This window comes from Acetobacter sicerae (assembly GCF_011516765.1).
Lineage (GTDB): Bacteria > Pseudomonadota > Alphaproteobacteria > Acetobacterales > Acetobacteraceae > Acetobacter > Acetobacter sicerae.
Genome location: NZ_JAAABN010000002.1, coordinates 173015 through 230685 on the forward strand (window position 1 = coordinate 173015; position 57671 = coordinate 230685).

Here is a 57671-nt window from a genome sequence, read left to right on the forward strand (position 1 = left end):
TTCGTCGTCCTCGCTCTCCGTAATACGCCCCAGAGCAATCCGGGTGCGGGCCCAGGCACCGAGGCGTTCCCGCTTCAGATAGCGGCGCATGTGATCGTAAAACAGCTTGAAATGCCGGTATTCATCAGCGGCGATCTGCTTGCAGATGGCTTTCAGAAGAGGCTCATCCGTCGCGTCCGCCAGCGATGAATAGAAAGAGGATGTCCCGGTTTCCACCATGCATCGCGCGATCAGCTCGCCGGTGCGGGAGCCGCGAACGGACGATGTCGTGTTCAGGTCAATGTGGAACGTGTTGCGATAGCGTTCGAACGCCGCAGGATAATCCCATGATGGATCAGCCAGCATGGCCCAGCGGCCCAGCGCATCGCCATGCTGGATTTCCTCAAGCGCCCAGTTATCGGCCGCTTCCTGAAAATCCGCATCGTCCGCAAAGACGTGATTCAGGTAAACAGCATAATCCACACTGTTACGTTCAACGACAGAGGCAGCCTTCACAACGGCTACAATGTCCGGATCAACTCTGGATGGCTCGAAACTACCCCAGTCCATCTGGTCGATATGCCAGTGCTTCATTGCCTCCCCCCGTCCTGAATCTATGGCGTCAAACGCTCTCGCCTGCGCCTAAATGCCCATGAGGTCAAGAGAAGACATCGAAAAGAAACGATCCTTTATCCTGCGCAAAAATATGGAGCGCCGTCAGGAATTATCTCTTGCCGGCATCTTCTTTCGGGAAGCGCCTGCTTTTAATATCGAGGATGGTCCTTTCCCGGCATCCATGCGCTGGGATGACAGAGAGGCAGTCCGGGAAATAGGAAAACTTTCCGAGGCTGAGCGATCCTGTGTTCTGGTTACCCGCTTCACCGATGCAAGCAGTTGTTCGGCCGTGACGGGCTGCCCGAACAGCCACCCCTGCCCGCACTCCACACCCAGTTCTTTCGCCAGAGCCGCATCCACTTCGGTTTCGATCATTTCCGCCACTGTTCGGCATCCCAGTTCGAAGGAGCAGCGGGCGATCGCCCTGATCAGAATCCTGTCCCGCCCACTGCTCATGGCGTTCCGAAAGAAATGGCCATCAATTTTTACAAAATCCACGGGAAAGCGGCGAAGATATTCAAAACTCATCGCACCCGCGCCAAAGTCATCCAGACAGATCCTGTGACCACGCTTCACCAGCCACTGAAGAAGCGTGGTCGCGCCGTCAAAATTGGTGATGCCCCGCGTCTCGGTAATTTCGATAAGCAGACGTGACGGGCTGATCTTCATCTCCGCCGAGTCCAGCAGGTTCATCATCTGACTGGCGAATTCAGCGGACTGCACCGAACGTCCGGACACATTCAGCGCGAGCTTGATTTCATTGGGAAGCTTCTGAAGCAGCTTGATGGTCTTGACGCAGTTCAGCAGGTCAAACGTGTTGATCATGCCGATCTGCTCGGCGATCTGAATGAAATCGCCCGTATTGGCAATTCCCCGGGCAACACCTTCGGCGAAGCGTGTCAGAACTTCATAATGCTGAATGATCCCGTTCTTCAGCGTCAGAATGGGCTGCAGCACCTGAAAGAACGTCTCGTCATTGATGATGTTGCGGCAGGATGTCGTAAGCCCCCGGTCGCGGTTATTCGCGGCGGCCAGACAGTCCGGCAGGTTTTCAAACGCTACGTTCTGTCTTGTCGTTTCATCGGCAAATGTTTCAAGCGCGTAGTTCAGTGCCTTCTCGACTTCCTCATTTTCCATGAGCATCGCATCGAGCGGCAGCTTCTGGACACAGGGGCGGGTCAGCGGAACCTCTGTCGCCTCGACGATTTTCTCCGCGACAAGATCGGGATCGTCGTCAGCCTTCTGAAAATAGGCAAAAGCGCCATTGCCAAGGCGGGTGACAGCCCCGTTTTCGCTGCTCAGACGAAGAATCGCCTCGATTTCCGCATAAAACGCCTTACCAAGGGCCGTATCCTGCATGGCGGAGTTTTCCACCGTCTGAGGCAGGGCCAGCATCACAAGGCTGTACTGCGCCTGTCCGTCTCCTGCTGAAATCAGACGCTGCGCAACACTCAGAAAAGAGGAGCGATCAAGGAAACCGTCCTCAGAGGAGGACGGAGTAAAACCACGATCCAGAATGGTCGCGGTCACAAGACGCTCTCCAACGCTGCCCGGCATGACCGTCATACCCAGCATGGCGACAGTATTTTCGCTTTTGCCGCGCAGGAACCGGACAGCCGTACGTCTGACCGGCTTTCCCTGATCGAACGCTTCCACGACCCGTTTCAGAAAGATGCGATCGGACGGAATGAGCATGTCGAACAGCGACATGTTCCTGACAGCTCGGGCGTTATGACCCGTCAGTTTCTGAATGGCGCCCCCGACATGACGTATTCTGAAGGCGCGATCCACTTCAAACAGCACATCAGCCGCAGCAAACGCCAGAGCCGCCAGTTGTTCCAGCCTGCGTTCTATGGAAGCGCTGGCTCTATCATTTTCGTGGAGCCCCATCTGACCCGGCACACTCATCGCAGTTCAGTGCGTAACGATGCCTTACAGAAGATAAAAAGTGCTTAAGCATCCGGCGTATACTCACCCCTGCCTGCGTCGAAGCGTGCTTTTCTCCGGTTATCCTCCTCCGGGAGTCTTCTGCTCGTTGAAAAAGGAGAGCATTCCGTGCCAGAACGGGTATCCCGCAGATAACAGGAACACCTTCCGGCCATGGCAGACGGCAGCTCCCTCAGCGCCCTTTCTCCGTCCCAGACGAACGCAGGAACGCCGTTACGGCACGACTGGACACGTGACGAAGTCGAAACGCTTCTGAATCTTCCTTTTCCCGAACTGCTTTACCGGGCGCAGACCCTGCACCGTCAGTTCTTCGACCCGACGGAAATCCAGATCTCGACGCTTCTGTCGATCAAGACCGGTGGTTGCCCGGAAGACTGCGCCTATTGCCCGCAGAGCTCACGCCATGACGAGCGGATCAAGGCGGAAAAGCTCATGGCGGTTGACGGGGTGATCGCGGAAGCCAAGCGGGCCAAGGAAGCTGGCGCGGCCCGCTTCTGCATGGGGGCCGCCTGGCGCTCCCCGAAGGATCACGATCTGGAAACGGTCTGTTCCATGATTGAAGGCGTGAAGGCGCTCGGTCTCGAAACCTGCGTCACCCTCGGAATGCTGGATGACCGGCAGGCTCACCGCCTCAAGGACGCCGGGCTGGATTACTACAACCATAACATTGATACGTCGCCGGAATTTTATGGCGAGATCATCTCCACACGCACCTATCAGGATCGTCTCGACACATTGTCGAATGTCCGTGATGCAGGCATCAACGTATGCTGTGGCGGGATTGTCGGTATGGGTGAAGGCGAATCAGACCGCGCCGGGATGATCGCGTCACTGGCTTCCATGCCGAAGCATCCCGAGAGCGTGCCGATCAATCTGCTCGTCAAGGTTGCCGGAACACCGCTGCAAACAGCCGAGGAAGTCGATCCGATCGATTTCGTGCGCGTGATCGCCGCCGCTCGCATCACGATGCCTTCCAGCCACGTACGCCTCGCGGCCGGACGCGAGAACATGACGGATGAAGCGCAGACCCTGTGCTTCCTGGCCGGGGCGAATTCGATTTTCTACGGTGAGCGTCTGCTCACGACCCCCAACCCGGCGGCTACACGCGACCGTCAGTTACTCGACCGGCTGGGCATGAGCACCACCGTTTCGGCTAAATAACATCCAGATCAACCGGTGCAGGAGGTTTATATCCTGCACCGGAACATCTCTCAGTTGAGAGTCGCATCCAGAGTAATGTCTGTCTTGAACAGCTTGGAAACCGGGCAGTTCTCTTTCGCCTTCTCCGCCAGCTTCTGGAATTCCTCCTGACTGACGCCCGGCACGGCGCCTGTAAGCGTCAGGCTGATCGAGGTGATGGCGAACCCGGCATCCTGCTTGTCCAGAGAGACGACAGCCTTGGTATCGAGCGCTGTCGCTGTATATCCGGCGTCGCCGAGAATAAGCGAAAGCGCCATCGTGAAGCACGATGCGTGAGCCGCGCCGATCAGCTCCTCAGGATTGGAGCCGGGCTTGCCTTCAAAGCGGGTATTGAAGCCGTAAGGCTGATCCTTCAACGCGCCACTTTCGGTGGAAATCAGGCCCTTGCCTTCCTTGATGTTCCCTTCCCAGTGGGCCGTGCCATATTTTTTGATCGTCATTGCAGTCGCTCCTTCAGGACAGTCTGCGTTCCGGTCTGGAATCGCCGTGCTCCAGACCATGTGGGAATCAGAACGCCTGAGAGCCAGAGGTGTTTCGCAATGCTCGCAAAGAGATGATGCAGCAAACCGGGCAAATCATGTGCATACCGGTGACGATGTTTTGGAATTGTACAGGCCTTAGGGGCGACGAACAGTCAGTCCGTGATGAAACGCCGAAGAAAACATGGGTCGGGGGAGGCTTTCCTTATGGCTTTGACCGGGCCATTCTCCCGGCCCACAGCCCGACTCAGGCAATGTGTCCCTGAGGTTTGTCACACGTTATCTACCGGAGAGTGTTATGAGTGCTGCAACGACTGAAGTCCGTGCTTCGACGGACGTTCTCCTGATTGGCGGAGGTGTCATGAGCGCCACGCTCGGCACCTTTCTCAACACGTTGCAGCCAGACTGGACGATCGACATCTTTGAGCGCCTCGACGATGTGGCGCAGGAAAGCTCGAATGCTTGGAATAACGCCGGAACCGGACACTCGGCTCTCTGCGAGCTGAACTACACTTCCGAAAACGCGGACGGCAGCATCGACATCACCAAGGCGCTGAACGTCAACGAACAGTTTCAGGTGTCGCGCCAGTTCTGGTCCTACCTTGTCAAGACAGGTCAGATCGCCAATCCACGGGACTTTATAACCCCCGTCGCCCACATGAGTTTCGTATGGGGCGACAAGAATGTCGACTTTCTGCGTCGTCGTTATGAAGCGCTGAAAGATCACCCGCTTTTCTCCGGCATGCGGTATTCGGAAGACGCCGAGCAGTTGCGTCAGTGGATTCCGCTGGTGATGAAGAACCGCCCCGCTGGCGAAAAACTGGCGGCGACATGGATCGCCTCCGGAACGGACGTCAATTTCGGCGCACTGTCGCGTCTTCTGATCAAGGCTCTGAAAGAAAAGCCGGGCGTCGCGCTGCATACAGGACACGAAATCGAGGACATCAAACGCAGTTCTGACGGTCGGTGGAATGTGCGCGTCAAGGCTCTTCATACAGGCCAGTCACGCACGATCAGCACGCGCTTCCTCTTCATCGGCGCAGGCGGCGCCGCTCTTCCGCTGCTTCAGAAGACCGGCATCCCGGAAGCGCGCGGCTATGGCGGCTTCCCCGTCAGCGGTCAGTTCCTGCGCTGCAAGAATCCCGATGTCATCGCCGCTCACCGCGCCAAGGTTTACGGCAAGGCTTCCGTTGGCGCGCCTCCCATGTCGGTGCCGCATCTCGACACCCGCATGATTGACGGTCAGCCAGCCCTGCTGTTCGGGCCCTATGCCGGGTTCTCGACCCGCTTTCTGAAAAAGGGCTCCCTGCTTGATCTGCCGCGCTCGATCAATGCCGGCAATATCGGAGCCATTCTGGCCGTGGCCCGCGATAACTGGGCGCTCACCAAATATCTGATCCAGCAGGTTCTCCAGAGCAATTCCGACCGGATGAAAGCGCTCCGAGAGTTCGTGCCTGATGCCCGCGATGAGGACTGGGAACTGGTTGTCGCCGGTCAGCGCGTGCAGGTCATCAAGTCTGATGCAAAAAAAGGCGGCGTGCTTCAGTTCGGTACGGAAGTGATCAGTTCAGCCGATGGATCGGTTGCAGCGCTTCTTGGCGCTTCACCGGGCGCTTCCACGGCGGCCCCGATCATGCTCAATGTGATCCGCAAGTGCTTCGCCGCCCAGCTTCCGGCATGGGACGCAAAGCTCAAGGAAATGATCCCCTCTTTCGGTCAGAAGCTCTCTGACAACCAGCAGCTTTGCGAGGCGCTCCGCAAGGACACAACGGAAGCCCTTCGTCTGGAGGACTGAGAGCTTCACTGATCCGAGCAGGTGGAAGGGGTTTCCAGCCGGATCAGCACTGTGTCATGACCGCAAAACCCTGGAAGGAGGCTTTCTGGACAGAGGCATTTCGCCGCTTCAGAAAGTCTCCTTTTCTTTTGCGGCATCGCAATCCCGCAAAAGCAATATTTCAAAACCATCAAATAAATTCTCAAACAATATAAATCTTTACAATTAATTGTATTTGTATCTTTTTGTAAACAATAGTTTCCGGTCTGCATCAAAACATTAACAGCACGTTAATTATACTGTCACCTACGCCCTTCTCTTCAAGGCTATCAGCGCAATCGTGAGTCCACACCTGTCACGAAAGCAAAGTGATGACCGAGACAGATCGTCGTAATTTTCTCAAGCTTTTGACATCGGGCGCGATGGCGACAACGCTGCAGCAGAGCATCGGCAAGGCCGTTGCGATGCCGGCCAATACCCGCACCCGCTCCATTGACGACATCGAACATGTCATCTTCCTTATGCAGGAAAATCGCTCGTTCGATCATTATTTCGGCATGCTGCAGGGTGTCCGGGGCTATAATGATCCCCGCGCCGTGCGCCTGCCATCCGGCAATACGGTCTGGAGCCAGCCGAACGGCACGGACAAGGTGATGCCGTTCCATCCTGACGCACCGGACATGGGCATGCAGTTCCTTGCCGATCTGCCCCACGACTGGGCGACGACCCATGAAGCCTGGAACAACGGCAACTGGGATGGCTGGATCCCGGCCAAGACCACGACCTGCATGTCGCATCTGATGCGGGAAGACGTGCCGTTCCATTACGCTCTGGCCGACGCTTTCACGATCTGTGATTCCTATCACTGCTCGATCATGGGCGCGACCGATCCCAACCGCTATTACATGTGGACGGGTTATGTCGGAAACGACGGCACGGGCGGCGGTCCGGTGGTCAGTAACGCTGAAGCCGGTTACGGCTGGTCAACCTACCCCGAGCGTCTGGAAGCCGCTGGTGTTTCGTGGAAAGTCTATCAGGACATTGGCACCGGCCTGAGCGCCGCCGGCTCATGGGGCTGGACGAGCAACCCTTATATCGGAAACTACGGCGATACTTCGCTCCTGTATTTCCACCAGTATCAGAACGCTGCGGACTCCTCGCCGCTGGCCCAGAAAGCCCGTACAGGCACCAACACTGCCGTATCCGGCACGCTGTTTGATATTTTCAAGGCTGATGTCAAAGCCGGGACGCTGCCGCAGGTTTCATGGATTGTTGCGCCCGAGGCTTATTCAGAACACCCGAACTGGCCTTCGAACTACGGAGCCTGGTACATTTCTCAGGTTCTCGACATTCTCACGGACAATCCAGACGTCTGGAGCAAGACCGCCCTGTTCATCATGTTCGATGAAAATGACGGCTTTTTCGATCACATCGTTCCTCCCTCACCTCCGCCGTCAACGACGCAGGGCAGTTCAACGGTCTCCATAGAAAACGAGATCTATCCCGGCTCATCCAGCTATGCCGCTGGTCCTTATGGTTTCGGCCCGCGCGTGCCGATGCTGGTCGTTTCCCCTTGGAGCCGTGGTGGCTGGGTCAACTCGGAAATGTTCGACCACACGTCGCTTATCCGCTTCCTTGAAGCCCGTTTTGCTCCGCACTATCCGGGCCTGATCGAAACCAACATTTCGCCCTGGCGTCGTGTGGTCTCCGGTGATCTGACATCGGCGTTCGATTTCGAAAATCCGAATACGCGTGTTGCTCCATTGCCCTCGACAACCAGCTTCGCGCCAGTCGACGCCAAGAGACACGACAGCTACGTTCCTGCTGTTCCCACAAACCAGAGCGTGCCTGTGCAGGAAAAAGGCGTGCGCCGGGCAAGAGCGTTGCCTTATGACCTGCACATCCATTCGACGCCGCACGCAAGTGCCGCAAAAATGGTTCTCGGCTTCCACAATACCGGTGACGCCGGTGTTGCTTTCCATGTCCGCGACGCCAAAGCGGCCGATGTGGCCCGCTTCTACACGATCGAAGATCACAAGCGCCTAAGTGACACATGGTCTGCTTCGGACTCCGATCGCACCTATGACCTGTCCGTGCATGGTCCGAACGGTTTCTATCGTCTGTTTCAGGGCACACTGCGTGGGGGTTCGTTTGCTCAGGTCGGCGTCAACAGCCGTTCGGAGCGCTTTGAGAATGTCCTTCTGATTGATCTGGTCAATCACGCCCACACAAGCGCCCGTCTCCGGATCACCGATGGTTATTCAGGCGAAGTGCTGAGTGGGCGTCATGTTCTGGAACCCATGGAGTCCCATGTGCTGACAGTCATGACCAGGGAGACAGGCGGCTGGTATGACCTGACGATTGAAGTTGAGGGTGACTCCAGCTTCAAGGTTCAACTCGCCGGGCATCTGGAAAACGGCTGTGACAGCATCACCGATCCACTTATGGGTGGCGTACCGAACTTCCGCATGAACGAGGGTGACTACCGACCGCATCGTCCACGGCGTTCGTTCCATCCCTTCGGCGGCTGAATAAAGCAGGCGGCAGGCGCGTTTTGGTCTGCCGCCATCTTATCCACGCAGCAACAAGGCGGGGTGACCGGGGCCTCTGTCATCGCATCGGACTTTCTGAAACGAAAAATGGCGTCCCGATCGCCCGGAACGCCATTTCATCATTCAGTCAGACTGACCACACTCACACGGAATGTGTGTCGCCCTTCTTTTCCTTGCCATTCTGCTCAATGCCGGGGACCTCGATGTCGATTTCCAGCATGGAACAGCCTGAACCACGGTCCAGCTTGACCTGAACCTTGTCCTGATCGACGGCGATGTGTCGGCTGATCACTTCCATGATCTCTTTCTGGAGCTGGACCAGAAGATCGGACTTGCCTTCGCCAAGGTTGGCACGTTCATGAGCGAGAAGAATCTGCAGCCGGTCGCGCGCCACAGGCGCGGACGACTTGCGGTTGAAAAGGTTTGCGAGAAAGCTCATGCAGCACCCCGCTTGAAGAGCCAGTCAAACAGACCCTTCTTCTCGGTAGGAACGGTGACGTCCACTTTTTCCCCTGTCAGACGACGGACCGCCTCGAAATAGGCCCGGGCAGGAGCGCTTTCAGGAGCCGCCAGAGTGACAGGCGCACCAAGATTGGAGGAGCGCAGGACATCCTGACTTTCCGGAATGATACCGATCAGCGGGATCGAAAGGATATCCAGAACGTCATCAACGCTCAGCATTTCTCCGCGAGCGGCACGGGCCGGATCATAACGGGTCAGCAGGAGATGCTTGGGCATCTTCTCGCCTGCCTTCGCCTTTTCCGTCGTGCTGTCCAGCATACCGATGATACGGTCACTGTCGCGCACGGAAGAGACTTCCGGGTTGGTGACGATCACGGCCTGATCGGCGTGAGCCATGGCCAGCTGGGCGCCGCGTTCGATACCGGCCGGGCTGTCACAGACCACCCAGTCGAACTTCTCTTTCAGTTCGGCCATGACCTTGGCCACGCCTTCTTCCGTCAGGGCATCCTTGTCACGGGTCTGGGAAGCCGGAAGCAGCGAGAGCGTATCAAGGCGCTTGTCCTTGATGATCGCCTGATTCAGCTTTGCATCGCCCTGAATGACATTCACCAGATCGAAAACGACCCGACGCTCGGCGCCCATCACCAGATCGAGATTCCGCAGGCCAACGTCGAAATCGACCACAACAACGGACTTGCCCGTCTTTGCAAGCGCCGCGCCGAGGGCAGCGGTGGTGGTGGTCTTACCGACGCCGCCCTTACCGGATGTGACGACGAGAACCTGCGCCATAAACTGTTCGTCCTTATTGCTATATCGACCCGTTAATTATTGCATCAAATAGGCCGAATGTGTGTCCAAATCAGGGCTCGGGCCCGGAAATTAATATTACGCCGGAATACTCTTTACGTTAGCGGTTTAAGAGTAAGCACTTCGTCAACAAGCACCGCCTGGGATGGTTTTCCCGTCAGATCTTCCGGCATTTCTTCGGCAATCGCATAAAAACCATCAATGGCCAGCAGTTCGGGCTGCATCACCCGGGCGAAGATCCGGGCTTCCGGCCGTCCCACAATCCCCGCGATGGCGCGTCCTCTGAGCGCTCCATACACGTGGATCGAACCGCCTGCGGAAACTTCCGCGCCGGATGCGACAGAGCCGAGAATGATCACATCCCCTTCCGCCCAGACGATGTGCTGACCGGACCGCACCGGCTCTTCCACAATCAGGGCGCCGGGAGTTGGCTCCAGTTCCTCGACGGAATCAAGCGGAATATCTTCCTCCGCTGTGGACCGGCCGCCACTCAGACCTTCCGGCCAGTTCCACCCGGCGAAAACCTCCTCATCCCGATCCGCGCCTTCAATTCCGATAACGTGGATATTGCGTTCCTCAAGCGAGGGCAGCAGGTCGGCAAGGCCCGGCGTGTCAAGCGGCACGAGCGTGAGGTCGAGGATAATCGGTTTGCCTGCGAAAAAACCGGCGGAACGACTGATCTGGTGATCCAGAGCGACAAGCCAGATATCGAGTGGAGCCTCGGGCGTAAGCACCAGAGCGAGAAAGGAACGACCGCCGGCCCTGATACGCGGCAGGCTTGCTGGATCGACGGAAGCTGTAGACGACGTCACGATCTGGGGCTCATCCCTGGTCTGGAAAATTGTCCGGCACGCCACTGCGCGGTCGGTTGATAATCATGAGTCCGGTGGTAACACCTCGCCAATCCGCCTGTCGAGGCCGGACATCATCTGTCCTGAACATCCCCGACCATGCGTTTTCTTTCCCTCCCGCACACGTATGCGCGAACAGTACACACTCACCACACACCTACTGGCGCGTTACGCGAGGATCGCTTAAAGCGGGCACATGCGAATCCTTCATCATTTTCCCCTGTCACCCTATTGCCGCAAAGTCCGGCTGACACTGGGTGAAAAACGTCTTCCGTTCGAGCCGCTGACAGAGCGCGTCTGGGAGAGCCGTCCTGAATTCGCCCGCCTGAACCCGGCGCAGGAGGTGCCGGTTCTGGTGGAGGACAACGGGCTTGTGGTCCCTGATTCGTCGGTGATCTGCGAATATCTGGAAGAAGCCTATCCTGACCCGTGCCTGCTTGGCCGGACCCTTGCCGAGCGCGTTGAAGTGCGTCGGCTGGTCGCGTGGTTCGACAGTGTTTTCGCACGCGACGTGACCCGCAAGCTGCTGGGCGAGAAGGTGTTCAAGCGCCTGAGCGGTCGCGGAAATCCCGACGGCACCGCCCTGCGGGAAGGATATGCCAACATCCGTCCACATCTGGATTATATCGGCCAGCTTGCCGAGGCGCGCACATGGCTTGCGGGCGGCACGCTGTCGCTGGCCGACTTCGCCGCCGCAGCACATGTCTCCTGTCTCGACTTCATCGGCGATATCGACTGGAGCAAGCAGCCCGCAGCCCGCGAGTGGTATGCGCGGGTCAAATCCCGTCCGTGTTTCCGTCCGCTTCTGAACGACCGGGTGCCCGGCATGAACCCGCCGGACTACTACGCCAATCTGGATTTCTGAGAGCATAGCCGAAAAGAGAATATCTGTTTGACAGTGGAGCGATTTCCGCTCCACCCGGCTACTTTCAGATCCGCGCCAGATCGACTGTCCGCTCCTCAGACAGCGTCAACTGGCTGAGACGCGGCTCTGTCCGGGAAATCACCCGACCATTTCGCAGCACATACAAACGGCATGGGCGCAGCCGCAACGCATCGAAAACGGAGCAGGCCTGTAGCACCACCAGATCAGCCGGAGTGCCGACTTTCAGTCCGTACGCGTCCAGACCAAGAATCCCCGCCGCCATATCGGTGACGCTGCTGAAACAGGCCGCCATCTCGCTTTCGCTGGTCATCTGTGCCGCGTGCAGCCCCATGGACGCCACCTCCAGCATATCGTGACTGCCTAGCCGGTACCACGGGTCCATCACACAGTCGTGACCGAACCCGACCGGCACGCCCGCACGCAGCAGTTCGGGGATGCGCGTGAGCCCCCTGCGTTTCGGATATGTGTCGTAGCGTCCCGACAGGGTCATGTTGATCAGCGGGTTCGAGACAGCGGCCAGACCTGATTCAGCCAGAAGACCGATCAGCTTGTCGGCATACGCATTGTCCATCGAATGCATCGACGTCAGGTGAGAGCCGGTCACCCTCCCCTGCAACCCATATTTCACCGCACAGGCCGCCATGGTTTCGATATGACGCGAATTCGGATCATCCGTTTCGTCGCAATGCATATCGATCGGCAGCGCCCGATCCGCCGCCAGCCGGAACAGCGCGTCGATCGACTCACCGCCCTGTACCGTCGTGCGCTCATAGTGAGGAATGCCGCCGACCAGATCGAGCCCCATGTCCAACGCCCTGACCAGCAGTTCCGCCGCGTCTTCCATCCGGAAAAAACCGTCCTGCGGAAAGGCCACAAGCTGGATGGTCATCCACGGCTTCAGATCCTCTCGCAGACGCACCAGCGCACGAACCGCTTTCAGATCAGGATCGCTGATATCGACATGAGACCGGATGGCGAGCGTGCCCTGCGAGATGGTCATCTCACACAGTTTGCGGGCGCGGGCGTAGATATCCTCTTCAGTCAGATGCGGCTTTGTTTCCTTCCAGATCTGGATGCCTTCCAGAAGAGTGCCGCTCGTGTTGTGACGGATCAGCCCGGCTGTCAGTGTCGTATCGAGATGAAAATGGCTGTCCACGAAAGGCGGAGAGACAAGATAGCCTTCCAGATCCAGCGTCTCGACAGCCTCACCTGAAAACCCTGTTTCAATAGCGGCAATTTTTCCATCGGCGATGGCGATGTCCGCCCGACTGCCATCGGGCAGGACGCCGTTTTTCAGAACCAGATCCATCATGTCAGATTGTACCCGTGTCGATCGTCATGAATGTCCTCATCGTATCAGGCGTCCTGAAAACGGGCGACAGACACACGTCGTCCCCGCGCATTCAGCAGCGCTATCTGTCCCAGAGCGGCCATGAAGAAGCCGACGAGATAACCGACATCAGCACCGCCGAGCATCGCCGCGACAGGGCCTGTATAGAGAGGTGTCGAAGAGAACAGGCCGATTGTCAAAACCGTCACGACAACAAACAGCGTTGCGGAAGAGGTCCAGCCGGCGAGTGTTTCCATCCGCAAGGACTTCAACGCGGCCGGACGGCAATACCAGTCCGCCAGCACGATCCCGCACCATGGCGCGATCCAGTAAAGGGCGAGAAGCAGGTAATTCTCATAGAGGGACACGAATGTTCCCTCCCCGAGCACGGCGAGAAGATAACCCATGCTGGCCGTCACCACGGCGCTCAGCATGCGGTTGACATGCACACCACCGGAAATCAGCGCATAGGCGGCGGTATTGTCGTTCGCCGCATTGATCGCAATGGAGGAAAACGCCACGGCGGCCAGCGCAACCGGCGCGAAAATTCCTGACCAGTTCTGCAAGGCTGCAATCACCGAACCGGGAGACGGATCACTGATCGCCGCCCCCGTCAGCAGGCCGAACAGTTCCATGGTGAAGGAGGAAAGGAATGTTCCTCCAAACGTCAGCCAGAAAACACGGGAAGACGGTGTGCCGGGCGGAACATAGCGCGTATAGTCCGACGCATAGGCCGCCCAGGCCATGTTAAAACTGCTGACCGCACCAATACCGATCATGATATCGGCAAATCGCGGTGCAGCGGCAGGTGCTGCGCTTGTCTGCCCCGACGACTGGAAAACGGCGATCACACCGACGATCGCAAACGAAACCAGCAGGACCCAGCCGAGATATTTCTCAATCGCCTGAACGATGTCGTGGCCGCCCATGCTCGCCAGCAACTGCGCGAAAGCAAGGATACCCAGAGCGAGCCAGAACGGCACGGCCAGACCGACCATTTTCAGCAGCAGGATGAAGGCCAGCGCGGATGGCACATTGTTGACCGCATCCCAGCCGACGCAGTTGGCCCAGTTGATCAGGGAGGGCAGACGCTTCCCGATCCGGCCGAATGAGAAACGTGACGCTTCCATCTGGGGAAGTCCGGTTTCAGGCCCCATCACGGCACAGAGCGCCACCGGCAGCGAGCCGAGGAGATTGCCGATCAGCAGCACCCAGAAACCGGTCCAGCCCGGCAATCCGAGCACCACCACCAGCACGCCGATCACCCATGCAGCGGGAGCAAGGTTGGGTGAAAAATGGCTCCAGAAAACCCGATCCACGCGCGTTGTCCGCAGATGGGTGGGCACACGTTCCAGAACGGCCGCGCTACCGGTTTCCTCAACTTGCATGAGCACATAATCCTGCTGGAAAGAATTCAGACTTTTTCTGGCTGCGACTGACGATAATCATACGTCTCATCGAACCGCGAGAGGATGTAGTCCCCCGCCTTGATGGGCGGATAGAGCGGCGGATGGCCCGCATCCTGACAGGACGGCAGCGGGCTGATGACCGTGTCATAATCAGGTCCGAAAAAAAGCGGGATGGAGTAACGTTCTTTTCCGGACCTGTTGATGACGCGATGCAGGGTCGAGCAGAACAGATCGTTGGTCCACCGCGCCATCATGTCTCCGACATTGATGACGAAGGTACCGGGAATGGGCGGCGCTTCCACCCACACGCCAGCCGCGTTCAGCACCTGAAGCGCCGAGTCACCGTTCTGGTTCAGGATGGTGAAGCACTCATAGTCAGAATGCGCGCCAATACCGATCTGCTTTTCGCTGACGACAACTTCCTGTGGTGGATAACGAAGAATACGCATATGGGCGCAGGGTTTGCGGATCAGCGGGAGGAAATAATCCTCCTCCAGTTCAAGAGCCAGAGCAAAGGCCCGGAACAGTGTGTGTCCCAGCGCCACGAGACTTCTGTAACAGTCAAGAACCGCCGGTTTGAAACCGGGCGGCTGTTGAGGCCAGAGATTGGGGCCATACAGCGCCTTGCCCGCCATCACATCCGGATCGCTGGCAGGGATATCGCCCGCAAGATCAAAGGCCTCGTGCAGGTCGCCCTGCGAGTCAGGATTGGTGTTCTCTTCCAGCAGAGGCCCGTAACCACGATGGTTCGGTGAGTTTTTAATATGGATGAGGCTCTTTTCGGCCTCCGGCAGCGCGAAGAAAGCCCTGCTCTCTTCATAACATCTTGCCAGCACGTCAGGGCTTACACCGTGATTCCGTACATAGAAGAAGCCGACTTCCGTGCACGCCTTCCGAACCTCGTCGCCAACATTTCGGCGCTCCGCCTCATCTGGCGACATCATGCCCGCGAGATCAATAACCGGTATTTCCGTGAACGCAGTGCGCTGGACATCCAGCCCGTCATCGCCGGTAATCCGGACACCGTTTCCGGTTTGAACGACAGCCATCGAACGAGGCCTCCCGTTGAACGTCAGTCAGAAGGCGCGCCTCCATCGGGCCACGCACTGACTTCAAGCCATACCGGAGTTCATTTCTTTTAGGAAATGATTTTTGATCACAGCCTGTTGCGCAACAGGCAGATCGTCAGACGTTTCCTGCCATCCGCATACTCGCAAATTCCTGCAGGGCATCGGGAGTATCAAAATCCATCAGCACCGATGGATCGGCTGCAACTCTGGCTTTTCTCAGAGACGGCTGAGACAGCAGCGCCTTCCCGCCCCGGTCCCCTGTCAGCGTCAGTAAAGATGCAAAACACCCTGCTTTCCACAGGACCGGGTTGCCCACCTGTCCCCGCCATTCCGGCAGCACCACATCGGCGTCCCCCTGCTGGAAGCGACTGACCAGTGCGTTAATGACCACGCTGCCCACCAAAGGCATATCGCCAAGACTGACGAGGCATCCCGCGGCCTGCTGTTCCATGGCCCATGCAATGCCGACTTTCAGGGATGCGGACAGTCCTTCATCTGCAACCGTGGAAATGCGAATGTCAGTGCGTTTACCGGGACACGATTTCTGCACGATCATCTGAAGCGCGGCGGATGTTTCACGCGCCGAAGACGGCAGCACGACGCAGAGAGCCGACACCTGACTGGCGCAGAGTCCCGCAAGTGTGCGGGCGAGCATGGTCTGGCCGTCCGCATCTCTGGCCAGCAGCTTGTGCTGCGCTCCGGATCTGGACGACCGGCCGGCCGCCAGCACCACGGCTACGACCGGCCCGGCATCTGTCACGCTTTCACCTTTCGCGGTGACCACCAGCTGATGCCTTTGGCGAGCGGCGCGCCCCGACGCACGGCGACGATGTCGGCCATGATGGAAATAGCGATCTCTTCCACATCGACAGCGCCAATCGGCAGGCCGACCGGCCCTCTGATCCGCTGGAGTGACGTATCATTCACTCCGGCTTCGCGCAGCCTTTGCAAACGCGAGGCCTGCGTTCCGCGTGACCCCAGAGCGCCGATATAGAAAGCCGGACCTTTCAGAGCTTCCATGAGAGCCGGGTCGTCAAGCTTGCTGTCATGGGTCAATGTGACAATGGCGGTCATCCTGTCCGGTCTGGCGGCCGAAAGGGCGTCATCAGGCCAGTCATCCACCAGCCTGACACCGGGAAAACGCTCCGGCGTCGCAAGACTGGTGCGGGGATCAATGATGGTGACGTCATAACCCGCATTGGCCGCCATCGCCGCCAGAACCTGCGCGATATGAACCGCTCCCACGATCAGCAGCCGAGGCGCGGGCATCAGTAGTTGCACAAACCAGTCGGGCGTCATGGTGGGACTGACGGCTCCCGCCTCGCCAGTCGCAACCCGGTCTGTCATGATGTCCACAATCGGAGACGGAACTTCCCCGTCGGGACAGAACAGCGTCCCCTCTCCGCCCAGCAGCGCATGGCGCGAACCGTCGAGCGCAGCGCCTATGGCCTGAGGCTCCCCTTTCGCGCGCCGATCGGTAATCCGCGGAAGAAGTTCGGCAGGAAACGTGCCCTCAGGAGAATGCGGCGAGCGCACAGCCTCGACAAACACATCCAGACGACCGCCACAGGCCAGCCCCACAGACCAGAGCCCCACCTCTTCTCCGCCATAGCTGCGGACACAGGGCGGCGCACCGCTCATCACCTCTTTTGCGATGGACATGACGTCCGCTTCCACACATCCGCCACTGACGGAACCTTCGACGCGCCCACTGTCATCCATGACCATGATGCTGCCGAGCGGCCGGGGCGAGCGCCCTCCCGTTCCCACGACTGTCGCAAAAGCGACGGCCCTGCCCTGCGCGAGCCACTCCTGAGCCAGAGCGAAAGGACAGGAGCGTTTTGCGGGAAGAGTGGAGCTGGACATATTCTGCACTATACAATGAATGAGGCGTTTCTTCACCTCATCCCTGTGGCAGGGCGGCGCTGACAGAAAGGGGGGTTGCCCCAAACCCCGATCAGGGCTCTATCTTGGCGCCGAGATCCGAATCCCGGCGTGTCTTATCGGCACGCCTCGCACTTTCGGACAACAACGTGCCAATCATGGAGCACATACGATGCCGAACAGCTTCGACGGACAAGTCATTTATATCGTTGCCGATGGCGGCAAAGCCCGCGTCCTTCAGCATAAGGACGGCCACATGCACGAAGTCTCCCACTTCGCGGCGGCCGAAATTGCAGGTTCTTCAGACAATGGTCGCGGTGATTTCTCCGTCTCCGACCACCACAAGGAAGAGTTCGGCAAGCGCGTCGCCACCTGGATGAACGACCAGCTTCACGGCAGCAGCAAACCGGACGGCTTCGTTCTGGCGGCTCCGGCCAAGGTTCTGCACGTCATCCGTGAGCATCTCGCCAAGCCGACACAGGCCAAGCTGATCAAGTCGATCGACAAGGACCTGATCAACATTCCGGTTGCCGATCTGGCTTCCCACTTCGACATTCCGGAAACAGGCTGGAAGACCGCCTGAAACCCGGCGTAGCCTTTTTCAGACCAGAAGGAGCATATGATGAGCGATACAGGACGTCTGATCACAGAACGATTCCCTGTCACCCCGTTCCATCAGAACTGCTCTCTGGTCTGGGACCCGGCAACGCACAAGGCTTTCGTGGTTGATCCGGGCGGAGACGCCGAGCGCATCCATGCCCGGATCACCGAGGCCGGACTGACGGTGGACGCCATTCTTCTGACTCATGGTCATCTGGATCATGTCGGCGGCACAGTGGCCCTCAGAACACTTCTGGCCGCCACGCAGGCCGGGACGCCCGAGATCATCGGCCCCACCACTCATGACGAGTTCCTGCTGACCTCCGTCGAGGAGCAGGCCCGTCATTTCGGTCTGGCGAACCTGCACAGCGTCAGCCCCGACCGGTACACTTCGGACGGAGAGACGCTCGACCTTCTCGGTCATCATTATCAGGTGCTGCATGTTCCCGGGCACACGCCGGGCCATGTCGTGTTTTTTGAAGCAGCGGAACAGATTGTCTTCGCAGGCGACACATTGTTTCGCGGCACCATCGGGCGCACGGATTTTTCCTATGGCGACAGCCGTCAGCTGGTCACAGCGATCCGTGAGAAACTTCTCCCACTTGGTGACGAAATTGTCGTCGTGCCGGGACATGGAGCGCCCACGAAGATCGGCATTGAACGGGTGAACAACCAGTTCCTTCAGTAAGACTTTATTTCCCCTGATCCCCTATTTCCCTTTCCAGCCGTTCCTTGGAACGATCAGCAGAGGCACATCATCGGTGAACCGTCAGACGTTTGGCACTCTCTTCCTGTCCCTTGCGCTTGCTTCAGGCGGGCTTTCGCTGATCCTGCCGGCTTATGCCGATGATGCCGCATCCGGCGCTCCCACCGCAGCTCAGCCGCCGCTTCCGAAAGAGACGCTGACTATCACCTCAGCCTCCGGCAAGCATGAATTCACGGTTGAAAAGGCGACGACCCTGCGCGAGCAGCAGGTCGGCGAGATGTTCCGCATGACCCTGCCCGCTGATCAGGGCATGCTGTTCCTCTGGAACGCGCCGCAGCAGAGCGACATGTGGATGGAGAACACCCTTGTTCCGCTCGACATCGTTTTCATAGATGCTGACGGACGCATCCAGTCCATTACCGAAAATGCCGTGCCACAGAGTCTGGCGCGTATCAGCAGCCATGGTCCGGCTATGGCGACCCTCGAACTGCAGGGCGGCATTACGGCGAAGCTGGGGATTGTTGTCGGAGACCGGGTGGCGTCCGCGTCACTGGAGGCGAAGATGGCTCCACCGGCTTCCGCAAAAAAGTCTCACTGATCCCATGACCGGCCCGGCAGCACGCATCAGGTTCGACAGGAGCATACGGTGACAGTTCTGGTCACCGGAGCCGCCGGGTTCATCGGTTTCAGCACCTGCCTGCGCCTGCTTACGTCCGGAAAACAGGTTATCGGGATTGATAATCTCAACAGCTATTACGATCCCGCACTCAAGGATGCCCGTCTTGCCCAGCTTGCGGCTTTTCCGAACTTCACGTTCCGGAAAATCGATATTGCCTCCGATGATCTGCTGACTGTTTTCACGACCCTTGAGCAACGCTCCATTACCGAAATCCTGCATTTTGCAGCACAGGCAGGCGTGCGCCATTCCGTCATGATGCCGTTTGCCTTTGCAGACGCCAATGTCCGGGGACAGGTCGCCATTTTCGAGCTTGCCCGGCGGCTTCCGGCCCTGCGGCACATCGTATACGCCTCATCGTCCTCGGTTTACGGTCGCAATGCGGCGTTGCCTTTCCGGGAAACAGACCGTGTGGACCAGCCCGGTTCCTTTTACGCGGTTTCCAAGCGGGCTGCTGAACTGACGGCGGAATGCTATCACCATCTTCACCAACTTCCCCTGACCGGACTGCGTTTTTTCTCGGTCTATGGTCCGTGGGGACGACCCGACATGGCCTACTACCTCTTTGCCAGAGCCATCATGGAAGGCCGACCGGTCACGCTGTATGAAGGGGCTTCTCTCGCCCGCGATTTCACCTTCATTGATGACGCTGTCGACGCCATCTGCGCGATCATGGATCTTCCCCCTTCCGATCAGGCCCGCATTCTGAACATCGGAAGCAATGTTCCCGAACCGGTGTCACGACTTATCAGTCTGCTGGAAAATTTTCTGGGCCGAAAAGCCGATATTCAGCTGACGTCCCGACCAACGGCAGACGTTGAATATACCTGGGCCTCTCTTGAACAGATCCAGCAACTGATCGACTGGCATCCCGCCACGTCGCTCGAAACCGGACTGGAACAGTTTTCACGCTGGTTTCTCAATCACCAATACAGCTGAAGCGTTTTTCCAGACAAAAGCCTGCAGGAGCAGATTTCAGTAGTTGTCTGCTAGAGACCCTTTGGACACTCCCTCCCCGCGTGAACTGGGTTGTCCGGGGACATTCCGCATGGTGCTGACGAAAACTGTTTCGCCGTCATTCCTCTTCCTCATGACCACTAGCCCGGTTCGGGCGAATCAAACCGGCAGAGCCCCCATCCGCCCGCAAAGATCAATGTACATTAAATGTATTATTAATCTGAAATAAGGCAAAAATTGACTTTTATTCACAAACTATAGGATTTTAATCCTATGTTTCGTGATTCATTTTATGAGATTGATATGATCTGACTTTTCAGGCCAGTAAGTGCCGCTGGCCCCCTTGTCAGATGCAAAGCAGCCTTGCTACGCACGATGAAAGAGAAATTTGAGGGCTGCGCATTATGGACCTGCTGAGGACTTCTGGCTTTCGTCGCCTTGTTATGGCGACCCTCACAGTAGCGGCAACCAATGCACTGCTTCCCTCTTCCGGTCAGGCCCGCACACGGCATTCAGCCCCTAAAAATATCAACCATCGTGTGCACAGCATTTCCTTCAATGTCGTGCAGCATGGCTACCACACCCATTACGCGCCTGCCTATTACGGTCGCTGGGTGCGGCATAACCACTACAGCAGCCATGTCATTCAGTGCGTAGCCTTCGCCAAAGCTGAGTCCGCTGTTGAGATCAGAGGCAATGCGCGTGACTGGTGGTACAAGGCAGCCGGTCGCTACGCTCGTGGTTCCGCGCCTGAGGTTGGAAGCGTTCTCAACTTCCGTCCGATCCGTCGTATGCCGCTCGGTCATGTTGCCGTTGTGACCAGTTCGCTGAACAGCCGTGTCATCACCATCGATCAGTCTCACTGGGGACAGAGCGGCATCAGTCGCAATGTCCGCGTCGTCGATGTTTCGCCTGACAATGACTGGTCCGCTGTCCGCGTCGAACTGAATGGTCAGAAAGGGTCATTCGGCTCCATCTATCCGACCTTCGGCTTCATCTATCCCCGCAGCGAAGGCGCATCGCCTGTCATGACCGCTTCAGCAGAGCGGATGACCGTTGCAGCCGATGCCGGTTCGGAAGTAGCAGAAGCCCCGGAAAATGTTGGCACGATCGAGCAGAATTATCGTGCTCCCCAGCGCTTTCATCCGCTTTTCCGTCATCGTTACGCACCAAAGCGCAAGCTTCACAAGTAAGATCCATACTGTTCACGCAAAAGGAGAGGCCTACAGGGCCTCTTTTTTTATGGCTTACGCATACGTTTTGAAGATACAGACTCAATGGCTGTTCAGAACTGTGTTCTGAACCCGCACAGAGATGTGTCTTTGATCCCGCTTTATTCAAAATAAAAAACCCGCGACCACTTCCGAATGCGGCCAGTGTCCTTGTCTTCTGCCTGCAAAAGACAGGCAGACCTTTTCCACGCCGTCATGTCAGACCACAGGCCCTCTCCCCGCAGCGCTGCCCTGACCGAGACACATTCACAAACGGGAAAATGACATTCTCTTAATAAGGTCCCGCGCAAGTCGCTATTGCGACCAATTCTTAATTGCAATAACCTACCTGAAATCCTGCTCGCGAATAAGGTTCCTTATCCCATGAACACCGCAACGGAATTCACTGCTGAATGGCACCTCGAACGCTCCCGTCCGGAACAGCTTCTTTCCTATCTCGACCTTTCTCAACCTTTTGTCGGGCAGATCAACAAACTGATCGCCCGTTTTCGTGATGTGCACTTTCTCTGCGAGCACGGAAGCAAACCGGAAGCCCTGCTTCCCCTCCGCGATGCGCTCGCATTCAATCTGGTCAAGATGTCGCGCTGGTGGAGCTTCGATTTCTGCCCACGCAGTATTCTGGAAATGCAGGCGCCCCGCTTTCTTGGATATGTGAAGGAGCATCTGCAACACTCCTATAACGATGAAGCGCTCTACGACGTTTTCACCACCCAGCGGTATCTACATCCCGGCAGCCCCTCAGACGTACTGATCATTGGCCGTGATCCGGAGCCAGATCTTTCCCACGTGCTTTATGGGGTGGACGGGCAGCGCCGGTTTCGCGTCGGCTCAGAGACATCTGACGGCTCTTCTCTCTGGCAGAACGGCGCCTACTCCGATTTCGCCGGGGCCTGGCTGGCGGCCCGCGCAGTGAAAGCGCGTGAGAGTGGTGACCGGGAGGCTGCACGGGACGCCTCGCTGGCTCAGGCGGAGCATGAACAGACCCGCTTGTGGCATCAGCGTTATTTCCATGCCTGCTGCGAACGGCATGTCGTCACTCTGTATGCCGACGCCAAAAACCGCCTGCTGCTCCACAAAAGCGCCTTTGGGCGCATGGAATCCGAAACCGTCATCAACAGTCTTGCTTTTCGTGTCGCGCGTTTTGCCGTTCATTCAGGCATGACGGTAACGGATCTGATCCGGGAAACGGCCACGCCGTCCTCTCAACATGAAGACAGTCTGGAGATTGAACGACGCGCACGCACTCACGTCTTTACGTCCGTCGATGAAACACGGCAGACCGTGCAACTCGCCGTCGTGGACCGTCTCGGCAGCTATCGTCCGCGTCATTGCTGCTGAATGGCGCTGTTTTCAGGGGAAACAGAAGCTTATCTGAAGCATTGTGTCACGACTGGATCATTCCCTTCATCACATTCGCCATGCGATCGCGAACAGTCACGGAACAGAACAAGGAGGAAGCTGCTTCAGGAGACCTGCAAAACAGTAAGACTGTCCGCCTTTCCCCGGAGCGCCCTGTTCGTGTGTCTTTCCAGCCATCACGACAACATTGTTCTGAAATGATAATCCCTACTGGCTGACTTTTTTATTCGGGATTCCTTCAGCAGCATCTTTCCGATGGTGGGCAAGCGGGTCTCACGACCACAACGGACGAACGTGAGATAATCTCTATACGATGGCGGCTGCTGGCGGTCCTGTTTCCTGAAACCACACTGACGCTGCACATGCGATCCGAGCGCTACACACAGACCATATGCAGAATGACGATCACTTTCCGACATCCGGCTCAAACACCGTAATTCCGTATGCGGAAGCTGTTTTCACCCAGCTTCGGCCTTCATGTTCCAACAGGGACGCCTCCGGAGCCGGATAGTATCCCGTCGCTTTCTGTCCGGAATGACCTTCATATTTCCGGAAGACTGCTTCCGCATAACGGGTTCCGGCCTGTGACGCCGCATGATAACGGGCGACCGCTTCGTGCCAGTTCCCCGTCTTTGCATGAATCTCCCGCAGAAAAAGACCTGCTGCCAGCCCATTGGTCACCGGGTCAAAACCAGCTTCGATGGACGGGAATGCATCGGAATGCCAACCGAGATTGATCTGGAAACATCCGATGTCAACATGCGGCCGGCGGCCGAACGCCCCTGATTTCAGCATTGTTTTGACTGCATCAACCGCCAGTTCCTGACGAGAAAAGGAAACAGTCAGTCCGTTTACGTTGACAGCGAAAGGCTGGTTATTGCTTTCAACCCGGGCGATCGCGACAAGCAGACCCTGAGGGATATCAAGACTGTTCTCCACAAGAGAAGCCGCCCTGTCACACGACATATCCGGCGCCGCCTGCGCCTTGCCCGGGGAAAATCCCATGGCAACACAGGCCATGACCATCCAACATCCAAAAGATTGGTTCATGAAGTGAATATCGGGCGGGTTATTTAGGATTTCATTAAAATGAACGGGACGGACCTGTTCTGCACAATTCATCTGACAGAACAGGCTGACCCGGTTAAAAAGCCGACTATCTGTTTTTCAGATCAATGCGCACGATCAGATAGGGCCGCTGCTGCATGTCATGACCATCATGGAAAACGGGCAATCTGGCCCACTGTCCGACAGTCATGATCAGGCGGTTTACTGGCTGATTCGACGCTTCTCCCGAAGCCAGACTGTCAGGACTGATCAGACGGGGATCATGCGCAACAAGGCTGAGAGTTCCATCGGGAGACCGGCGAATGACGCCATGCCTTTCCTCGTCAGCCATATAGAGGCTGCCATCCGGGGCGGTGAAAATGCCATCGACAACACCAACCTCACCTTCGTCACGCACAGCCTGACTGAGACCGGCTTCACTGATCACCGGATCAGACAGGACGGCTGTCGGCGCGCTGTAGAGACATCTTGAAGAAAACGGCGACCAGAACAGTCGGGAGGAATCCACGCTGAGGCCAATACCGTTCACCCCACCCTGCGGCATTTGCGGATGATCCGGATTATAACGGAACAGCTTTCCGTCCACTTCCATGACATGACCTGCTGCGGCGCTGACACTTCGATCCTCCGCCAGAATCCGTCTGGCCTGACCACTTGCGATATCCAGCACAATCAGGGCCGGATGCGTCGTCTGGGACGTATCGGAAATAAAGGCCGTTCCGCTTTTGCCATGCGTCAGGTCAACACGAATATCATTGATATGACTGTCAGGCAGCACAACCGGAGATGTCAGCGCAAAACGCCGGATGATGCTGTTCGTGCGCGGATCAATCAGAATGATCGCGGGCGTCTGAGGCTCCGTCTGACCAGCAACGACGCCTTCGTCGATCACCCACACTCTGCCGAGAGCATCCACGGTCATGCCCAGAGGTGATTTCAGCTCTTTCTGGGCCGCGGCGTCAGGAAATGGCTGAAGCTCAGAACCGCCTTTCCAGACAGCCAGCACCGGACCGGGATGCGTCTGCGCACTGGTGGGAAAGGACAGGACAAACCGACCATCAACAAGATGGACAATGCCGGAAGGCTGCGCATCATGAAACCGGGCCAGCACATGCACATTGCCTGACGGGACAAAGCTCTGTTCCACACTATCGGCAGCATGCGCAGCCAGAGGCGCAGCCAACAGCCCCAGAAGCGCACAGGCCGCAACCGTTCGGGAGGATTCGAGCAGCAGTCCGCCTCTCAATGATCGAAAAATTGTCATCAGATACGTCTCCCCACGGACGGCTCCGGACCAGCCGGAGCACTGTGGGGATTCCTTCTTCAGTTCAGCAGAGAGCGTCCTTTACGGAGCGCTTCAGATTTTCTGGAGATTTGTCGCAGCAGTCTTGCCGCGATCTTCCGTCAGATCAAAGCTGAGACGTTCGCCATCCGCCAGTCCCTGCCATCCGGCCGCCTGAACCGCAGTGATATGCACAAACACATCCCTGTCGGAATCATCAGGTTTGATGAAGCCATATCCTTTGGTCACGTTGAACCATTTCACAGCGCCAGTAGCCATACTCTTTATCCTCTCGGAAAACCGGAGCCCTCAGCCCCGTTCTGGCACCATACGAAACCGACAATCAGAGACTGGCAAGGGAATTCTGCGTCAACCTCCGCAAACATCCCAGTCCGGTTGACTCTGTGGGCTGACAGAAAGATCTCTAAACCGAGACACCTTTCCCTTTCACCTCAAGCGGAAAACAGCCCCATGCAAGCCACACTCTACCACAACCCACGCTGTGGCACGTCCCGCACGGTTCTGGACATTCTCAGAAACGAAATTCCGGATCTTACCGTCGTGGAGTATCTGAAGACGCCACCGGATCCTGAGACCCTGCGCGATCTTGCCAGTCGTTTGCCGACAGGAGCTGGCAGCCTGCTCCGGACCAAGGAACCTCTGGCGACGGAACTCAAGCTTATGGAAAAGGACACAACGGAGGAGCAGATTATCGAGGCGATCTCAGCCCACCCGATCCTGCTGAACCGACCGGTCGTCGTGACCGCTCTCGGTGCCCGTGTCTGTCGTCCTGCGGAAATCGTGCGGGAAATACTGCCGCCGACCGCCTGAATCATGTGCGTGGATCCGATAGCGGATCCACTGACACTCAGTTGGGCAAAGACCAGTCAAGCCACGCCATGAGTCCGATGAACACGATCAGGCAGGCATGAGCAATCAGAAGAGCGCGGAGGGTGATAACAGGCACTTCGGTTTTGGGACGACACGTCGCCATGACACGATCTCTCTTTAAAAATCCAGAACTTCTGATGCGAAGCCCGGATCAGTTATGCGGCAGATGATGATAGGCCCGGTTGAAGTAAACAAGCGCCGGGACCGGACTTCCCATTCTGACGGCCTGTACCTGTCCGAACAGCACGCTGTGGGTGCCGACCTCCACAATACGTTCAATACGACAGTCCAGCGAGGAGACAGCTTCCTCAAGGCACGGCGCCCCTGTTTCCAGAGCCGTCCAGTGCCCGACAGCAAAGCGTTCTATGGCGCTCAGAGAGCCGGCGAATCGGTCAGACAGATGCTGCTGGGCGGACGCCAGAACATTGACGCACATCGGGCCTCCCTCATGGAAGGCTTCCCGCACACGACTCGCGCGCTTGAGACAGACGAGCAAGGTCGGAGGATCATCCGTCACCGAACATACGGCGGAAGCCGTGAATCCGACCGGTTCGGCCAGAGTGCCTGTAGTAACGACCGTAACAGCCGCGCCGAGACGCGCCATGGCCTCCCGAAAGAGAGTTCCGTCAACGCTCAAATTTCTTCCCTTCTCTCACGCAGTCGTGCAGTCGTGGCCCCTTCATACAGCCTACCCCTTAGCGATTAAATGGATTGTCGCAACCAGATATAAACTCTGAATGAATGCGACCGCTTCAGAAACGCTGGTAACAGGGGTTACCGTATGCAGGACAATATAAGCACCATCCGGAGCAGCCGCCACGGACATGTCGGTTATATTACACTCGACAGACCCAGAAACCTCAATGCGATCGATCGCGCCATGGCGGAAGCGATCATGGCGATCCTTGCCGAATGGCGTGATGACCCCGCCATCCAGAGAATTCTGATAGATTCCTCGTCCAGCAAGGCGTTCTGCGCGGGCGGCGACATCAAGTCCCTCTATAAAACCATTCAGGCGGAAGGGCCTGAAGCCGCGCACAGGAACATGGTCGTTCCCTATCAGGCCATGCAGATGATCGCCGACTATCCCAAACCGATCATCGCCATCATGGACGGCATCACAATGGGCGGCGGCATCGGACTGGGTGCTCATGCCCGCTATCGGGTAGCCACGGAGCGCTCGGTCCTCGCCATGCCAGAAAATCTGATCGGACTGACACCGGACGCCGGAGGTTCATGGCTGCTCGCGCAGGCTCCGCGTCCCTATGGGCTGCGGCTGGCGCTGACAGGCGAACGGATGATCGGCGCTCAGGCGGTCGCCATGGGTTTTGCAGATTACCTTGTTTCGTCTGAAAAACTTGAGGCGCTGAAAACTGCACTGCTCAGCGACAGGACATCAGAGGACGTCATTCTGAACCGCTACACCACAACAGGCCACACACCACACGCGGAGGCATTCCCTCAGGCGATCAGCACACTTTACGATGTGGAAGATATGGGGCCGCACGACGGCCTGCCGATATTGCTTTCGCGGCTGGAAGCGTCCGATCAGGAATGGGCCAGAACGGACCTGACTACATTGCGCAGCGTCTGCCCATTCTCGCTGCACGTCACCTGGCGGATGCAGCAGAAACTCCACGCCACCCGGGCCTCATGCGACGACGCCTTCGCCCTCGAAACCCGACTGGTGTTGCACATGATCTCGCGTCCCGATTTCTCTGAAGGTGTGAGAGCCAGAGTCATCGACAAGGACAATGCGCCGCGCTGGTCTCCGGCCACACTGTCAGATGTACAGGAAGAAGCTGTTGAACGCTGCTTTAATGATTGAAAAGGCTCAGTAGCTGTTCTGATTGGACGGTGGCACGTTGGTGTAGGATTTGTTCAGCCGCACGGCATTCTGCTCTGCAGTGAGTCCTGTGGGACCTTCCGCAACGGAGCGTGCGACATTGGGCATCAGATCCGGACGGCTCCAGCAGTCCACGCCACTCCATCCCTGCGTGCAATAAGGCTGAGGCGGCGGCGGCGTTTCAGGAGGCGAGCACCATCCTGCGCCTTTCATCAGTTCTGACGTACTGCATGTCCGCCCCATGGCGAACGAACCGATCTGCGGGGCAGAACATCCCGCGAGCATCGGCAGAAGACAGAGGGCAAAAAGGCGCGTGCTGTGCATGGTCGCAGTGTGCTTCAATCCGGTGAACAAAGGCTTACCGCATCCCCTTCCCCACCCCGATAATCTCCCAGCCTGATTTCAGCCTGCGTGACCGGTTTTGTGAACAGGTTTGCCGCGGGGCTGCCTCCCGGTTATTGTCCGGACAGTTCTTGAGGTTGTGATGGGAATACGCTGCGATTTCTCCGGGAAATCATGGTGCATCACGGTCTTATCGAAAGGAGAGAGTGGGTTCCCGTGGCTGACGATATTTTCAGGGAAGTGGATGACGCCATGCGGATGGAACGCCTCCGCAAAAGCGCGCGTCGATTCGCGGGACTTGGTCTTGCCGGTCTTGTTCTTATTGGCGCGGGGATCGGCGGCTGGGAATATCACCTCTCCAGCCTCCACAAGGACGCTCTGGCAAAATCCACAACCTATATGAGTGCGCTGCACGATCTGGGTGCGGACAGCTCGGTCGCGGGAACCAGCCTCCCTCTCACACCGGCCCAGCAGAAAGCGTTGACGGCCCTCGCGGAAGTCGGAAACGCTTCCCCCTCAGGTCTGGCGACGCTGGCGCAGCTCCGTGAGGCGGCTTCCTACGCCACGCACGGCAAGACGCAGGAAGCGCTCAGGATCTGGGACAGCATTCAGCAGAATACAAAGGTGGATGCGACGCTGCGCCATGTGGCGACGCTATTGTGGTGCCAGTGGCAGGTGGATAGCGGCGACATCGCCACCATCCGTTCCCGGCTGTCCCTGCTCTCCAATGAGAGCAAGCCCTTTGCGGCTCTCGCCAATGAACAACTGGCGACGCTCGATCTGCGGGCTGGCGACGTCAAATCAGCCCGTGACCGTCTGACCCGCCTGCAGCAGGATTTCAATGCGCCGAACGGCGTAAGGATGCGTGCCGGGGGCATGCTGCAAACCCTCGACCAACAGGGGTAAGCCCCGGGGATCAGGATCGTTATTTCTTCCTTTCTACTCCGTCTGCCGAGAGCTTTTCATGCACCAGCCCCCTTCTGACAGCCGCCGCGGTTTTCTTCGTAAACTGCTGACCGGAGCCGCCCTTGCGCCGCTCGGGGGCTGTCACCTGTTTGAAGACGATAAAAAGCCGCTTGTCGTTGGGCATCGCGTGCCTGTGCTCCCCAGCCATGGCGGTCTCACTGTGACCCGCACCAAGGACGCTCTGGCGCCGATCACCATTCCTGCGCCTGTCACGACAACCGACTGGCCAGTGAGCGGACGGACTCCCAGTCATGTCGGATCGAACTACGCATGGGGCGGCCTGAAACATCGCTGGACCCATTCCATCGGCGCCAGCACATCCGAGCCCGATCCGCTCGCCCTCATCGCTCTCGGCTCAAACGGACAGAGCGTCCTTCAGGCGTCCCCTGTCATCCAGTCAGGCCGCATTTTCACTCTGGACGCGGTTGGTGACGTCAGGGCCTTTACCTGGCCGAACATGCGTCACCTCTGGACGTTCAATCCCAAACCGCACCGGATGAAGTCCAGCAATCTGGGCGGCGGTCTGGGTGTGAATGGCGACACGCTCTACATTGTCGACGGCATTGCAGAGACGGTTGCCGTTGAAGCCGCAACCGGCAAGGTGAAATGGCGTGTGAACGTCGGCACGCCCGGCCGCTCGGCTCCGACCATCGAAAAGAACCGCCTGTTCTTCAGCACGATTGACGCCCGCCTCTTCGCCCTTGATGCGACATCCGGGCATCAGCTCTGGACCTATGCCGCAAGCATGGCGCCGACCGTGATGTTCGGCGCTCCCGCTCCCGCTGTCGTGGATGGGATTGTGCTGGCCGGCTTCGGCTCCGGAGATATTGTCGCTCTGCGTGAGGAAAGTGGCGAAGTCGTCTGGAGTGACACGCTGGGCGCAGGTAGCAGCATGTCGGCCGCAGGCGATTTTTCCTGCATCCGTAGCCTGCCCGTCATTCAGAACGGCACAGCCTACGCGATGAGCGTCTCGGCCTCTCTGGTCGCCTTTGACATGCGGTCCGGACGCCGTCTCTGGGAGCGGGCCATTGCTGGCGCATCCCCGCTTCTCGTCGTGCAGGACTGGCTGTATCTCATCACGCTTGATGGACAGGTGGCCTGCCTTGACCGTATTACCGGTCAGGTCCGCTGGATTACCCAGCTGCGTCAGTATAGCCGCGTCGACGCCAGAAAAGACGGTGTCGCCTGGACGGGACCGGTTCTGGCGGGCGGCAAGCTTCTCTGCGTCAGCACGCTTCCTGAAAACGGTATCGTTTCGCTCGATCCCGTGACGGGAAAAATCTTTTCCATCGACAAACTTCCCGCGCCGACTTCGGTCGAGCCCATCTTCTCTGACGGACAAATGTTGATCATTGATAACCGAGGCGACCTCAACTCCTATGGCTGAACGCCCACGCACAAAGTCCGGAAAGCGCGGACAGAGGCAACCCATGCGACCGGAAGCCCCGCTTCCCGCCTCCGGCCTGCCGACAGTGGTGATCGCCGGTCGTCCGAATGTCGGGAAATCCACCCTATACAATCGTCTGACCGGACGACGGAATGCGCTGGTGGCGGACTTCCCCGGCGTCACGCGCGACCGCAAGGAAGGCGAAGCGCTGATGCGTGGCCGCACGATCCGCCTGATTGACACGGCGGGTCTGGAAGAAGCGGCTCCGGACTCACTGTTCGGTCGGATGCAGAACTCGTCCGCGCTGGCTGTGCAGCAGGCTGACCTGATCCTGTTTTGCATCGACGCCCGGGCCGGAATCACGCCTGCTGACCAGCATTTCGCCACATGGCTACGCCGTCAGAACCGGAAGGTTCTGCTGGTCGCCAACAAGGCCGAAGGCCGAGCCGGTGCAGCTTCCGCAATGGAGGCTTTTTCTCTGGGACTGGGCACACCGATCGGCATCTCCGCCGAACATGGTGAAGGCATTTCCGATCTGATGACGGAAATTGTCGACGCCCTGCCGCAGGGTATCCTGCCGCCTGTCGTTGAAGAGAAACCTGTCAAAAAGAAAGCAAAGCCGAAAGCGCCTGTCGAAGAGACTGTCAGTTTTGCCGCTCTGACCGGTGAAGCGGACGAGATTCCGGAAGAGTTCGAAGAAGATGCCGTTTTCATTGAGGACGAGACCGAAGAGCCGGGCGTTCTGAAGATCGCCTTCGTCGGTCGCCCGAATGCAGGCAAGTCGACCCTGATGAACCGTCTTCTCGGCGAAGAGCGCATGATTACCGGGCCGGAACCCGGTCTGACGCGTGACTCGATTGCCGTGCTGCTACGTGACGAACATGGCGAAGTGCAGATTGTCGATACGGCAGGTCTGCGGAAAAAGGCGCGGGTTGATGAGCATCTGGAAAAGATGTCCACCTCCGCGACCATTGAGGCGCTGAAGCGTGCCGAAGTCGTTGTTCTGGTCATCGACGCCACCCTCGGCCTGCACGAGCAGGATCTCCAGATCGCCCGACTGATCGAACGTGAAGGCCGGGCCTGTGTTCTGGCGCTGAACAAATGGGATGCGGTGGAAGATCGCACCGCCACACGTCAGGCGATCTATGATCGTCTCCAGACCTCGCTCGCCCAGATGAAGGGGATCGAAGTCGTTTCCTTCTCGGGCAAGACCGGTGCAGGCGTGCAGAAACTGCTCCCCGCCGTCCGTCATGCCGCCGAGATCTGGAACAGCCGTGTTCCGACAGGCGAACTGAACCGCTGGTTCGACATGATGCTGGAGCGGCACGCGCCTCCGCTGGTTCAGGGCAGACGTCTGAAACTGCGTTACATCACGCAGGTCAAAAGCCGCCCTCCCACCTTTCTGGTGTTCGGCACGCGCGCAGAACAGCTGCCTGACGACTACAAGCGTTATCTGGTGAATGGGCTGCGTGAGACGTTCGGCCTGACCGGCGTGCCTATCCGTCTGCAGTTGCGGGGAACGAAAAACCCGTATGCGGACGAGCGGGACTGAAGACCAGCCTTCAGCAAATTTCCTGAACAGTTTCATCTGTTCAGGAAAAATCTCTCAGTCTCTGGCGTAACCCTTGCACATACGGAGTAGCAGACCAGCTTCCTGCACCGCTGATTTTGCGGATTCCATGACACGTGGATCAAACAGGGTTTTGACCGCCTGCACCGGCTCGGCATGCGTCAGCTTGTCCAGCGCGGCGGATGCCGCGAGCGGGGCAAACATCATGGTGCTGGAATCACGGTAACAGGACATCGTGCAGGCAGTGCACTTCGTTCTGTCGTCGGGAAGTCTGGCGAAGTCAAAGACAGAACCCATCGGTTTGTTCCAGGCTTCGCAACGCCAGACGTTCAGTTCCCAGTCCATATAGAAGTATTTGAACCCGCCTACGCAGGGAAAATGCTCTTTCTCGCCGCGAACATGACGCTGGATATCCTGCACGGAAGCTGTGGGATTCAGGACTGGAAACTCTTTCTTCATTTCCAGAATCTGATCGAGCACAGCAATCAGTTCCGCATCCGTGAAATCAATCAGATCGCTGTTCTCGTTGAAAACGAGGGATGAGGACTCAAACGCCTCCCGTCTTGGATAGGAAAAGGTCACACCGCTGAACCCCAGCGCGCCCAGCGTGTCCGGCAAGCAGCGCATATCGACAAGACGGGACACGGTCACGGAGGCCATGACCGGGATGCCGTAAGAACTCATCAGGGCAATTCCGTCCTTGATACGCTCCTCGACGCCTTTCAGTCCCCGGTTTTTCTCATGAAGAGCCATGTCGTGGCTGTCGATGGAAATGAACAGGGCTTTCAGTCCTGCCTGAGCAAGATCGCGGGCATGAGTGGGCAGAGACCAGCCATTCGTGATCAGATTGGTCTTCATGCCATGGTCGCGAACGGCGGAAACCATACGGATGATTTCGGGGTGAAGCAGAGGCTCGCCGCCCTGAAAATCCACAAAGGAAATACCGCGTTCGGCAAGGATCGGAAGAGCCCGGACAAATTCATCGGCATCGATGAAATGACGCGGCTTTCCCTTCATCTTCGACTTTGCAAATCCGCAAAAGTCACAATCAGCGTTGCAGTAATCCGTAACTGAAACATCAATGGCAGCAGGCAGAAGAGAGGCTGTAAATGCTGCGAGACGAGACTGCGAAGACATTGGCGCTCCTTCATTGACCTCTGTCGATATCAACCGTCATCGGTTTTGCCCAAACCGATATGTCTATTTTATTACACCCCAAAAGAAACCTTTAGTTACATTTTGGAATATCTATATCCCGGCAACAGGCCTTGCGCCTCATTCACCGGATCCTCTGGACATTATGACCTGCGGGCATGCGTCAAAGGATAAAACGCCATTCCCAGCCTGAAGTTTCTTCGGCGCAGACGTGACCAGCACATCAGAGCGCAAGCGAGTTTACGCCCCTGGCGAAGTGATTATCGGCTATCGGGTCGCAGTCGGCCCAATCATTTTATTGTAACCATGAATGATACTGGCAGAAGCGTTCTCGCCAGACAGCTTCAGCTTTCTTGAGTTGCCGCACCTGCATAAGGCAGGTCGGCAACTCACAAAGCCATGAAGTTTCGGAACAGGTAGATCTGGCCTACGCGGCGTCCAACCCGATATCAAGAGCGGTCACCGTTTGCGTGAGCCAACCCAGAGACAGGATATCAACGCCAGTCTCCGCTATGATCCTTGCCGTTTCGGGCCTGATGCCGCCAGAGGCCTCAGCAATAGCCTTTCCGTCGATCATCTCAACAGCTTTCCGCAACTGATCGGGGCTCATGTTATCGAGCAGAAACGCATCGGCCCCACCGTGCTTCAGCGCCGTCTCAAGCTGTTCCAGCGTATCAACTTCGAGCTCGATCTTCATGAGATGTCCCGCCCGCTTGCGGGCAGCGTCGAGCGTCGCTGTGATACTGCCGCCGCAGAGCGCAATATGATTGTCCTTGATGAGAATAGCGTCATCAAGCCGGTAACGATGGTTGGAGCCACCACCTGCGAGCACTGCATATTTCTGAAAAGCCCGCAGACCGGGGAGAGTCTTTCGCGTGCAACAGACGCGGGCTTTCGTGCCCTGAATGGCGTCCACGATGAAGCGCGTGGTCGATGCAATGCCGCTAAGATGACACAGGAGATTCAGCGCCACTCTCTCCCCTCCGAGTATGGCGCGGGCCGGTCCGCTGACCGTGGCGACTGTCTCTCCTTCTTCCACCTGCCGTCCATCTTCGACCACGGTATCGAACTGAACAGATGGATCGAGCAGGGAAAACGCCAGCGCCGCACCGGGAAGACCTGCGATCACGCCCGTTTTTCTCGCACGAAAAACAGCTCGCAGAATAACGTCCGACTGTCCGAGCGCTTCCGTAGTGACATCGCCACCTGTACCGAAATCCTCCAGCAGTGCGCCCCGGACCATCGGTTCCCACATGATCGGTGGAAGATAGGCTGCGTTCATAAGATCACCTTGATGTGCAAAGAAAAATCTCGATACCTCTCAGATAGCCAGCATGCGTTCGACAGCCCGACGCGCAGGCTCCTGAAACTCCGCAGGAATGGTGACTTCCGTCTGGAGGGTTTCCAGAGACCTCCTGATCCCGGCCAGAGTGATGCGTTTCATGTGCGGGCAGAGATTGCAGGGACGCACAAACCGCGTGTCCGGATAGAGCAGCGACAGATTGTCACTCATGGAACACTCCGTCACCAACAGCACTTTTTCAGGTCTTTCCCGAGCGATCCAGTCGATCATCTGCGCCGTTGAGCCGGAAAAATCGGCTTCGGCGACCACTTCCGGCGGACATTCGGGGTGCGCAATAACAACAACGCCGCGATGAATGCGACGATATTGACGGATTTCCTCTGGCGTGAAGCGCTCGTGAACCTCGCAATGCGCAGGCCAGGTTATCATTTCGATACCTGTTTCCGCTTCGATATTTTTCGCCAGAAATTCGTCCGGGATCATGATGACGCGCGGCACGCCCACACTCTCGACAACCTTTCTAGCGTTGCCCGATGTGCAGCAGATGTCGGTTTCGGCCTTAACGGCTGCCGTGCTGTTCACATAGGTCACGACAGGAACGCCGGGATAAGCCGCCTTGAGAGCCCGGACATTGTCTGCCGTAATCCCCTCCGCCAGAGAGCATCCTGCCAGCGTATCCGGAATCAGCACTTTTTTGGCGGGATTCAGCAGCTTGGCGGTTTCCGCCATGAAGTGAACGCCTGCCATCACGATGACGTCCGCATCCAGATCACAGGCTTCCCGCGCCAGCGCCAGACTGTCTCCGCGAATATCGGAGACACAGTGAAAAATTTCGGGCGTCTGATAGTTATGCGCCAGAATAACGGCGTTTTTCTCGCGTTTCAGGCGCAGGATCGCCTCGATATCGTCCGCGTAAAGCCGCTCCCAGTCCTGTCGCGCCATCACTCCGGCAACAGGCTGGAAAAGAGTATCTCGGGAGTCCGCGAGGAGCGTTGTCATCGGATCGGGCCTGCCTCATCATTATGCTCAATTTGAGCATATAGAGACTGAAACCGATTACCTCAAGTGAACATTGCCACACTTTTCAGCGAGGAATCTCTCAGACAAGTGGCGGCAAAGGCAACTTGGCTCCGGCGAGGTAACAGTTCTGGGAGGACGCCTTGCAGAAACGATAAAGCCGTGCCGGTCTCCCCTGCCCCGACGGATCGAAGAGATCGGTCTCTTCCACCAGCGACTGATGCTGCACCAGACGCCGGAAATTCTGTTTGTGCATCCGGCGACCTGCCAGCGTTTCCATCGCCTGCTGAAGTTGCAGAAGGGTGAAATCCTCAGGCAGGAAATCAAAGACGGCTGGCGTATAACGAATTTTGGCGCGGATCCGTGAAAGCGCCGTCGCCAGAATACGGCGATGATCATGCTTCATGGCGCGCCCCAGAGAGCCTGCGAACAGCGCCGCCCTGCTTCCTTCCCATGATCCTGCTTCGGGAAGAAGGCCAGCCTCCCAGAGCAGTTCATAGCGGTCGAGCACAAGCTCATCGTTCCATTCATGGCCATCCAGACCGAACGCAACAGAACAACGCGACAACCGCCTTTCATTGTCGGACACCCAGCTTTTCATATGCCTGACGAGCGGGATCAGAAACTCCTGCGTCGCCTCCGATCGCCGGTCCTCCCAAGGGAAATACGCATATACAGACTGCCATGACGCCATTTCTGCGGAGGAACGCGCCAGAGCCATATAGGAAATCCGCACAGCCCGATTGCCGAAACCGTCCTCTGCATCAGCAAAGGTATAAAGCTGCTCCGTATGCCCCAGACGGAACCCGGTCAGGTTCTCAACCCAGTGGCGAAGACTGCGTTGCAGGGAAGCCTGTCCGGCCTGCAACGGACCTGAGGGGAACCCGTCGCCTTCTCCTGTCGTGAGAACACAGAGCTGAGGCTCTTTCGCGGCAATGGTGTCCAGCCCAAGCACCACGGCCACCAGTTCAGTTCTGCAATGCGCTGTTTCATTCATGGAACAGGCCGATACCGCCCTCTGTCATCGCCCGCAACAGTTACGACAGCCTGCATGGGGCTCAACTCCAGGCCTTGAGGTCGGCGATATAGTCCGGGTCCAGCAGCAGATTCTTGTATCGCAGCTCCATACGCACGATCATCAGGCAGCCCAGAGCCATTGTCACCTGCTCACGTCCCACACCCATTGCGGTTTTTTCAACCTGCAACAGGGTGTCCAGTGTCCGTTCCACCAGAACAGTCATGGCTGAGACCGAACGGGAAGACGGTGATAACGCCTCAAACATGTGCGTCAGAACAAGCTGAGCCTGCGAGGGCATGCGGACGTCCAGAGCGGAATGTCGCAACTGCATGAGATTGCGCCCCATGGTCATCGCCGAGAACGCACCTTTCAACAATCCGTCCATCTCCGGGGACACCAGCCCTCTGCCATTGGCGATAAGCTGCTCCATGTTCCGGACAATGAACCCGACCCACACCGGCTCTCCAATACGCCTGCTATCTTCGGCAATACGATGAAGAGATCGTATGACATGCGCGCGAAAACTGCTGATGAAAGCTGGCAGGCTGAAAGGCAGGATATGCCGGAAGACCAGCACGCCGAAGCCCAGCCCCGCAAGCAGGGCGAGGCTTGTATTGAACCAGTGAATCTCATCCGTGCGGAAATGGTTTTCCGGGCTGATCATGTAGGGAAAGAAGTTGGCGAAAGAGGCGGCAAGCGCTGCAATGGCGGGATTACGCGCAGCCAGTCCGCCGATGATCATCGGCACGCCGACAGCAAGACACAGCACGGGATAATCCGCCGTCACCGGCATGACGAGAAAGACCGGCACGATGGAAAGAGCAACTGCCCAGACGGCCCCGAACAGGAAATTGCGGCTTGCGATCACGGTGTTGCTGAAGGAGGCGAAGCGGGCGCAGACCACGGCGACAAAGGTGACAAAAAGCGCGCCGTAAGACCAGGCCGTCACTTCCCAGATCATGGCGCCCAGCAGAACAGCCAGAGCGGAGCGTATCCCGTTGGCGAATGTCGCCCCCCAGTCGGGTGGGCGCACAAGCCTGAAACGCGCTGAAAGGGTCGTCTCACGCATGTCACCCGCGTAACATCCGAGCAGATGCTCAAGTTCTCCAAGCAGCAGAGCCAGCCCCTGCAGAACGATCCGGTCGTTCAGGGCCGTTTCCTTTTCTCCCTCTTCGACACCCAGTGTGCTTTCTATTCCGGCCTGACACCGTTTCTGGAGAGTCCAGACATCCTGCCGTAGTTTTTCCGGTGCAGCAGCATGATCCAGTTCCTCAGGCAGTCGTTCGAAAAATGCCGCCACGTCAGCAAGCATTTTTTGCGATATGCCACCTGGAATATTGCCGGTGGCGGCAAGACGGCTTCGCATCCCGACACCTCGGGACGTCAGACGTGTCACCTGTCCGAGAACGGCGCGGGCTGACCGTACCAGAGGTTCATTTCGACCAGCTTCGATCGCACTGAATTCCATTCGGTCATTCAGGGTCAGCGCCAATGAAAAGATCTCATGCAAATCGCTTGCTGCTGGCGACTGACGCAGGAGGATGGCTCTTACGGCTCCTGAAGACCGGGAAATGATTTCACGCAACTGGGAACGAATGGCCTTCTGCGCGCCCGTCGCCACATCGGGGATGAAAATGGCCGCGACCACCATCTCGCAGATGACGCCAAGCAGGATGTAGGTGCCGCGTGACACGGCAATCTCGAAGATCCTGTCCTGAGCATCCACGGCTGAAATCGCGACGATCGCGCAGGTATAGGCCGTCAGCACGAAGGCATAACTGCGGAAGTTGTTCACCAGTGTGCCAAGCGCCGTGCACAGTCCGACCCAGATCGCCAGAAGCGGAAAAAAGAGCCAGGGCTGTTGCGGCGCCATCGACACAAGAGCAACGGCGGAAGCCACCCCGGCCAGCGTGCCCACAACCCGCCAGCGCCCTTTCGAGATGCTTTCGCCTCTCGTTCCCTGCGCCACGATCCAGACCGTCATGGCCGCCCATTGCGGCTGGCCAAGCTCCATCCAGAACGCGATGGCGAGGGCCAGCAGCGAGGCAAAGGTAGTGCGGAGTGAAAATCCAACCGACGTAAGTTTTGGTGCGAAAAGCCACGCGAACGCCGATGGGTTGAGTGTCAGAGCATCAAGGCAACGACTCAACAACGGGACGGCGGGGGGAGATGGCATTCTCCCATACTGCCACGAAGCTGTGCCCACCTCCATCGCGCAAACACAAAATCGTGACGAAAAAACATGCCGTCGAAGCCACAGACAGCGAGTCAGTCCTCAAGCACGCTTCGGGCCTCGTTACGCTGTTCACCCCACGCAAGCGCCAGCATCACCCCAGTCACAAGAATGGCGTCCGTGAGACGGGAAAAATGCAGGCCGAAAGGGATCAGCAGCAACAGGACTGTAATCCCGACAATGTGTGACAGGGCGAAAAAACCTGAGACAATCCTGCGATAGAGAATGCTGGCCAGCAGGTAGAGCACCGGCCCGGACGTCATGACCATGACGGAAGACAGACTTGCCTCCTCCAGCGGATTTTCCATCAGCAGGTCCGCTCCCACCGCCGTCACGATAATGCCCGCAATCAGCACTGCATGGAGATAATGAATGGTCGCACCCATTTTTCCCGGATCATCGGCCTGCGTGATCCTGTGCCTTGCGGCCTCGCCAGATGTGCCGAAATACAGCCACCACATGGCCATCGTTCCCAAGAAACTGATGACGAAAGCGACGAGATAAACCGGTGTCCAGTTCTGGTTTTCGGCCATGGACAGACCTGTCGCCATGATCCCCTCACCCAGCGCCACGATCACGAAAAGCTGGCAGCGCTCGACGAGGTGCGCGCCCTCAATTGTCCAGTCGTCTTTCGAGCTGGATCGGCCCAGCCCCGGAAAAGGAAAACCGAACATCGGGGAGACATATTCGCAGAGCGCGGCGATGCACCACAACGTCACTCGGGTCACCGGGTCCGACGCCACTCCGCCTGTCAGCCAGAACACGGCGGAGACCAGCATCCAGGCAAGGATCCGTCGGTAATTCGGTGCAAGCGGATGATTGCGAGGCAGCCACGCAACGACGAAAGCGCTGCGTCCCACCTGCATGGCCGCGAAACAGAGCGCAAAAGGCAGACCATGCTCCGCAAAGGAATCCGCGATCGCTGATCCCATGAGCAGGGCGAGCACCATGGTGACGAACAACACGCCCCGGACGGCAGGCAGGCGCGGGTCAAACCAGTTTGTGAACCAGCCGGTATATTGCCAGCCCAGCCAGACGGCGAGCCAGATCACCGCAGTCTGGAAGGCTCCGAACAGCGACAGGTGGTGCAGCAGCCCGTGGCTGAGCTGCGTGATGGCAAAGACATAGACCAGATCAAAGAAGAGTTCTTCGTTTGTGACTGCGGCGTGGTGACCGTCACGGGTGCGGAGGAAAGGATGGTGACTGGCTGTGTCCTGCGACATGAAGCGTCCGTAAAGAGAGAATGACAAAGGGCTCTGAACGTAGCGCCCTCCTTCCGGTTCATACCAGAGAGGATAAGGCGTTCTTCGTCCAGAGCCCTTTATGCTGCGACGGCGTTATTTGGTCGTATAGCCGCCGTTGACGAGGATGGTCTGCCCCGTCATCCACCAGCCTTCCGAAACCATGAACCTTACATAAGGCGCGATGTCCTCAATGTCGGTCAGGCCGGTTTTGCTGAAGGGCGACAGAGCCGCCGCTGTCTTGTGATAGGCCACGGCGTCCGCGCCTTCCTGTCCGTAAAAGAACGGCGTGTCCATCGGTCCGGGACCGATGGCGTTCACGGAAATACCACGCTCACCGAACTCCTTGGACGCTGCACGGGTGAAGTGTTCCACGGCCGCTTTTGAACCGGCATAGGTGGAATAGAACGGCGTGTAGGCGCCAAGCAGCGATGTCACGATGGTGACGATCTTGCCGTTGTCATTTACATGCCTGCCGGCTTCCTTGAGGAAGAAGAACGCGGCCTTGCTGTTGATGGCGAACATGCTGTCATATTCGTCCTCGGTAATGTCGAGGATCGGTTTTTTCAGCACTTTACCAACGGTGTTGATGGCGATGTCGGGACGACCAATGGCGGCGACAGTCTCCCTGAACAGTTTGGTATTGGCGTCTGCTGTCGTCAGATCTCCCTGAAGCGCCACAGCTTCGACGCCCTGATTTTTGAGTTCGGATACAAGCTTTTCCGCGTCGCCGGCCGCTTCCGGGCCATGATAATGAATGGCGATGGCCGCGACCCCATTTGCGGCGAGGTCGCGTGCAATCAGAGCGCCGAGATTTTTCGCGCCGCCGGTAATCAGCGCGGTTTTACCTTTAAGACTATGATCGGTCATGAAATATCTCCCTATCAACGTCTCTCATTTTAGCGTTCGAAATTTCACGAAAAATCACTTGATTTCAGGCAACACTGATCAAGAATGACGAACAATAAGGAGTAGGTTGGTGGACAGGATCGATCTGTTACGTGTGTTCATACGAGTGATGGAGACAGAGAATTTTTCCCGGGCCGCCGGGTCGCTGAATTTGCCGCGTTCCAGTGTTTCAACCGCCATCCAGCAGCTTGAAACGAGGTTGGGAACGCGACTTTTTTCCCGCACTACCAGACTTGTCTCACCCACGACCGATGGAAAGGTGTTTTATGAGCGGGCCCTGCAACTGGTTGCCGACATAGAAGATGCGGAAAGCCTGTTTCAGCAGAAGCATGGTTCTCCGCGAGGCATTCTACGGGTCGAGATGCCGGGACGTATCGGACGCCTGATTGTTGCGCCGGCGCTTCCCACATTTCTTGCCACTTATCCGGAAATTGACATCCAGCTGGGCGTGACGGATTGCTCCGTCAATCTGACGGAAGATGGAGTAGACTGCGCGTTGCGGGTCGGTATGCTGGCGGATTCCAGTCTGATTTCGCGTCATATTGCTGATCTGCAGGTCATCAATGTCACAAGTCCGCTCTACCTGAAGACTTACGGTGTTCCACATACTCCTCAGGATATTCCTGACCATCAGGTCATTCGCTACGCTTCTCCCGCGACAGGACGAATCGAAGAATGGGAATGGGTTCATCGCGGTGAATCAAAGACCTGTCCCGTACAAGGACGTGTCACGGTCAACAGCGCCGAAGCGTTGATTGCCTGCTGCGTGGCAGGGTCTGGCCTGATTCAGATTCCGGCCTATGACGTTGCAGCTCACCTTGCCAATGGCGAACTGGTCGAGGTCATGCCCGACTGGCGGGCGCCCCCTTTGCCTCTGTCTCTTTTGTATCCAGAGAGGCGTCATCGATCATCAAGGCTTCGTGTTTTTGTTGACTGGATTATCAATCTGATCAAAAAACAGATTTAGTCATTTAATCAATACTTCAGATATTTTCTCTTTTATTCAATGGTTTCGAAAGCATCGACCAGCCATTCCTCTGGCTCGCGATCCGCCTCCTCATACCATCGTTCCATCAGAGGATGCTTGCGAACAGATTCAATATAAGCCCGCGATACATCAGAAACATTAATATCATAACTGAGAAAACGTGCGACAATCGGAGCGAATGCAACATCTGCATTGGTAAAATGGCGACCAAAAAGATAGTCCCCGCTTCCGCCAAAATTACGCCGCGCTTCCGTCCAGATTGAATCAATGCGGGCAATATCTTTTGTTATCGCATCCGACAGAGGTTCTTTAAGTGGACGTTGAATTCTTCCTAGATTCATCGGCATTGCGGAGCGAACGCCCTGAAATCCTGAATGCATTTCAGCAGAGACGGACCGCGCCATCGCGCGCGCGTCCTGATTTTCAGGCCAGAGCTTTGGCTCAAGTTCTGCGCAATATTCGGCAATCGCCAGACTGTCCCATATCTTTACGTTGCGATGTTCCAGAAATGGAACCTTACCATTAGGAGAAACCTGCGCTATCCGCGCACTACTGTCCGGTTGACGGAGCGGTATGACTTCTTCCAAGACATTTAGGCCTGCGAGCCTTACCGGCAGCCACCCTCTCAGGGACCATGAAGAATAACGCTTGGTGCCTATGACAAGACGGCCTTCGCTCATGAAAATGCTCCCTGCTGGCGATGAACAGTCTGGCTATAGCATCTATCAGAACAGACTGGCAGCCAAACACAGACAGAAATGATCCATATTTTCCGGACAATGGAACGTCTGCAGTGCGAACCCCGTCTGATTGAAATGGATTTTTCTCGTTTAAAATCATGTATTTCGTCAATACACCGGAAACGCATTCTAGCGCCGGACGACTTTGATACATGAGACAGAACTGTAACCTGCGATAATACGCCCAAGGTGAAACACATATTCCAACCCTATCGGCGAGCCGTTAAAAAATTATCCATACTGGGTCATTACAACTCCTCACATGACGGAGCGTGTCAGCATACGCACATGATAAGAGGTTTATGTGACAACGGTTTTGACTTATGGAACATTTGATCTCTTTCATATAGGTCATGTTCGTCTTCTCCAAAGGGCACGCGCTTTGGGAGAACGATTGTATGTTGGCGTCTCTTCCGACGAGTTTAACGCCATCAAAGGCAAAAACAGCATCATTCCTTATGAACAGCGAGCCGCCATTGTCGCCGCCATAAAGGAAGTGGATGGCGTTTTTCCTGAAGAAAACTGGGCACAGAAAAAATTGGATATCGAACGCCTGAAAGCCGACATTCTGGTCATGGGAAGCGACTGGGAAGGCAGATTCGACGATCTGGATACCATGTGCACTGTTCATTACCTCCCCAGAACGGAAAACATATCCACAACGGATATTAAAAAGACATTTGAAAACATAAATCGCCAGCAGATTGTTAACCTGGAAAATCAACTCCGGAGCGCACGCGATACACTTTTACAAAATCATTTACTTTAACGCACTACAAAGAAAATAGAGAAAGGTAAATTTCACAATGAACGATCAGAATACACAGAAAGCAAGCCGCTATCTTCACGGTCTGGAGACCATTTCAGAAAAAACCAAAAAAACTCCGATTATCCTGTTTTTTGGTCGTCATCATTTTTCTGACAACTCAAAATATCTTTTCCTGAATATGTCTGCCCGTCAGGATGTTCTGGCTATCTGGTGTTCTTCCAATACGGAACTTTGCACCCGCCTTGCTGATGAGGGCTTACATGTTCTTAATATGAACGGGGATGTTGGTCAGATCCTATCTGTTTTTATGCAGGCGGCAGTCGCTGTACATTGCATCAATACTTTTGAAAGCGTCGAAAATCCTCTTATGCGTGCAGCGCTCAAAGGCGCAATTCATATTCAGCTCTGGCATGGCGTTTCCATCAAACCACTGGATATGATAAAAGCCAACGCAGATAATCTGGTCGACACCACCTGGATAGAGCAGACGCTTGGAGCCATCTCCATTGACGTCATACTGAGTCCATCGGAAAGACTGGATAATTTCTGGCAGGCGGCTTTTGGCGTTCAGTATGTCATTCGTGCCGGGCTCCCAAGAAACGAAGTTCTGCTGCGCAACGCAACCAAGGCGGAACGTATCAATACAGCGGATACCCTTTTATCTGACGCAGAAAACTATATTCTCTGGGCTCCTACATTTACTTCGGCAGGCATGACGCCTCTATGGAGCCGTCCCGAACTGATCAACCAACTGACGACCACCGCAAGAGACAATGGATGCCAGCTTGTTATCAAACCTCACCCCTATGACACAATAAACTTCCAGTCTCGAGATACAGATAATCATGAAGGTGTCATTTTTCTGTCGCCAGATATTGATATTTATCCGGATCTTCACAGATTTTCATGCCTTATTACAGACTGCTCTTCTCTTATGTTTGATTATCTTCACCTAGACCGACCAATTCTAATTCTTGAACATTCCAATAAAGGCAACGACACTCCCCTGGCTTGGTTTGACCATCTTCCTCTTCCTGCCGTGATTGGCCCTGATGCAAACGCAACAGTCTTGTTAGAAACGTGCCTGAAAGACGACCAGCAAACGCATAATCGTAAAAAATGCCTGCAGGCTCTATTCAGCACAGACACCCTCACCTCCTGTGAAATGATAGCAAAGATTTTGTGGGATCTTGTTGAAAAACAAACAGATAAGAAAATGACCATTTTACAATAAATCATTTCTCAAAATATTTTTCCTTAAGATCACTCACAATGTTACCGCATGGCGAGTGATCTTAAACAGGAAATTGACTGCTCAACACAGGGATTTTCCTGAAAGCAATGGACATTATGCACTTTACTGGAGCATCGATGCGGAACGGATAGATAAATACGGCGCACGTATCGTATCCACCGGATGTTTGTGCGGAAAAATAGTCTCTGATTGTTCCGTATTACCTTTTGATGAAAGGAAATACGGAACGCAAGCCTCATGATTGATGAGTTGCCTGCGTATCACAGCCGCCCATCGCGAAATCCGATGGCCAATAATTATCGCTGGTTGTCTAATCTCTGTCGGAAACAACGGTCTTGCATAGTTTCCTGCATCTCATGGCGGACCCGACGCGATTCGAACGCGTGACCTTTGCCTTCGGAGGGCAACGCTCTATCCAGCTGAGCTACGGGTCCACTGCGCGCCTTACTACAGCAGACAGGCTGTGTTTGCCAAGAGGGTAAACACTCCCACAAAAACCTTCGCCATCACGGAAGAGACAGCCTGTCCATCTCAGACGGCAACAAGCCGAAGGGCGCATTCACGTCCTGTCCGCTCCCCTGTTCAGCAGCCCACACTCCAGCGGAAACATCGCCTCCAGATGGCAGCAGAGCATCCGGTTGATCCAGCCAGGACAGAATATCCACCGTAACGCGCCTCCCTGCCCTCTCCCGCAGCAGCAGATGATGACCGCCGGGAATCAGATCCCGCCTTACCGAAGACGGGAAACGCCTCCACGCCTCAGCCATGGCCTGCGCCGGAACGAGTTGATCACGGTCTCCATACACAACCAGTGTCGGGAGCTTCTGCCATTTTGCCGCATGGGCCGCCTGCGTCATCAGATCAACGAGCCCTTGCAATGCGACAAACTTCGTGACGTGGAGCGTCAGAGGATCGAAATAGAGCCGTCGTAGCGCCTCGATATTATTACTCGCCACCACATGAACCGGCAGTTCCCGCCCTGAGACACTGCCCTCCGGCGCAATGGCGGCCAGAAGATGGGCGGATGCCCTGCCCAGCGGGCCTGTATCCCAGACGGCGGGCGCCAGCAGCACCACACCGGAAAGAGGGAGGCCGGTCGGATGGCTGGCGACAACCATCGCAACAGCACCGCCCATACTCTCACCCATCAGCCAGACAGGCTTCCCCGGATGCTCGATCGCAAGCTGCTTCAGTTCTTCTCGCACATCGTCGGCGAGACGATCTGAACCGACCCAGCCGCCACGATCTGGAGCAGCGCCGAAGCCTCGCAGATCCGGCGCCCAGACGCTGAAACCTGCCTGAGCGAATGCTGGCGCTGTCGTCTCCCAGGCGTCACGGCTGTCATTGAAACCATGCAGCGCCAGAATCACGCCTCTTTCAGCGCCCCGGGCAGGCCAGATACGGAGAGGAATATGAGCGCGATCAGACAGCGTCAGCACACGGTCGGGTGGCACAAGCCGGGCATATTCTGCGTAACGGGGCGGCACCCTGATATGCGGTTCACGGGCGCATCCCGCCAATGTTAGCGCCGCCAGAATTAAGGTCGCCAGTCGCCCTGAAAATCGCATGATATGATGAAAGCCAGACAAAAGAGCGTGCGGGTGGTTTGAACTCACGGCGTTCATGCGTATCATCGCGCACCCGACAGGCCAACCGGTGTGTCTCCCTGAAGCCGGTCCCATGACCATCTCACAGGATCATGTTCATGCTTATTCAGCCTACCAATCCGACCCCACGGCCCCGGCTCGGCCATGTCGAAACAGTGATCGTGCAGAACCGCAAGATTTCCTGCGACGGCGGTCTGGGAGCGCTCGGACACCCCAAGGTCTGGCTGAAGATCGGCGGCGACCAGACATTCTGCCCCTATTGCTCCCGCCTGTTCGTGCTGGACCCGAACGCCACGCCGGACAGCGCGCACTGAGGTTTTTTACTCTATGAACAAAGCGGGCATGCCCCACCTGATTCTGGTGGATGGCAGTGGTTTCATCTTCCGGGCTTTTCACGCCCTCCCTCCCATGAGCAACCCGGAAGGCGTGCCGGTCAACGCCGTGTATGGCTTCTGCAACATGCTGACCCGCCTGATGCGGGAGCATGTCGGCACACACCTTGCGGTCGTTTTCGATGCCGGACGGGTGACGTTCCGCAACGAGATCTATGCGCAGTACAAGGCGCATCGACCGGACGTACCGGAAGATCTGATCCCGCAGTTCGGGTTGATCCGTGAGGCGACCGCGGCCTTCGGCGTGCCTGGAATCGAGCTTGAAGGATTCGAGGCGGACGATCTGATCGCCAGCTATGCCCGCTTCATCGAACAGACCGGTGGTTACTGCACCATCGTTTCCTCCGACAAGGATCTGATGCAGCTCATCGGTCCGCAGGTCGAGATGATGGACCCCATCAAACAGAAACCGATCCGGGCCGGGGAAGTCGAGGCCAAGTTCGGCGTTGGGCCGGATAAGGTCATCGACGTGCAGGCCCTGATGGGCGATCCGACAGACAATGTGCCGGGCATACCGGGGATCGGCCCGAAAACGGCCTCCGCGCTGGTCAGCGAGTTCGGTAATCTGGAGGCCGTGCTGGCCGCCGCGCCGGACATGAAGAAATCCAAGCGTCGTGACTCGCTGATCGAGCATGCGGAAGCCGCTCGCGTTTCGCTCAAGCTGGTTACGCTGAAAAATGATGTCCCTCTGCCCGTTCCCGTAGCCGATATGGCCGTGCAGGAGCCGAATGAGGAAGCTCTGGGCGACTGGCTCGACCGGATGGGTTTCCGCTCGATCCGTCATCGGTTCGGACTTGGCGACGGCAAACCTCTGGCGCAGGCGGCGTCCGCTGCAGCGATGCGCTTCGCCAACGGTGGCGCCCACTCTGCCGCAACGCCTCCTCCCGAGCAGGTTCCCTATAGCGGCTATGAAACCGTCACGGATCTTGTCTCGCTGGAGAAATGGGTCACAGAAGCCCGCGCTGCCGGTGTCTGCGCCGTGGACACGGAAACGGATGGCCTCGATCCCCTGAAGGCCCGCATGGTCGGCCTCTCGCTGGCGACGGCTCCGGGTCGGGCCTGCTATGTTCCGCTGCTGCATGAAGGCACGCTGGAAGCGCCTGTCGGACATCAGATTTCCGTATCGGAAGCCGTGGCTGCGCTTGAGCCGCTGTTTACGGACCCATCCGTGCTCAAGATTTTCCAGAACGCCAAGTTCGACATACTCGTGTTCCGTGGCGCGAACGCGGCTCCGATCGGCCCAATCGACGACACGATGCTGATCTCCTACGCCCAGTCGGCTGGCCTGCATGGTCAGGGCATGGATGAACTCTCGAAGCTGCATCTGGGTCATGTGCCGATCACCTACGATCAGGTCACGGGAACAGGCCGTAATCGTATCCCCTTCCAGCAGGTGCCGCTGGACAAGGCGACAGCCTACGCCGCCGAAGATGCCGATGTGACCCTGCGTCTGTGGCTGAAGCTGCATCCCCAGTTGCGCACCAACAGGGCGCTGGCTCTGTATGAGGGCTATGAGCGCCCGCTGATCACTGTGCTGAGCGACATGGAGCAGACCGGTATCAAGGTCGATGCTCATGAACTGCGCCGTCTTTCGGAGAATTTCGAAGGTCGTATGGGCGTTATCGAGAAAGAAATTCACACGGCGGCCGGACGCACTTTCAATGTCGGCTCACCCAAGCAGCTTGGTGAAATCCTGTTTGATGAAATGGGTCTTCCCGGCGGCAAGCGGGGGAAGACCGGCGCATGGAGCACGGATTCCTCCGTCCTGCAGGATCTGGCCGATCAGGGACAGGAACTTCCCACAAAGATTCTCGCCTGGCGTCAGCTTTCCAAGCTGAAAAGCACCTATACCGACTCTCTGCTCAAGCAGATGGACCCGGCGACAAACCGGGTTCACACCACCTTCCAGATGGCCATCACCACCACCGGCCGCCTGTCCTCGAACGATCCCAACCTTCAGAACATTCCTGTCCGCACGGAGGAAGGGGCGCAGATCCGCAGGAGCTTCATCGCGCCAGAAGGCAAGGTCCTGCTGTCCGCCGACTATTCCCAGATTGAACTACGCCTGCTGGCCAGTGTCGCGGATGTGCCGACATTGCGGGAGGCGTTCGCTCTGGGACAGGACATTCACGCCCGCACCGCCGCCGAGGTGTTCGGTGTGCCGCTTGAAGGCATGGATCCGCTGACCCGTCGGCGCGCCAAGGCCATCAATTTCGGCATCATCTATGGCATTTCAGCCTTCGGTCTGAGCAGACAGCTCGGCATCTCCATGGGTGAAGCCCGCGCCTATATCGACGCCTATTTCGCCCGTTATCCCGGCATCCGGGACTATATGGACGAACGGAAGATCGAAGCGAAGGCGCACGGCTATGTCGTGACGCCCCTCGGACGTCGTTGCTATGTTCCCGGCATTACAGCGAAAAACGGCGCGCAACGTTCCTATGCCGAACGGCAGGCGATCAACGCGCCGTTACAGGGTGGCGCTGCGGATATCATCAAGCGCGCCATGGTCCGCCTGCCCCACGCTCTGGCGGAAGCCGGTCTGCCTGCCACCATGCTTCTACAGGTGCATGACGAACTTCTGTTCGAAGTGGAAAAGAGTGCGGCAGATGAGACCGCAGCGCTGGTAAAGAAAATGATGGAAGGCGCGGCGGATCTGCCCGTGCCGCTGGTTGTCGAAACCGGCATTGGAGCCAACTGGGCCGAGGCACACTGATGAACACTTCCACACCCCCGTCCGGTCCGAAAAAGAAATCTGGCAGAGCGGGTCTGATCATTACTCTGACGATCACCTTTCTGGCGTGTGTCGGCGGCTATGTCGCCTACAGGGCTTCGGACGCCATGGGGCCGGTTGTCTCCTCAAACGGCAATGAGGTGGGCGGCAGTTTCCGTCTGATGGATTCCTCGGACGGAACCATGACCGATTCGCATTTCCGCGGACGGTGGATGCTCGTCATGTTCGGGGCGATCCATTGCACGGATGATGCCTGCACCCCCGCTCTCACACGTCTGAGCGCAGCGCTTCAGGCTGTCGATCCGAGCCGCAAGCTATTCGCGCCTCTGTTCATCAGCCTTGATCCGAACCGTGACCTTGCCATGAATCTGCGGCAGTACGCCCTGAAATTCAACGCGAAGATCATCACCGGCACCGCCGCCCCGGCAACACTGGAGGCCGTCGCTAAAGAATATCACGCCCCAATCGTGAAACACCCTGATTCTTATTGGGAATATACTTACGAAGTCTCTCCGCGCATTGTCATCATGAATCCCGAAGGACGCTACGCCGGAACGATCGAGACCGCAGCCAGCGCCGATGAAATGGAAAAACGCCTCCGTGCTCTTCTGGAGCAGCACTGACGGATGCTCCGCGGTTTTCGACTTTCTTTCCGAACCCCGTTGTTCTTTCGCGATGCAACGGGCGCTCTCTCATCCTCTTTTCTCCTGAAACAACAGCGCCCTGCGTCAGACATCAGAATAGCAAGACGTCTCACCTTTTCCGCGCTGGCCTGCTGTCTGGTGCTGGGCGCAACGCCGCTTCAAGCCGCAACCGTCGCACCCGGCGCGCCGGACAGTCCCGAAACAGGCGGTATCCTTCGCATAACAGCGGAGAACTCGGGCGGAACGCTCGACCCGCAGATCAGCTACGTTCACATCACCTACCAGATGGAAGCCATCGTCTATGACGGGCTGACCACCTTCGCCAAAACACCAAGCAAACTCAGCAGCCACGCCATTCCGGATCTTGCGGAAGCCCTGCCGGAACCGCAGGACGGCGGCCGAACCTATGTGTTTCATCTGCGTCACGGCATCCGTTTTTCAAACGGCAAGGAAGTGACACCAGATGACGTAGTCGCCTCCATGCAGCGGATTTTCAAGGTGAACAGCCCGACCGCAGGGCCGTATTACAGTCACATCGTCGGCGGAGAAGCATGCCTGAAAGATGCCGAGCACTGCACGCTCGCCGGTGGTGTGGAGGCTGACGGCAGGGCGTGGACCGTCACCTTTCATCTGACGCATCCGGACGCCGAGTTTTTCGACCGGCTGGCGTTCCAGCACGCCTCCATCCTGCCTGCCGACACACCGTCACACGATACCGGCAACGAAGCGCCCCTCGGCACGGGTCCGTACAAAATCGTCTCTTACGAACCGAATTCCGGTCTGAAGATGGAGCGAAATCCCTACTTCCGGCAATGGGATGCGGTAGCCCAGCCCGCAGGCTATCCCGACGAAATCCATTATTCCTTTGGACTGGACCCGGAAGCCGCTGTCACGGCCATTGAGAACAACCAGTATGACTGGATGCTGGAGAGCGTGCCGCTGGACCGACAGGCGGAAATCGGCGCACGCTTTTCCGATCGTGTGAAACTGATAGACCAGCTCGTCATCTATTACGCCGCGCTGAACGTGAATCTTCCCCCGTTCAACGATCTCCGTGTGCGACAGGCGTTGAACTACGCGCTGAACCGCAAGGCTGTGGTGATCTACAATGGAGGTCCGGCGGTCTCCACGGCGGCCTGCCAGATGCTGCCGACAGGCGCACCGGGATATGAGCCGGGCTGCGCCTACACAAAGGGCGCGTCCCCGGAACATCTAGCGCCCGAGTGGAAAGAACCCGATCTCGCGTTGGCGAAAAAGCTGGTTGAGGAAAGCGGCACAAAAGGTCAGAAGGTCGTCATCGTCACACCGGGTTCGGGCGGCTCGGGCGCTATCGCCAATGAAATCCGCGCTACGCTGGTCGATCTGGGCTACGTCGCCTCCGTGCGCCCCATCACGCCGGTGATCGAATTCAGTTATATCCAGAACAGCGATAACAAGATGCAGATCGGTCTGACCGGCTGGAGCGCGGATTATCCGTCCGCATCCTCCTTCCTGCGCACGCTGTTCTCCTGCGCGACGTTCATTCCGCATTCGAGCAACTCCATCAACGCCTCCCAGTTCTGCGACCCGAAACTGGATGCGCTGATGGACAGGGCGGCTGAAGTCTCGCTGACCGACCAGAAAGCGGGCGATGCGCTGTGGGCCGAAGCGTCCCGCGCGCTCATGGCGCAGGCTCCGGCTGTGCCGCTTGACCAGACAAGGCGCGTGGCGCTGACCTCCACCCGCGTACATGGCGTATTCGATACACCGATTTATGAAGCCGTTTTTTCGCAGATGAAGCTGCGCCGTGCGGGAGATGCGCCGTGAGTGGTGCACAAGACATGGCTCCCCCCGGTCCATGGCGCAGCGCGTTCCGGGCGCTGTCGCGTAATCGTGCGGCAATGGTGGCGCTGGGCGTGCTGGGCCTCATGGTGCTGCTCAGCCTGCTCGCGCCGTTCTACGCTCACCACATCGCCCACACAGATCCGTTCCGCGCCAATGTCGCTGGCTCGTTCATGCTGGACGGAAAAACCATCGACATCATGCAGCCGAATGACAATCCGCTGCATCTTGGTCTGACGCCCGCTGGTCCGACATGGAATCCGTCCGCCTACATGCTCGGCTCTGACAGTCAGGGCCGCGATGTGGCGGCGCGTCTGCTGTATGGCGGCCGGATTTCCCTGCTGATCTCCTTCGCGGCGGCGGCGCTGTGCATCGTCATCGCCAGCGTTGTCGGCATTCTCGCGGGCTTTTTCGGCGGCATCGTGGATATGGTGCTGTCACGCATCATGGACATCATGTGGGCCGTGCCGGTCTATCTGTTCGCCATTTCGCTCTCGATCGTGACCATCAGTGATGGACTGCACATCGGTCCGATCAAGCTGGAAGCTGACAATCTGATTATCCCCATCGCCATCATCGCACTGGTCTATATGCCTTATGCCGCCCGCCCGATCCGGGGACGTGTGATGGCGCTGCGGAACGCCGATTTCGTGATGGCGGCCCGCAGCCTCGGCGTGCCGCGCTGGCGTATTCTAGTGGTGGACATCCTGCCGAATGTGGCGAGTTCCATTGTCGTGCTGACTCCCCTGCTGGCGGCCTTCGCGCTGCTGACTGAGTCCGCTCTCTCCTTCCTGTCCATCGGCGTGCAGGCCCCGACAGCCTCATGGGGCACAATCATTCAGGATGGCGAAGGGCTGATCTACTCCCGACCGATGGTCGCCATCGCGCCGGGTCTGGCCATTGTCATCGTCGTGGTGGCGCTGAACGTGCTGGGCGATGGACTGCGGGATGCGCTGGACGTGCGCGAGACCAGCAAGAGGGGGGCGTAATGCTGAAAGCCCTTCTCCAGCGGTTCGGTCAGACCGTTTTCGTGCTGTTCGGCATTTCCGTGCTGGTGTTTCTGGTGTTCTTCGCCACACCGGGCGCGGACCCGACCTCACGCATCGCCGGCAAGAACGCCTCTCCCGAGACCATCGCCAAGGTGCGGCAGGAATACGGGTTCGACCGTCCCCTGCCCGTCCAGTATGCGACGATGATGAAGAAGCTCTTCATCACACAGGATCTGACCTCCTACGCCAATCGTGGCGAAAAGGTCGTGCCTGAACTGATCAAGGCCGCGCCCGTCACGCTGTCACTGGCGACCGGTGGCGCTGTGATCTGGGTGGTGGTGTCCATTCTCATGGGTACGGTCGCGGCGGCGTTTCGCGGCACATGGATCGACCGGACGCTGATGGCCATCGGGCTGATCGGTATCTCCATTCCGGTCTTCTGGCTCGGACAGGTCGCCAATCTCATCACGCAGGCGCGCTATCACGACACATGGCTGTTCTCATGGGTGCCCGCGCTCGGTTATGTGCCGTTTGCGGAAAGCCCGGTCGGCTGGTTCAAGGCGCTGATTATCCCCTGGTGCACGCTCGCGGTGCTGTTTATCGGCGTCTATGCCCGTGTGCTGCGCTCGGACCTTGTCACCGTGTCCGGCGAGGATTTCATGCGCACGGCCCGCGCCAAGGGGCTATCCCCGACGCGCGTGCTGCTGGTGCATGGGCTGCGGACGTCCATGATCACCTTCGTCTCCCTGTTCGGCATGGATTTCGCCCAGTTAATCGGCGGCGGCGCGCTGCTGACGGAAGTGGTGTTCGGTCTTCAGGGCGTCGGGCGGCTGACCTATCAGGCGCTCTCGGCGCTCGATCTGCCGCTTATCATGGCCAGCGTGATGTATTCCGCCGTGTTCGTCGTGCTGGCGAACGCGCTGGTCGATGTGATCTACATCTTCCTCGACCCGAGAGTGCGCGATGGCCGGTGATGCTCCCCTTCTCGACGTGCGCGACCTCTGTGTGAGCTTCCGCTCGGGCGGTCGTGATGTGCCGATCATCGAGAACGTCTCGTTTACCGTGTGCGAACGGGAAATCCTTGGTATCGTTGGAGAATCCGGCTCTGGCAAAAGCGTGACGGCCATGGCCATCATGCGCCTGATCGACGATCCGGGCGTCAGTCTGCGGGGCTCCGTCCGGTTCCGAGGCCAGGAACTGACGACGCTGCCCCAGAAAGCGTTCCGGCACATACGCGGCCGCGAAATCGCGATGATCTTTCAGGACCCGATGACGGCCTTCACGCCAGTTTACACAATCGGCTGGCAGATCGATGAGGCGATCCGCGTGCATGAGCGCGTCTCAAAGTCCGAGGCCCGCACACGCACGGTCCGACTGCTTGGCGACATGGGCGTGCCGGACCCCGAACGCACCGCCAACCGTTATCCACACCAGTTGTCCGGCGGCCTGCGCCAGCGTGCGATGATCGCCATGGCGCTGTCCTGCAATCCGGCCCTGCTGATCGCCGACGAGCCGACCACAGCGCTGGACGTAACCGTGCAGGCGCAGATTCTTGATCTTCTGCGGAATCTCCGCACTGATTACGGATCGGCCGTCATGCTCATCACGCATGATATGGGCGTTGTGGCGGAGACCTGCGACCATGTGATGGTGCTGTATTCCGGGCGTGTGGCCGAGCGTGGGCCTGCATCCGCGATCTTTACCCAACCGGCGCACCCTTACACGGCGGCGCTTCTGGATTCCATCCCACCGCTGACCGGCCCACGCCCCATGCGTCTGCCGTCCATCGCGGGCGTGCCCCCTGCCCCGCTGGAACGCCCCCCTGGCTGCGCCTTCGCGCCACGCTGCCATTATGCGCATGACGCCTGCTCGGTCCTGCCGCCGCTTGTTCGGTTTGCCGAACAGGATGTCGCCTGCATTCTGCCGGGTGAAGGAAAAGCGCTGCCTCCGCGTATTCTCCACGGAGCCGAGGCATGACGGATATTCTGAAAGCCATTGAACTCCGCAAGGATTATCGTCTGCCTAGGGGCAAGACATTACGGGCTCTGGACAACGTGTCGCTCACTGTACGATCCGGTGAAGTGCTGGGACTTGTGGGGGAATCCGGCTGCGGCAAATCCACCCTCGGGCGTTGCCTGCTGCGTCTGACAGATCTGACTTCCGGCACTATTCTGTTCGAGGATCAGGATATTTCCAGAACCAATGAGCGCGCCCTGCGTCCCGTGCGGCGACAGATGCAGATGGTCTTTCAGGATTCCTATGCCGCGCTCAATCCCAAACGACGGATCGGCGATCTTCTGGCCGAGCCTTTACGGGTCCATCCTGATAAGAACGGCCAGAAACGCAGCCGTCAGGTGATCGAGGCCCGACTTGATGAACTGATGGACCTCGTAAGTCTGCCGCGTTCCGCTCTTGCCCGGTATCCACACGAGTTTTCCGGTGGACAGCGCCAGCGGATCAACATCGCCCGCGCGTTGGCTCTCTCTCCACGTCTGATCGTGGCGGATGAACCGGTGTCCGCGCTGGATGTGTCGGTGCAGGCCCAGATCGTCAATCTGTTCACCGATCTCAAGGAACAGCTTGGCCTCACCTACGTTTTCATCGCGCACGATCTTGCCGTGGTCAGGCAGATCTCAACGCGTGTGGCGGTGATGTATCTCGGAGCCATCGTGGAACTTGGCGACACCGACACGGTCATGCAGCGTCCGGCGCATCCCTACACGGCCGCCTTGATTTCTGCTGTCCCTGAACCGGTCATCGGGGCCAGTGACCGGCGTATCCTGCTGCATGGTGATGTGCCGTCACCGGTTTCTCCGCCTTCCGGCTGCCGCTTTCACACACGCTGCCCGAAAGCGGAGAAACGCTGCTCTGAAGAAGCGCCCCTCCTCCGCTCCATTGACGAGGGACACGAAGTGTCCTGCCATTTTCCGAATCTCTGATCTGCTCAGGCTTTCTGTCAGGCAGCAAGTAACGGGCAACACGCACCCGCTCTCAGTCCCAGAGCAATAACAGCGCCTTCCCGTATATCCGTTTCAACCCGGTCGCGAGGCACATCGACCCAAAGACTGGAGCTTCCCAGCTTTACCAGCAGTCTGAGGCTGTGCCCGTGGAAAGCTATCGAGCTGATCTCCCCCAGAAACGTATCCGGATCTCCTTTTCTCATCTGAACGATATCTTCCGGACGTATGGCAATCGTCAGTCTGGTTCCCGCCATGGCGGCCAGCTCCGTAGAGCCGGTCACCACGGGCCTCCAGTCACCAGCGACCTGAAACCGTATGCCCGTCGGCTCACGCTGAAGAAACACGCCCGGCAGAAGATTGGTCGTGCCGATGAAGCCCGCGACAAATTTTGAAGCTGGCCGGTCATACAGTGTGGCGGGGTCCGCAATCTGTTCGATATGACCTTTATTCATGACGGCGATCCGGTCGGAAATCGACAGAGCCTCCGTCTGATCATGCGTGACCATGACAAAGGTGGTCCCCAGTTCCTTTTGCAGCCGCTTAAGTTCATTCTGCATGTGTTCACGCAGGCTGGCATCCAGAGCAGAAAGCGGTTCATCCAGCAGCAGCAACTGTGGCTCACAGACGAGCGCCCGCGCCAGCGCCACACGCTGTCTCTGGCCACCCGACAGACTCCCGATCTGTGCTTTCGCCCTGTCGGGTAGCCCCACGAGCTCAAGAGCTTCCTTTACTTTACGCGCCCGATCACGTCCGGACATCCCCCGCAGCATCAGACCGAACGCGATATTTTCCTGCACATTCATGTTGGGAAACAGCGCATAATCCTGAAAAACCGTGTTCACCGGACGATCAAAAGGACGAAGCGGCGTTATGTCCTTGTCGTCAAGGAGCACACGTCCTGAGGTCGGAACCTCAAAACCGGCAATGATCCTGAGAGTGGTTGTCTTTCCACATCCGGAAGGCCCAAGGAGACTGAGGAATTCGCCTCTCTCTATCGAAAGGCTGATACTGTCCAGGCCAACCGAACCACCCGGAAAGACCTTGTTCACACTATCAAGCCTGAGAAGTGGTCCCGCGCTCATGATCTTTCTCCGGTTTACTCGTATTGACCCACAGAATTTCAGCAACATCCTGTGTATTGTTAGAAAAAGAGTGATCGAGGCAGCTCCGGAAGGCGAAGCTGTCACCTTTTCCCAACCGGTAATGAACGCCATCAATCCACAATATCAGTTGGCCTGATACAATATATCCGAATTCATGCCCCGCATGCGTATATGATCCGGATGTAGCACCCGGCTCCACCACGACCAGCATGCCGGTCAGAGCCGCCGACGGAGGAGAAAGCAGACTCTTGCTGATCCCCTCGGAATAGACTGGAAGCGTCTTGCGGGCGCTGGCTGGCACACAGTAGAGATCGTGCCGAGGCTCACCCCCGTCTGAAACAAGTTCTTCCGGTTCTACTGACAGGGCTGCCGCAAGAGGCCACATCACCTTGACGCGCAGGGAAGACAGGCCTCTTTCAATCTGGCTGAGCGCACCAACAGATATTCCTGCCCGTCCTGACAGTTCAGCAAGAGACAGTCCCTTTTCCAGCCGAAGGGCGCGCAGCCTACGGCCAATCAGGATATCAGCTTCCGAGACTTCCGCACCGCGCGCGATGTAATCCGCTGTCATCCCATGCTCCTTGCGAAACCGGCCTTCCCCTCTGACTAAAAGAGAAGGCCCGTTTCCGGCTTCAGCCGCCGGCCTTGATCTTCTCAAGCATTTTC

General features: G+C 57.5%; 55 protein-coding genes and 1 tRNA gene (2 of these 56 running past the window's edge). 26 read left to right on the plus strand and 30 right to left on the minus strand.

The features are described from left to right. Both GVI59_RS03345 and GVI59_RS03350 read right to left on the minus strand, forming a co-directional pair. Window positions 1-573: the 5' portion of a ferritin-like domain-containing protein gene (locus tag GVI59_RS03345; protein ID WP_173572887.1), read on the minus strand. The gene continues 258 nt to the left of window position 1, outside the view; only the first 573 of its 831 coding nucleotides appear in the window; it begins with the start codon at window positions 571-573; its stop codon lies beyond the left edge, outside the window. Window positions 574-696: 123 nt separating this feature from the next. Then, the gene (locus GVI59_RS03350) at window positions 697-2502 is read right to left on the minus strand and encodes an EAL domain-containing protein (RefSeq protein WP_173572888.1); all 1806 of its coding nucleotides are present in this window, start codon (window positions 2500-2502) and stop codon (window positions 697-699) included. Between the two features lie 192 nt (window positions 2503-2694). Here GVI59_RS03350 and bioB point away from each other — a divergent pair, with 192 nt between their 5' ends. Next, window positions 2695-3702, plus strand: a complete 1008-nt coding sequence (bioB, locus tag GVI59_RS03355) for a biotin synthase BioB (protein WP_173572889.1) — start codon at window positions 2695-2697, stop codon at window positions 3700-3702. 50 nt (window positions 3703-3752) lie between these two features. Here bioB and GVI59_RS03360 read toward each other — a convergent pair whose 3' ends face one another. After that, the gene (locus GVI59_RS03360; RefSeq protein ID WP_173572890.1) at window positions 3753-4181 is read right to left on the minus strand and encodes an OsmC family protein; all 429 of its coding nucleotides are present in this window, start codon (window positions 4179-4181) and stop codon (window positions 3753-3755) included. A 337-nt stretch (window positions 4182-4518) separates the two neighbouring features. On the opposite strand from GVI59_RS03360, the gene GVI59_RS03365 reads away from it, so the two are divergent. After that, the gene (locus GVI59_RS03365; protein ID WP_173572891.1) at window positions 4519-6015 is read left to right on the plus strand and encodes a malate:quinone oxidoreductase; all 1497 of its coding nucleotides are present in this window, start codon (window positions 4519-4521) and stop codon (window positions 6013-6015) included. Between the two features lie 350 nt (window positions 6016-6365). Next, the gene (locus GVI59_RS03370) at window positions 6366-8525 is read left to right on the plus strand and encodes a phosphocholine-specific phospholipase C (protein ID WP_173572892.1); all 2160 of its coding nucleotides are present in this window, start codon (window positions 6366-6368) and stop codon (window positions 8523-8525) included. 163 nt (window positions 8526-8688) lie between these two features. Here the strand turns inward: GVI59_RS03370 and minE are convergent, their stop codons facing one another. From minE to minC, 3 genes are all read right to left on the minus strand, one after another. Further along, on the minus strand, window positions 8689-8985 hold the full coding sequence (gene minE, locus GVI59_RS03375; RefSeq protein ID WP_173572893.1) for a cell division topological specificity factor MinE: 297 nt from the start codon (window positions 8983-8985) through the stop codon (window positions 8689-8691). Continuing rightward, the gene (minD, locus tag GVI59_RS03380) at window positions 8982-9797 is read right to left on the minus strand and encodes a septum site-determining protein MinD (RefSeq protein WP_173572894.1); all 816 of its coding nucleotides are present in this window, start codon (window positions 9795-9797) and stop codon (window positions 8982-8984) included. Before minD ends, minE begins: the two co-directional genes overlap by 4 nt. Before the next feature lie 113 nt (window positions 9798-9910). Beyond that, window positions 9911-10627: a septum site-determining protein MinC gene (gene minC, locus GVI59_RS03385; protein WP_173572895.1), complete on the minus strand. Its 717-nt coding sequence runs from the start codon at window positions 10625-10627 to the stop codon at window positions 9911-9913. Window positions 10628-10862: 235 nt separating this feature from the next. On the opposite strand from minC, the gene fzlA reads away from it, so the two are divergent. Then, a complete protein-coding gene (gene fzlA / locus GVI59_RS03390; protein ID WP_077812474.1) occupies window positions 10863-11531 on the plus strand; it encodes an FtsZ-binding protein FzlA in 669 nt (222 codons plus the stop codon). A gap of 64 nt (window positions 11532-11595) precedes the next feature. On the opposite strand, the gene GVI59_RS03395 is transcribed toward fzlA, so the two are convergent. From GVI59_RS03395 to GVI59_RS03415, 5 genes are all read right to left on the minus strand, one after another. Continuing rightward, window positions 11596-12864, minus strand: a complete 1269-nt coding sequence (locus tag GVI59_RS03395; protein ID WP_173572896.1) for a cytosine deaminase — start codon at window positions 12862-12864, stop codon at window positions 11596-11598. A gap of 44 nt (window positions 12865-12908) precedes the next feature. Next, window positions 12909-14270: a purine-cytosine permease family protein gene (locus tag GVI59_RS03400; protein WP_173572897.1), complete on the minus strand. Its 1362-nt coding sequence runs from the start codon at window positions 14268-14270 to the stop codon at window positions 12909-12911. Window positions 14271-14296: 26 nt separating this feature from the next. Continuing rightward, window positions 14297-15340 carry an isopenicillin N synthase family dioxygenase gene (locus GVI59_RS03405; protein WP_173572898.1) on the minus strand — a complete coding sequence of 348 codons (1044 nt, stop codon included), beginning with the start codon at window positions 15338-15340 and terminating at the stop codon, window positions 14297-14299. A 136-nt stretch (window positions 15341-15476) separates the two neighbouring features. Then, window positions 15477-16121 (minus strand): nucleotidyltransferase family protein, encoded by a 645-nt coding sequence (locus GVI59_RS03410; RefSeq protein ID WP_338422057.1) that lies wholly within the window; start codon window positions 16119-16121, stop codon window positions 15477-15479. Beyond that, entirely contained in the window at window positions 16118-17227 is a 1110-nt protein-coding gene (locus tag GVI59_RS03415) for an XdhC family protein (protein WP_173572900.1), read from the minus strand. Before GVI59_RS03415 ends, GVI59_RS03410 begins: the two co-directional genes overlap by 4 nt. Before the next feature lie 190 nt (window positions 17228-17417). Between GVI59_RS03415 and GVI59_RS03420 the strand changes: the two genes are divergently transcribed. From GVI59_RS03420 to GVI59_RS03445, 6 genes are all read left to right on the plus strand, one after another. Next, entirely contained in the window at window positions 17418-17828 is a 411-nt protein-coding gene (locus tag GVI59_RS03420; RefSeq protein ID WP_173572901.1) for a host attachment protein, read from the plus strand. A 36-nt stretch (window positions 17829-17864) separates the two neighbouring features. Further along, window positions 17865-18533 carry an MBL fold metallo-hydrolase gene (locus GVI59_RS03425; protein WP_173572902.1) on the plus strand — a complete coding sequence of 223 codons (669 nt, stop codon included), beginning with the start codon at window positions 17865-17867 and terminating at the stop codon, window positions 18531-18533. Between the two features lie 73 nt (window positions 18534-18606). Next, window positions 18607-19149 (plus strand): DUF192 domain-containing protein, encoded by a 543-nt coding sequence (locus GVI59_RS03430; RefSeq protein WP_173572903.1) that lies wholly within the window; start codon window positions 18607-18609, stop codon window positions 19147-19149. 48 nt (window positions 19150-19197) lie between these two features. Next, entirely contained in the window at window positions 19198-20166 is a 969-nt protein-coding gene (locus GVI59_RS03435) for an NAD-dependent epimerase/dehydratase family protein (RefSeq protein ID WP_173572904.1), read from the plus strand. Window positions 20167-20588: 422 nt separating this feature from the next. Continuing rightward, window positions 20589-21377, plus strand: a complete 789-nt coding sequence (locus GVI59_RS03440; RefSeq protein WP_173572905.1) for a CHAP domain-containing protein — start codon at window positions 20589-20591, stop codon at window positions 21375-21377. A 402-nt stretch (window positions 21378-21779) separates the two neighbouring features. Beyond that, window positions 21780-22754, plus strand: a complete 975-nt coding sequence (locus GVI59_RS03445; RefSeq protein ID WP_194299004.1) for a hypothetical protein — start codon at window positions 21780-21782, stop codon at window positions 22752-22754. Window positions 22755-23180: 426 nt separating this feature from the next. On the opposite strand, the gene GVI59_RS03450 is transcribed toward GVI59_RS03445, so the two are convergent. The 3 genes from GVI59_RS03450 to GVI59_RS03460 all read right to left on the minus strand — a co-directional run bounded on the left by GVI59_RS03450 (window position 23181) and on the right by GVI59_RS03460 (window position 25404). Then, the gene (locus GVI59_RS03450; RefSeq protein WP_242012919.1) at window positions 23181-23780 is read right to left on the minus strand and encodes a transglycosylase SLT domain-containing protein; all 600 of its coding nucleotides are present in this window, start codon (window positions 23778-23780) and stop codon (window positions 23181-23183) included. Window positions 23781-23931: 151 nt separating this feature from the next. Beyond that, window positions 23932-25107, minus strand: coding sequence for an L-dopachrome tautomerase-related protein (locus tag GVI59_RS03455; protein ID WP_173572906.1), 1176 nt, complete (start codon window positions 25105-25107; stop codon window positions 23932-23934). A 93-nt stretch (window positions 25108-25200) separates the two neighbouring features. Next, window positions 25201-25404: a cold-shock protein gene (locus tag GVI59_RS03460; protein ID WP_173572907.1), complete on the minus strand. Its 204-nt coding sequence runs from the start codon at window positions 25402-25404 to the stop codon at window positions 25201-25203. 192 nt (window positions 25405-25596) lie between these two features. Here GVI59_RS03460 and arsC point away from each other — a divergent pair, with 192 nt between their 5' ends. After that, window positions 25597-25956 (plus strand): arsenate reductase (glutaredoxin), encoded by a 360-nt coding sequence (arsC, locus tag GVI59_RS03465; RefSeq protein WP_173572908.1) that lies wholly within the window; start codon window positions 25597-25599, stop codon window positions 25954-25956. 37 nt (window positions 25957-25993) lie between these two features. Here arsC and GVI59_RS19275 read toward each other — a convergent pair whose 3' ends face one another. Continuing rightward, complete coding sequence (locus GVI59_RS19275) at window positions 25994-26119, minus strand: hypothetical protein (protein ID WP_269150928.1); 126 nt, start codon at window positions 26117-26119, stop codon at window positions 25994-25996. 48 nt (window positions 26120-26167) lie between these two features. Beyond that, entirely contained in the window at window positions 26168-26620 is a 453-nt protein-coding gene (locus GVI59_RS03470) for a flavin reductase (protein WP_173573055.1), read from the minus strand. Between the two features lie 177 nt (window positions 26621-26797). On the opposite strand from GVI59_RS03470, the gene GVI59_RS03475 reads away from it, so the two are divergent. Next, window positions 26798-27844: an enoyl-CoA hydratase/isomerase family protein gene (locus GVI59_RS03475; RefSeq protein WP_173572909.1), complete on the plus strand. Its 1047-nt coding sequence runs from the start codon at window positions 26798-26800 to the stop codon at window positions 27842-27844. Between the two features lie 6 nt (window positions 27845-27850). Here GVI59_RS03475 and GVI59_RS03480 read toward each other — a convergent pair whose 3' ends face one another. Then, window positions 27851-28186 carry a hypothetical protein gene (locus GVI59_RS03480; RefSeq protein ID WP_173572910.1) on the minus strand — a complete coding sequence of 112 codons (336 nt, stop codon included), beginning with the start codon at window positions 28184-28186 and terminating at the stop codon, window positions 27851-27853. A 234-nt stretch (window positions 28187-28420) separates the two neighbouring features. Between GVI59_RS03480 and GVI59_RS03485 the strand changes: the two genes are divergently transcribed. From GVI59_RS03485 to der, 3 genes are read left to right on the plus strand one after another with little or no spacing between them, the layout of a single operon-like run. Further along, the gene (locus GVI59_RS03485) at window positions 28421-29110 is read left to right on the plus strand and encodes a tetratricopeptide repeat protein (protein WP_173572911.1); all 690 of its coding nucleotides are present in this window, start codon (window positions 28421-28423) and stop codon (window positions 29108-29110) included. A 58-nt stretch (window positions 29111-29168) separates the two neighbouring features. Then, on the plus strand, window positions 29169-30557 hold the full coding sequence (locus GVI59_RS03490) for a PQQ-binding-like beta-propeller repeat protein (RefSeq protein ID WP_173572912.1): 1389 nt from the start codon (window positions 29169-29171) through the stop codon (window positions 30555-30557). 43 nt (window positions 30558-30600) lie between these two features. Beyond that, entirely contained in the window at window positions 30601-32109 is a 1509-nt protein-coding gene (gene der, locus GVI59_RS03495) for a ribosome biogenesis GTPase Der (protein WP_173573056.1), read from the plus strand. Between the two features lie 54 nt (window positions 32110-32163). On the opposite strand, the gene GVI59_RS03500 is transcribed toward der, so the two are convergent. The 7 genes from GVI59_RS03500 to GVI59_RS03530 form a co-directional block, all read right to left on the minus strand. Next, window positions 32164-33264: a radical SAM protein gene (locus GVI59_RS03500; protein WP_242012920.1), complete on the minus strand. Its 1101-nt coding sequence runs from the start codon at window positions 33262-33264 to the stop codon at window positions 32164-32166. 445 nt (window positions 33265-33709) lie between these two features. After that, window positions 33710-34564 carry a carboxylating nicotinate-nucleotide diphosphorylase gene (nadC, locus tag GVI59_RS03505; protein WP_173572913.1) on the minus strand — a complete coding sequence of 285 codons (855 nt, stop codon included), beginning with the start codon at window positions 34562-34564 and terminating at the stop codon, window positions 33710-33712. A 39-nt stretch (window positions 34565-34603) separates the two neighbouring features. Next, window positions 34604-35584: a quinolinate synthase NadA gene (gene nadA / locus GVI59_RS03510; RefSeq protein ID WP_173572914.1), complete on the minus strand. Its 981-nt coding sequence runs from the start codon at window positions 35582-35584 to the stop codon at window positions 34604-34606. A 100-nt stretch (window positions 35585-35684) separates the two neighbouring features. Then, entirely contained in the window at window positions 35685-36599 is a 915-nt protein-coding gene (locus GVI59_RS03515) for an NUDIX hydrolase (RefSeq protein ID WP_173572915.1), read from the minus strand. Window positions 36600-36660: 61 nt separating this feature from the next. Next, a complete protein-coding gene (locus GVI59_RS03520) occupies window positions 36661-38796 on the minus strand; it encodes an FUSC family protein (RefSeq protein ID WP_173572916.1) in 2136 nt (711 codons plus the stop codon). 92 nt (window positions 38797-38888) lie between these two features. Beyond that, a complete protein-coding gene (locus GVI59_RS03525; RefSeq protein WP_173572917.1) occupies window positions 38889-40076 on the minus strand; it encodes a low temperature requirement protein A in 1188 nt (395 codons plus the stop codon). A gap of 114 nt (window positions 40077-40190) precedes the next feature. Next, complete coding sequence (locus tag GVI59_RS03530; RefSeq protein WP_173572918.1) at window positions 40191-40964, minus strand: SDR family oxidoreductase; 774 nt, start codon at window positions 40962-40964, stop codon at window positions 40191-40193. A gap of 109 nt (window positions 40965-41073) precedes the next feature. Between GVI59_RS03530 and GVI59_RS03535 the strand changes: the two genes are divergently transcribed. Continuing rightward, a complete protein-coding gene (locus GVI59_RS03535) occupies window positions 41074-41970 on the plus strand; it encodes a LysR substrate-binding domain-containing protein (RefSeq protein WP_173572919.1) in 897 nt (298 codons plus the stop codon). A gap of 32 nt (window positions 41971-42002) precedes the next feature. Here the strand turns inward: GVI59_RS03535 and GVI59_RS03540 are convergent, their stop codons facing one another. After that, window positions 42003-42671 (minus strand): glutathione S-transferase family protein, encoded by a 669-nt coding sequence (locus GVI59_RS03540; protein ID WP_173572920.1) that lies wholly within the window; start codon window positions 42669-42671, stop codon window positions 42003-42005. 364 nt (window positions 42672-43035) lie between these two features. On the opposite strand from GVI59_RS03540, the gene GVI59_RS03545 reads away from it, so the two are divergent. Both GVI59_RS03545 and GVI59_RS03550 read left to right on the plus strand, forming a co-directional pair. After that, window positions 43036-43500: an adenylyltransferase/cytidyltransferase family protein gene (locus tag GVI59_RS03545; protein ID WP_173572921.1), complete on the plus strand. Its 465-nt coding sequence runs from the start codon at window positions 43036-43038 to the stop codon at window positions 43498-43500. 37 nt (window positions 43501-43537) lie between these two features. Then, complete coding sequence (locus GVI59_RS03550; protein ID WP_173572922.1) at window positions 43538-44734, plus strand: CDP-glycerol glycerophosphotransferase family protein; 1197 nt, start codon at window positions 43538-43540, stop codon at window positions 44732-44734. A gap of 378 nt (window positions 44735-45112) precedes the next feature. On the opposite strand, the gene GVI59_RS03555 is transcribed toward GVI59_RS03550, so the two are convergent. Then, window positions 45113-45189: transfer RNA gene (locus tag GVI59_RS03555), tRNA-Arg, on the minus strand. Between the two features lie 72 nt (window positions 45190-45261). Next, complete coding sequence (locus GVI59_RS03560; protein ID WP_173572923.1) at window positions 45262-46389, minus strand: alpha/beta hydrolase; 1128 nt, start codon at window positions 46387-46389, stop codon at window positions 45262-45264. Window positions 46390-46460: 71 nt separating this feature from the next. Between GVI59_RS03560 and GVI59_RS03565 the strand changes: the two genes are divergently transcribed. From GVI59_RS03565 to GVI59_RS03600, 8 genes are read left to right on the plus strand one after another with little or no spacing between them, the layout of a single operon-like run. Continuing rightward, window positions 46461-46676 carry a zinc-finger domain-containing protein gene (locus GVI59_RS03565; RefSeq protein ID WP_010666503.1) on the plus strand — a complete coding sequence of 72 codons (216 nt, stop codon included), beginning with the start codon at window positions 46461-46463 and terminating at the stop codon, window positions 46674-46676. Between the two features lie 13 nt (window positions 46677-46689). Beyond that, entirely contained in the window at window positions 46690-49470 is a 2781-nt protein-coding gene (polA, locus tag GVI59_RS03570) for a DNA polymerase I (protein ID WP_173572924.1), read from the plus strand. Then, a complete protein-coding gene (locus GVI59_RS03575; RefSeq protein ID WP_173572925.1) occupies window positions 49470-50111 on the plus strand; it encodes an SCO family protein in 642 nt (213 codons plus the stop codon). Before polA ends, GVI59_RS03575 begins: the two co-directional genes overlap by 1 nt. A 39-nt stretch (window positions 50112-50150) precedes the next feature. Further along, window positions 50151-51938 (plus strand): ABC transporter substrate-binding protein, encoded by a 1788-nt coding sequence (locus GVI59_RS03580; RefSeq protein WP_242012922.1) that lies wholly within the window; start codon window positions 50151-50153, stop codon window positions 51936-51938. Window positions 51939-51952: 14 nt separating this feature from the next. Next, window positions 51953-52942: an ABC transporter permease gene (locus tag GVI59_RS03585; protein ID WP_173573058.1), complete on the plus strand. Its 990-nt coding sequence runs from the start codon at window positions 51953-51955 to the stop codon at window positions 52940-52942. Next, window positions 52942-53916 carry an ABC transporter permease gene (locus GVI59_RS03590; protein WP_173572927.1) on the plus strand — a complete coding sequence of 325 codons (975 nt, stop codon included), beginning with the start codon at window positions 52942-52944 and terminating at the stop codon, window positions 53914-53916. Before GVI59_RS03585 ends, GVI59_RS03590 begins: the two co-directional genes overlap by 1 nt. Continuing rightward, on the plus strand, window positions 53906-54919 hold the full coding sequence (locus GVI59_RS03595) for an ABC transporter ATP-binding protein (protein WP_173572928.1): 1014 nt from the start codon (window positions 53906-53908) through the stop codon (window positions 54917-54919). The genes GVI59_RS03590 and GVI59_RS03595 overlap by 11 nt, the downstream gene beginning before the upstream one ends. Next, complete coding sequence (locus GVI59_RS03600) at window positions 54916-55881, plus strand: ABC transporter ATP-binding protein (RefSeq protein ID WP_173572929.1); 966 nt, start codon at window positions 54916-54918, stop codon at window positions 55879-55881. The genes GVI59_RS03595 and GVI59_RS03600 overlap by 4 nt, the downstream gene beginning before the upstream one ends. Before the next feature lie 17 nt (window positions 55882-55898). On the opposite strand, the gene GVI59_RS03605 is transcribed toward GVI59_RS03600, so the two are convergent. The 3 genes from GVI59_RS03605 to GVI59_RS03615 form a co-directional block, all read right to left on the minus strand. Then, a complete protein-coding gene (locus tag GVI59_RS03605; protein ID WP_173572930.1) occupies window positions 55899-56984 on the minus strand; it encodes an ABC transporter ATP-binding protein in 1086 nt (361 codons plus the stop codon). Beyond that, window positions 56956-57576: a cupin domain-containing protein gene (locus GVI59_RS03610; protein ID WP_173572931.1), complete on the minus strand. Its 621-nt coding sequence runs from the start codon at window positions 57574-57576 to the stop codon at window positions 56956-56958. The genes GVI59_RS03605 and GVI59_RS03610 overlap by 29 nt, the downstream gene beginning before the upstream one ends. A 61-nt stretch (window positions 57577-57637) precedes the next feature. Continuing rightward, on the minus strand, window positions 57638-57671 hold the end of the coding sequence (locus GVI59_RS03615) for an ABC transporter substrate-binding protein (RefSeq protein WP_173572932.1). 1037 nt of this gene lie beyond the right edge of the window; the window shows 34 of its 1071 coding nt (coding positions 1038-1071); its start codon lies off the right edge, out of view; its stop codon occupies window positions 57638-57640.

Coding starts and splice junctions, on each gene's coding strand:
- GVI59_RS03350 (WP_173572888.1), bottom strand. CDS start 2,502: ATGAGTGTGCCGGGTCAGATGGGGCTCCACGAAAATGATAGAGCCAGC.
- bioB (WP_173572889.1), top strand. CDS start 2,695: ATGGCAGACGGCAGCTCCCTCAGCGCCCTTTCTCCGTCCCAGACGAAC.
- GVI59_RS03360 (WP_173572890.1), bottom strand. CDS start 4,181: ATGACGATCAAAAAATATGGCACGGCCCACTGGGAAGGGAACATCAAG.
- GVI59_RS03365 (WP_173572891.1), top strand. CDS start 4,519: ATGAGTGCTGCAACGACTGAAGTCCGTGCTTCGACGGACGTTCTCCTG.
- GVI59_RS03370 (WP_173572892.1), top strand. CDS start 6,366: ATGACCGAGACAGATCGTCGTAATTTTCTCAAGCTTTTGACATCGGGC.
- minE (WP_173572893.1), bottom strand. CDS start 8,985: ATGAGCTTTCTCGCAAACCTTTTCAACCGCAAGTCGTCCGCGCCTGTG.
- minD (WP_173572894.1), bottom strand. CDS start 9,797: ATGGCGCAGGTTCTCGTCGTCACATCCGGTAAGGGCGGCGTCGGTAAG.
- fzlA (WP_077812474.1), top strand. CDS start 10,863: ATGCGAATCCTTCATCATTTTCCCCTGTCACCCTATTGCCGCAAAGTC.
- GVI59_RS03395 (WP_173572896.1), bottom strand. CDS start 12,864: ATGATGGATCTGGTTCTGAAAAACGGCGTCCTGCCCGATGGCAGTCGG.
- GVI59_RS03400 (WP_173572897.1), bottom strand. CDS start 14,270: ATGCAAGTTGAGGAAACCGGTAGCGCGGCCGTTCTGGAACGTGTGCCC.
- GVI59_RS03405 (WP_173572898.1), bottom strand. CDS start 15,340: ATGGCTGTCGTTCAAACCGGAAACGGTGTCCGGATTACCGGCGATGAC.
- GVI59_RS03415 (WP_173572900.1), bottom strand. CDS start 17,227: ATGTCCAGCTCCACTCTTCCCGCAAAACGCTCCTGTCCTTTCGCTCTG.
- GVI59_RS03420 (WP_173572901.1), top strand. CDS start 17,418: ATGCCGAACAGCTTCGACGGACAAGTCATTTATATCGTTGCCGATGGC.
- GVI59_RS03425 (WP_173572902.1), top strand. CDS start 17,865: ATGATGAGCGATACAGGACGTCTGATCACAGAACGATTCCCTGTCACC.
- GVI59_RS03440 (WP_173572905.1), top strand. CDS start 20,589: ATGGACCTGCTGAGGACTTCTGGCTTTCGTCGCCTTGTTATGGCGACC.
- GVI59_RS03445 (WP_194299004.1), top strand. CDS start 21,780: ATGAACACCGCAACGGAATTCACTGCTGAATGGCACCTCGAACGCTCC.
- GVI59_RS03450 (WP_242012919.1), bottom strand. CDS start 23,780: ATGGGATTTTCCCCGGGCAAGGCGCAGGCGGCGCCGGATATGTCGTGT.
- GVI59_RS03455 (WP_173572906.1), bottom strand. CDS start 25,107: ATGACAATTTTTCGATCATTGAGAGGCGGACTGCTGCTCGAATCCTCC.
- GVI59_RS03460 (WP_173572907.1), bottom strand. CDS start 25,404: ATGGCTACTGGCGCTGTGAAATGGTTCAACGTGACCAAAGGATATGGC.
- arsC (WP_173572908.1), top strand. CDS start 25,597: ATGCAAGCCACACTCTACCACAACCCACGCTGTGGCACGTCCCGCACG.
- GVI59_RS19275 (WP_269150928.1), bottom strand. CDS start 26,119: ATGGCGACGTGTCGTCCCAAAACCGAAGTGCCTGTTATCACCCTCCGC.
- GVI59_RS03470 (WP_173573055.1), bottom strand. CDS start 26,620: ATGGCGCGTCTCGGCGCGGCTGTTACGGTCGTTACTACAGGCACTCTG.
- GVI59_RS03475 (WP_173572909.1), top strand. CDS start 26,798: ATGCAGGACAATATAAGCACCATCCGGAGCAGCCGCCACGGACATGTC.
- GVI59_RS03480 (WP_173572910.1), bottom strand. CDS start 28,186: ATGCACAGCACGCGCCTTTTTGCCCTCTGTCTTCTGCCGATGCTCGCG.
- GVI59_RS03490 (WP_173572912.1), top strand. CDS start 29,169: ATGCACCAGCCCCCTTCTGACAGCCGCCGCGGTTTTCTTCGTAAACTG.
- der (WP_173573056.1), top strand. CDS start 30,601: ATGCGACCGGAAGCCCCGCTTCCCGCCTCCGGCCTGCCGACAGTGGTG.
- GVI59_RS03500 (WP_242012920.1), bottom strand. CDS start 33,264: ATGTCTTCGCAGTCTCGTCTCGCAGCATTTACAGCCTCTCTTCTGCCT.
- nadC (WP_173572913.1), bottom strand. CDS start 34,564: ATGAACGCAGCCTATCTTCCACCGATCATGTGGGAACCGATGGTCCGG.
- nadA (WP_173572914.1), bottom strand. CDS start 35,584: ATGACAACGCTCCTCGCGGACTCCCGAGATACTCTTTTCCAGCCTGTT.
- GVI59_RS03515 (WP_173572915.1), bottom strand. CDS start 36,599: ATGAATGAAACAGCGCATTGCAGAACTGAACTGGTGGCCGTGGTGCTT.
- GVI59_RS03520 (WP_173572916.1), bottom strand. CDS start 38,796: ATGCCATCTCCCCCCGCCGTCCCGTTGTTGAGTCGTTGCCTTGATGCT.
- GVI59_RS03525 (WP_173572917.1), bottom strand. CDS start 40,076: ATGTCGCAGGACACAGCCAGTCACCATCCTTTCCTCCGCACCCGTGAC.
- GVI59_RS03530 (WP_173572918.1), bottom strand. CDS start 40,964: ATGACCGATCATAGTCTTAAAGGTAAAACCGCGCTGATTACCGGCGGC.
- GVI59_RS03540 (WP_173572920.1), bottom strand. CDS start 42,671: ATGAGCGAAGGCCGTCTTGTCATAGGCACCAAGCGTTATTCTTCATGG.
- GVI59_RS03550 (WP_173572922.1), top strand. CDS start 43,538: ATGAACGATCAGAATACACAGAAAGCAAGCCGCTATCTTCACGGTCTG.
- GVI59_RS03560 (WP_173572923.1), bottom strand. CDS start 46,389: ATGATACGCATGAACGCCGTGAGTTCAAACCACCCGCACGCTCTTTTG.
- GVI59_RS03565 (WP_010666503.1), top strand. CDS start 46,461: ATGCTTATTCAGCCTACCAATCCGACCCCACGGCCCCGGCTCGGCCAT.
- polA (WP_173572924.1), top strand. CDS start 46,690: ATGAACAAAGCGGGCATGCCCCACCTGATTCTGGTGGATGGCAGTGGT.
- GVI59_RS03575 (WP_173572925.1), top strand. CDS start 49,470: ATGAACACTTCCACACCCCCGTCCGGTCCGAAAAAGAAATCTGGCAGA.
- GVI59_RS03585 (WP_173573058.1), top strand. CDS start 51,953: ATGGCTCCCCCCGGTCCATGGCGCAGCGCGTTCCGGGCGCTGTCGCGT.
- GVI59_RS03590 (WP_173572927.1), top strand. CDS start 52,942: ATGCTGAAAGCCCTTCTCCAGCGGTTCGGTCAGACCGTTTTCGTGCTG.
- GVI59_RS03595 (WP_173572928.1), top strand. CDS start 53,906: ATGGCCGGTGATGCTCCCCTTCTCGACGTGCGCGACCTCTGTGTGAGC.
- GVI59_RS03600 (WP_173572929.1), top strand. CDS start 54,916: ATGACGGATATTCTGAAAGCCATTGAACTCCGCAAGGATTATCGTCTG.
- GVI59_RS03605 (WP_173572930.1), bottom strand. CDS start 56,984: ATGAGCGCGGGACCACTTCTCAGGCTTGATAGTGTGAACAAGGTCTTT.
- GVI59_RS03610 (WP_173572931.1), bottom strand. CDS start 57,576: ATGACAGCGGATTACATCGCGCGCGGTGCGGAAGTCTCGGAAGCTGAT.